Annotated in this window: 34 protein-coding genes; 14 read left to right on the top strand and 20 right to left on the bottom strand. The window is 55.1% G+C overall.

Translation table 11 applies throughout. From position 1 onward, the window contains the following. Positions 1-615 precede the first annotated feature (615 nt). Positions 616-2,031, top strand: coding sequence for a peptidoglycan DD-metalloendopeptidase family protein (locus tag AAAH10_RS16130; RefSeq protein WP_343565456.1), 1,416 nt, complete (start codon positions 616-618; stop codon positions 2,029-2,031). A 99-nt stretch (positions 2,032-2,130) separates the two neighbouring features. Here AAAH10_RS16130 and clpB read toward each other — a convergent pair whose 3' ends face one another. After that, complete coding sequence (clpB, locus tag AAAH10_RS16125; protein ID WP_343565454.1) at positions 2,131-4,716, bottom strand: ATP-dependent chaperone ClpB; 2,586 nt, start codon at positions 4,714-4,716, stop codon at positions 2,131-2,133. Positions 4,717-5,273: 557 nt separating this feature from the next. Here clpB and AAAH10_RS16120 point away from each other — a divergent pair. Continuing rightward, complete coding sequence (locus AAAH10_RS16120; protein ID WP_343565452.1) at positions 5,274-6,038, top strand: MOSC domain-containing protein; 765 nt, start codon at positions 5,274-5,276, stop codon at positions 6,036-6,038. Between the two features lie 134 nt (positions 6,039-6,172). On the opposite strand, the gene AAAH10_RS16115 is transcribed toward AAAH10_RS16120, so the two are convergent. The 9 genes from AAAH10_RS16115 to AAAH10_RS16075 form a co-directional block, all read right to left on the bottom strand. Continuing rightward, complete coding sequence (locus AAAH10_RS16115; protein WP_343565450.1) at positions 6,173-6,934, bottom strand: DUF4167 domain-containing protein; 762 nt, start codon at positions 6,932-6,934, stop codon at positions 6,173-6,175. 217 nt (positions 6,935-7,151) lie between these two features. Continuing rightward, positions 7,152-8,030, bottom strand: a complete 879-nt coding sequence (gene prmC, locus AAAH10_RS16110) for a peptide chain release factor N(5)-glutamine methyltransferase (RefSeq protein WP_343565448.1) — start codon at positions 8,028-8,030, stop codon at positions 7,152-7,154. 4 nt (positions 8,031-8,034) lie between these two features. Beyond that, positions 8,035-9,117, bottom strand: coding sequence for a peptide chain release factor 1 (gene prfA / locus AAAH10_RS16105; protein WP_343565446.1), 1,083 nt, complete (start codon positions 9,115-9,117; stop codon positions 8,035-8,037). Between the two features lie 64 nt (positions 9,118-9,181). Beyond that, positions 9,182-10,519 carry a glutamyl-tRNA reductase gene (gene hemA, locus AAAH10_RS16100; protein WP_343565444.1) on the bottom strand — a complete coding sequence of 446 codons (1,338 nt, stop codon included), beginning with the start codon at positions 10,517-10,519 and terminating at the stop codon, positions 9,182-9,184. Positions 10,520-10,577: 58 nt separating this feature from the next. Beyond that, positions 10,578-11,822, bottom strand: coding sequence for a histidine--tRNA ligase (gene hisS, locus AAAH10_RS16095; protein WP_343565442.1), 1,245 nt, complete (start codon positions 11,820-11,822; stop codon positions 10,578-10,580). 140 nt (positions 11,823-11,962) lie between these two features. Then, positions 11,963-13,099 (bottom strand): flavodoxin-dependent (E)-4-hydroxy-3-methylbut-2-enyl-diphosphate synthase, encoded by a 1,137-nt coding sequence (ispG, locus tag AAAH10_RS16090; RefSeq protein ID WP_343565440.1) that lies wholly within the window; start codon positions 13,097-13,099, stop codon positions 11,963-11,965. Positions 13,100-13,267: 168 nt separating this feature from the next. Continuing rightward, on the bottom strand, positions 13,268-14,422 hold the full coding sequence (locus tag AAAH10_RS16085) for a helix-turn-helix domain-containing protein (RefSeq protein ID WP_343565437.1): 1,155 nt from the start codon (positions 14,420-14,422) through the stop codon (positions 13,268-13,270). A gap of 195 nt (positions 14,423-14,617) precedes the next feature. Further along, on the bottom strand, positions 14,618-16,888 hold the full coding sequence (gene ptsP, locus AAAH10_RS16080) for a phosphoenolpyruvate--protein phosphotransferase (RefSeq protein WP_343565435.1): 2,271 nt from the start codon (positions 16,886-16,888) through the stop codon (positions 14,618-14,620). A gap of 96 nt (positions 16,889-16,984) precedes the next feature. Next, a complete protein-coding gene (locus AAAH10_RS16075; RefSeq protein ID WP_343565433.1) occupies positions 16,985-18,220 on the bottom strand; it encodes an aspartate kinase in 1,236 nt (411 codons plus the stop codon). A 187-nt stretch (positions 18,221-18,407) separates the two neighbouring features. On the opposite strand from AAAH10_RS16075, the gene ubiG reads away from it, so the two are divergent. After that, positions 18,408-19,190, top strand: a complete 783-nt coding sequence (gene ubiG / locus AAAH10_RS16070; protein WP_343565431.1) for a bifunctional 2-polyprenyl-6-hydroxyphenol methylase/3-demethylubiquinol 3-O-methyltransferase UbiG — start codon at positions 18,408-18,410, stop codon at positions 19,188-19,190. Between the two features lie 82 nt (positions 19,191-19,272). On the opposite strand, the gene AAAH10_RS16065 is transcribed toward ubiG, so the two are convergent. From AAAH10_RS16065 to AAAH10_RS16050, 4 genes are all read right to left on the bottom strand, one after another. Then, entirely contained in the window at positions 19,273-20,226 is a 954-nt protein-coding gene (locus AAAH10_RS16065; RefSeq protein ID WP_343565429.1) for an acetyl-CoA carboxylase carboxyltransferase subunit alpha, read from the bottom strand. 164 nt (positions 20,227-20,390) lie between these two features. Continuing rightward, the gene (xerD, locus tag AAAH10_RS16060) at positions 20,391-21,338 is read right to left on the bottom strand and encodes a site-specific tyrosine recombinase XerD (protein WP_343565427.1); all 948 of its coding nucleotides are present in this window, start codon (positions 21,336-21,338) and stop codon (positions 20,391-20,393) included. 11 nt (positions 21,339-21,349) lie between these two features. Further along, positions 21,350-23,197 (bottom strand): hypothetical protein, encoded by a 1,848-nt coding sequence (locus AAAH10_RS16055; RefSeq protein WP_343565426.1) that lies wholly within the window; start codon positions 23,195-23,197, stop codon positions 21,350-21,352. Positions 23,198-23,221: 24 nt separating this feature from the next. Next, entirely contained in the window at positions 23,222-23,362 is a 141-nt protein-coding gene (locus tag AAAH10_RS16050; protein WP_343565425.1) for a hypothetical protein, read from the bottom strand. A gap of 389 nt (positions 23,363-23,751) precedes the next feature. On the opposite strand from AAAH10_RS16050, the gene AAAH10_RS16045 reads away from it, so the two are divergent. From AAAH10_RS16045 to AAAH10_RS16030, 4 genes are all read left to right on the top strand, one after another. After that, complete coding sequence (locus AAAH10_RS16045; RefSeq protein ID WP_343565423.1) at positions 23,752-24,495, top strand: shikimate kinase; 744 nt, start codon at positions 23,752-23,754, stop codon at positions 24,493-24,495. Continuing rightward, positions 24,495-25,634: a 3-dehydroquinate synthase gene (gene aroB / locus AAAH10_RS16040; protein WP_343565421.1), complete on the top strand. Its 1,140-nt coding sequence runs from the start codon at positions 24,495-24,497 to the stop codon at positions 25,632-25,634. Before AAAH10_RS16045 ends, aroB begins: the two co-directional genes overlap by 1 nt. A 111-nt stretch (positions 25,635-25,745) precedes the next feature. After that, positions 25,746-27,077 carry an HlyC/CorC family transporter gene (locus AAAH10_RS16035; RefSeq protein WP_343565419.1) on the top strand — a complete coding sequence of 444 codons (1,332 nt, stop codon included), beginning with the start codon at positions 25,746-25,748 and terminating at the stop codon, positions 27,075-27,077. 12 nt (positions 27,078-27,089) lie between these two features. Then, positions 27,090-27,695, top strand: a complete 606-nt coding sequence (locus tag AAAH10_RS16030; protein ID WP_343565417.1) for a DUF2889 domain-containing protein — start codon at positions 27,090-27,092, stop codon at positions 27,693-27,695. 32 nt (positions 27,696-27,727) lie between these two features. Here AAAH10_RS16030 and AAAH10_RS16025 read toward each other — a convergent pair whose 3' ends face one another. Further along, positions 27,728-27,985, bottom strand: a complete 258-nt coding sequence (locus AAAH10_RS16025) for a ribbon-helix-helix domain-containing protein (RefSeq protein WP_343565415.1) — start codon at positions 27,983-27,985, stop codon at positions 27,728-27,730. A 194-nt stretch (positions 27,986-28,179) separates the two neighbouring features. Next, the gene (locus AAAH10_RS16020) at positions 28,180-28,467 is read right to left on the bottom strand and encodes a BolA family protein (protein ID WP_343565413.1); all 288 of its coding nucleotides are present in this window, start codon (positions 28,465-28,467) and stop codon (positions 28,180-28,182) included. 336 nt (positions 28,468-28,803) lie between these two features. On the opposite strand from AAAH10_RS16020, the gene AAAH10_RS16015 reads away from it, so the two are divergent. Then, on the top strand, positions 28,804-29,376 hold the full coding sequence (locus AAAH10_RS16015) for a MarR family winged helix-turn-helix transcriptional regulator (protein ID WP_343565411.1): 573 nt from the start codon (positions 28,804-28,806) through the stop codon (positions 29,374-29,376). A gap of 132 nt (positions 29,377-29,508) precedes the next feature. Here AAAH10_RS16015 and nirK read toward each other — a convergent pair whose 3' ends face one another. Both nirK and AAAH10_RS16005 read right to left on the bottom strand, forming a co-directional pair. Further along, on the bottom strand, positions 29,509-30,594 hold the full coding sequence (gene nirK / locus AAAH10_RS16010) for a copper-containing nitrite reductase (protein ID WP_343565409.1): 1,086 nt from the start codon (positions 30,592-30,594) through the stop codon (positions 29,509-29,511). A gap of 35 nt (positions 30,595-30,629) precedes the next feature. After that, positions 30,630-32,123, bottom strand: a complete 1,494-nt coding sequence (locus AAAH10_RS16005) for a multicopper oxidase domain-containing protein (protein ID WP_343565407.1) — start codon at positions 32,121-32,123, stop codon at positions 30,630-30,632. A gap of 529 nt (positions 32,124-32,652) precedes the next feature. On the opposite strand from AAAH10_RS16005, the gene AAAH10_RS16000 reads away from it, so the two are divergent. The 4 genes from AAAH10_RS16000 to cobT all read left to right on the top strand — a co-directional run bounded on the left by AAAH10_RS16000 (position 32,653) and on the right by cobT (position 37,410). Next, entirely contained in the window at positions 32,653-33,579 is a 927-nt protein-coding gene (locus AAAH10_RS16000) for a DMT family transporter (protein WP_343565405.1), read from the top strand. A 35-nt stretch (positions 33,580-33,614) separates the two neighbouring features. Continuing rightward, positions 33,615-34,280, top strand: coding sequence for a DnaJ domain-containing protein (locus tag AAAH10_RS15995; protein ID WP_343565403.1), 666 nt, complete (start codon positions 33,615-33,617; stop codon positions 34,278-34,280). Positions 34,281-34,495: 215 nt separating this feature from the next. Continuing rightward, positions 34,496-35,485, top strand: a complete 990-nt coding sequence (gene cobS, locus AAAH10_RS15990; RefSeq protein WP_343565401.1) for a cobaltochelatase subunit CobS — start codon at positions 34,496-34,498, stop codon at positions 35,483-35,485. 65 nt (positions 35,486-35,550) lie between these two features. After that, positions 35,551-37,410, top strand: a complete 1,860-nt coding sequence (gene cobT / locus AAAH10_RS15985; RefSeq protein ID WP_343565399.1) for a cobaltochelatase subunit CobT — start codon at positions 35,551-35,553, stop codon at positions 37,408-37,410. A gap of 48 nt (positions 37,411-37,458) precedes the next feature. Here cobT and AAAH10_RS15980 read toward each other — a convergent pair whose 3' ends face one another. After that, positions 37,459-39,669 carry an EAL domain-containing protein gene (locus tag AAAH10_RS15980; protein WP_343565397.1) on the bottom strand — a complete coding sequence of 737 codons (2,211 nt, stop codon included), beginning with the start codon at positions 39,667-39,669 and terminating at the stop codon, positions 37,459-37,461. 280 nt (positions 39,670-39,949) lie between these two features. Further along, positions 39,950-40,246: a 50S ribosomal protein L28 gene (gene rpmB / locus AAAH10_RS15975; RefSeq protein WP_343565395.1), complete on the bottom strand. Its 297-nt coding sequence runs from the start codon at positions 40,244-40,246 to the stop codon at positions 39,950-39,952. Positions 40,247-40,887: 641 nt separating this feature from the next. Here rpmB and AAAH10_RS15970 point away from each other — a divergent pair. Beyond that, positions 40,888-41,400 (top strand): sigma-70 family RNA polymerase sigma factor, encoded by a 513-nt coding sequence (locus AAAH10_RS15970; protein ID WP_343565393.1) that lies wholly within the window; start codon positions 40,888-40,890, stop codon positions 41,398-41,400. Between the two features lie 137 nt (positions 41,401-41,537). Next, positions 41,538-41,849: a FecR/PupR family sigma factor regulator gene (locus AAAH10_RS15965; protein WP_343565391.1), complete on the top strand. Its 312-nt coding sequence runs from the start codon at positions 41,538-41,540 to the stop codon at positions 41,847-41,849. The last annotated feature ends 89 nt before the right edge of the window (positions 41,850-41,938 follow it).

The raw sequence follows: 41,938 nt of genomic DNA, 5'->3' as shown, positions 1-41,938 counted from the left end.
TTCTGTCTCCATTAAAGAAAACAGACACATGTGTGTGTACACGTATGATGCATAAACCGACAGTTTTACTGATACAAACAGCAAACCGCCGCCTACGCATCCCTTCCAAAAAACTATGTCAAACAGCTGATCCCAAAAGGATCCTTAATCTCGTCCAACCGGGCCGCACTCAACCGCGCCGCCCCGTCGGTGAAGGCCCTTTTAAGGAACTCGATCAACACACGCAACCCCTTTTTTTGATTCTTTTTAACTTTTTATGACTAAAATCGGGAAACGGCTGAAAACCGGGGTTTTCGGCAAGGAATTGTTTTTCTTTGTAAAGACGAGCCCCCGAAAAGGTCCTGACGGGAGACACTTTTGAACAGACCTGCAGAAACAGGAAAAAGGCAAAAAGATCACAAACAGGCTCCAAAGTGGTCTCATTTGGGCTTTTTAACCAAGAGAACAATTGACAGAAAGCGCGGATTCCCTCACTTTTTGTCATCGCTTCTTTCGGGGTTGTCTTTCAAAAAGGAAGACCATCCCTCCCAGAGAATTTCCGGCCCGGGTTTTTCACAGTTTCCTGCAGGGACGCTGATATCCGGCCAAGCGCAAAACGCGGAGTTGAGTGTGACGATGAAACAAGGGACCGGTCGGCAGATCACATCAAAACTCGTGATCGGCGGACTGACAGTCGCGGGAGGCGTCTTTACAGCAGGTCTGCTGGCCTTTGGCAGCCTCCTGCCCGGCCTTTCCGAGGAGGAAGGCGCCAGCACGGAAGTCACAGAGCTTCTGAACGAACTGGACTTCCAGTCCATCGGCGTCCAGCCGACAGCTCCGCGCCCGACCGAAATCGCCAAGACCGTGACCGTCTCCAGCGGTGACACGCTGATGAATCTGCTGGTGGATGCAGGCGTCAAAAGAACAGATGCCTACAGGGCCATTCAGGCCATGGAGCCGGTCTATTCCTCCCGCAAGATCAAACCCGGTTTTGAAATCGATCTGAAAATCAAACCGGAAGACGCCGAAGAACTCCTTCTTGTTGATGCGCCCCTCCCGAAAGGGTCCGCCCAACTGCTCGAAATGTCCTTCGCACCGGATGTAGAAAACATCATCCAGGTTGCCGCCTACACTCCGGAAGGGTCCGATGACTTCAGCTTTTCGGCAGAAGGCCTCGCCCGTCCCCTGGAAATGCGGGAAACCCACAGTGAGCACAGGATCGAAAACAGTCTCTATCAGGCGGCGGTTCAGGCCGGTCTGCCGAATGATGCCGTTGGCAAGCTGATCCGGATCTACAGCTATGATGTCGACTTCCAGCGTGAAATCCAGAAAGGCGACAGCTTCGAAGTGGTTTTCGAGGGCTATTACGACGACAACGGAAACTTGCTGAAAACAGGAGATATCCTCTACGGCAAGCTTACCCTTTCGGGAACAGAGCTGCCCCTCTATCGCTTTACAAACAGCGACGGCTTTGAGGATTACTATGACGAAAAGGGCCAGAGCGTGAAAAAGGCCCTGATGCGCACACCCATTGACGGCGCCCGTCTCTCCTCCGGCTTCGGACGTCGCAAGCATCCGGTTCTGGGATACACAAAAATGCACAAGGGGGTCGACTTTGCAGCACCGCGCGGCACCCCCATCTACGCAGCCGGTGATGGCGTCGTTGAACGGGCCAACCGCTTCAGCAGCTATGGCAACTACATCCGCATTCGTCACCACAGCGGTTTCAAGACAGCCTATGCCCACCTGAAAGGCTTTGCCAAGGGCATCACGGCAAACAAGCGCGTGAAACAGGGACAGGTCATCGGCTACGTCGGCACAACAGGACGCTCCACAGGGCCTCACCTGCACTATGAACTGCTGAAAAACGGCAAACAGGTCAATCCGCTCAGCGTCAAGATCCCTGCCGGTGACAAGCTTCGCGGCAAGGACAAGACACGCTTTGCAGCACATCGTGATGAACTGGATGGCCTGCGCACCCAGCTGGTGCAGATGAAACAGGCCGAAGACAAGCTTGTCTCCCTGGATATCCCCCAGCCGGATACAGAATAGGGCAGCGTCATCCCGCAAAGGCTCAACGACAAAGACACGAAAAAGCCCCGTTCAAAAGGACGGGGCCTTTTCTTTTGGGAAAGGGATCAGGAGTGTTCCCTAGAGAACGGCACGCCCATCAATGAGCAGACCATCCTCACTGACATCGACCTTCACCGTCTGCCCCTCATGAACCCTGCCTTCCAGAATCAGTGTTGCCAGAGGATTCTGAAGTTCGCGCTGGATCACACGACGCAGCGGACGCGCACCATAGACAGGATCATATCCCTTGCCGGCAAGCCAGCCGATGGCCTCGTCCGTCATATCCAGACCGATATCCCGCTCTTTCAAAAGACCACGCAAATGCCCCAGCTGGATATCCACAATACCGGACATGTGATCACGGTAAAGCCTGTGGAACAGCAGGACTTCATCCAGACGGTTCAGGAACTCCGGACGGAACGCAGAGCGGACAACAGCCATCACATCCTCACGAACCATCTCGCTGTCCTCGCCCTCCGGCTGGTTCGCCAGAACCTCAGACCCCAGATTTGACGTCAGAATGATCAGGGTATTTCGGAAATCAACAGTCCGCCCCTGCCCGTCTGTCAAACGCCCGTCATCAAGAACCTGCAGCAGCACGTTGAAGACATCGGGGTGCGCCTTTTCAATCTCGTCAAACAGCACAACCTGATAGGGGCGACGACGCACGGCCTCGGTCAGGACACCGCCTTCCTCATAACCGACATAGCCCGGAGGGGCGCCAATCAGGCGGGCCACAGAGTGCTTTTCCATGAACTCGGACATGTCCAGACGAACCATTGCCGTCTCGTCATCAAACAGAAACGACGCCAGAGCCTTGGTCAGCTCGGTCTTGCCGACACCGGTCGGACCGAGAAACAGGAAGGAGCCAATCGGGCGTGACGGGTCCTGCAAACCTGCCCTTGAACGCCTCACGGCATTGGAGATCGCAACAATCGCTTCGCTCTGGCCGATCACTCTTTTGCCAAGCACCTCTTCCATTTTCAAAAGCTTGTCGCGTTCGCCCTCGAGCATCTTGTCCACAGGGATACCGGTCCAGCGGGACACAACAGAAGCAATGGCGTCGGCCTTGACTTCCTCGTTCAGCAAACGCTGCTCGCCTTCCTCATCCGCTTCGGCAAGGCGTTTTTCCAGACCGGGAATGGTGCTGTATTTCAACTCCCCAGCCTTGTCCAGCCGACCCGCCCGCTCTGCCTGTTCCAGCGCAATGCGGGCCTGTTCAAGCTCTTCCTTGATCTTTTGGCTGGACGCCAGTTTGGAGCGTTCGTTCTGCCACTGGGATGTCAGCGCATTGGATCGCTCTTCCAGCTCGGCAATTTCCAGCTCCAGTCTGGCAAGACGATCCTGAGAAGCCTTGTCACTTTCCTTGGTCAGGGCAGATTGCTCGATCTTCAACTGAATCAGCCTGCGGTCCAGTTCATCCAGTTCCTCGGGTTTCGAACTCACCTGCATCCGCAAGCGGCTGGCCGCCTCATCCATCAGGTCGATGGCCTTGTCCGGCAGGAAACGATCCGTGATATAGCGGCTGGACAGGGTCGCAGACGCCACAAGGGCCGCATCCGTGATACGAACACCGTGATGGAGTTCGTACTTTTCCTTCAGGCCGCGCAGGATCGAAATGGTATCCTCGACATTCGGCTCCTCGACCACAACAGGCTGGAAGCGGCGTGCCAGAGCAGCATCCTTTTCAATGTGCTTGCGGTACTCATCCAGAGTGGTCGCCCCAACACAATGCAGTTCACCACGCGCCAGGGCAGGCTTAAGCATGTTGGATGCATCCATCGCGCCGTCGCTCTTGCCGGCACCGACAAGAGTGTGCATCTCATCAATAAAGAGGATCACCTCGCCATCTGCAGAGGCGACTTCTTCCAGCAATGACTTCAAACGTTCCTCAAATTCACCGCGGTACTTGGCACCGGCGACCATTCCGGCCAGATCAAGCGCCATCAGCTTTTTGTTGAGAAGGTTTTCCGGCACATCACCGTTGACAATCCGCAGGGCCAGACCTTCGATAATCGCGGTCTTACCGACCCCCGGCTCACCAATGAGAACAGGGTTGTTCTTCGTACGGCGGGAAAGAACCTGGACCGTTCTGCGAATTTCCTCATCGCGACCAATAACCGGATCAAGCTTGCCCCCCTGGGCCATGGCCGTCAGATCGCGTGCGTACTTTTTCAGGGCATCATAGCTGTCTTCCGCATTGGCAGACTGTGCCGTCCGCCCCTTGCGCAGATCATTGATCGCAGTATTGAGCCCCTGGGCAGAGATCCCCGCTTCCTTGAGAATGGCACCTGTCGGCGTTTCCGTATTCAGGGCCAGCGCAATCAGCAAACGTTCAACAGTGACATAACTGTCGCCCGCCTTTTGGGCGATCTCTTCAGCCTGCTCGAAAACACGTGCTGTTTCCGGAGCCAGATAAACCTGACCTGCGGCCTGACCCGCAATCTTTGGCAGCTTGCCAAGTTCGCGTTCAACGGCTTCAGAGGCTTTTCTCGGATCCCCCTTGGCTGCCTTGATCAGATTGGCAGCAAGGCCTTCCGGATCATCCAGAATGACTTTCAAGAGATGTTCAGGAACCAGTCGCTGATGATCGCGACGCTGTGCAAGCCCCTGGGCTGCCTGAATGAAGCCCTGGGTGCGTTCGGTATAGTTGTTCAAATTCATTGTCTGTACTCGTCCATTCGTGCCTGATCATTCAGCACACAAGTGTTGATCACAGTCCCCGCCTGCTTTTGACAATCAGCGCGGGGCGCCTGATGCGACAACCTGATCCTACAGCATTGTCACAAAAGGGATATGGTGAAAATTCCATCAAAAACAAGAGACCTTATTTCTGTAGGGGATATTCCACATAAAAAAAGCCCCACCCGAACCAGTCGGGTGGGGGCTTGGAAAAACCAAAGTTTACGTCAGGAGAGATGAGTACATACCTGGAAGGCAACAACAAACATTCAAAAACAACCACTTGAAGAGAGATTATCTTGTTCATCCTTGCTGCATGTTCCCGGTAGGAACCACAAGAAGGAACCTACAGTTATTGATAATCATTCGCAAGAACTATTTTCAAGATTCCCGCATTTTTTTTGTTTCCGCCTCTCGCCCCTCTGTCAATGACATGCTAATCTTCGTTCAATCCATGTAATTTCAGCATCTTAAGTCACTACTGCTTCGTCAGAAATGCAGAGTCCCCATTCAGCGAAAGCTCACAGATCGAGGTCATTATGTCCGGTAAAATCGCCGCCTTGCACCGTTTCCCCGTAAAGGGTCTCTCCGAAGATGAAATGGTTCAGACCAAGGTCACGGCAGGAGAACTCTTCCCGCATGACAGACGCTATGGCGTTGCCCTGTCACTGGATGACAGCAACCCCCTGACGCCAGCAACAGGCGAGTGGCGCCCCAAGAGGCACTTTGCAATGCTGGCAAAATCCCACCGTCTGGCGCAGTTGCAAACGCTTTACAATGAAGACACAAGCCTGCTGACCATCCTGCGCAAGGGACGCCAGGTTTCACAGGGCAAACTGAACGATCGCATGGGCCGCATTCTGCTGGAACAGTTCTTCGCATCCTTCCTGCAATCGGAGGGCACAGACAAGCCCCGCCTGATTGAAGCCCAGGATCAGGCTTTTACAGATATTCCGCACCGCCAGATTTCCCTGATCAATCTGGCATCCGTTGAAGAGCTGGCGCAGAAAATGGGCAAGGAGATTGATCCCAAAAGGTTCCGGGGCAACATCCTTGTCGAGGGGCTGGCCCCGTGGGAAGAGCGCGAGTGGATTGAAAGTGAAATCTCAATCGGCCCGGTCCGCTTCAGGGTCGAGAGCAACATTGGCCGCTGCAAGGCAACAAACGTCAATCTGGAAACAGCAGAGCTGGACATGAACATTCCCAAATCCCTGCTGGATCACTACGGACACAGCCAGATGGGTATCTATATGACAGCCCTGAATGACGGCATCCTGCAGACCGGACAGGCAATCAAAGCCTGACAGCAGCAAAAAAAGCGGGAAAAGCTGTCCCTCTTTCATCAGAATCCCTGCTGCCCTGACAGCAGCAAGGCAGAACAAATGAAAAAAGGCTGCGAAACTTTCGCAGCCTTTTTTGTCTCAATCTTGCACCAAACCTATGCTTCAGGCGCATCAACCGTTTCTTCAACCGGTTTCTTGCGCGGACGTCCACGCGGACGCTTTGGCTTTTCTTCAGCATCTGCACTGGCCGGGGAAGCCTCCGCCTGCGGCTGGCTCTCCTCGGAGGCTTCAGCCTTCTTGCGCGGAGGACGACCTCTGCGGCGAGGGGCCTCCTGTTCGGATACTTCCCCATCAGCATCAGCGGCCTTCACTTCAAAAGTCTGAGCAGGCTGACCTGTCTGATCGGCAGTATGTTCAGCAGAATCACGGGCATCCTGTTGCGCATTGCCGGAGCGCTGTTCATCCGCCCCATCGGAGCGGTTGTCATAACGCTGACGACGGCCACGCATGTTTCTCACCCGGGGGCCCCGTCCACGACCACCGTGTTCACGGTTGTCACCGCCCTGCTCCTCGCCGGAAGCCTCGGCTGCGACATCCGGCTGTTCAGCCTGCGCAGGATCAACCTGTTCATTCTGGGGCCTCTGGCGCTGAGGATCTGTCGAATCATTCATGATCCGGTAATAGTGCTCGGCAAACTGGTAATAGGATTCAGCAACAACCCGGTCACCCGCTGCTGTTGCATCACGCGCCAGCTGCAGATACTTTTCATTCAACTGACTGGCATTGCCGCGCATACGTCCGTTTGGACCGTTGCTGTCAAAAACACCATTGCGGGATTGCTGTTTACGATTGTTCTGACCGTTGTTCGTACGTCCACGTGCACGACGGTTCGCGTTATTGGAACTCTGCTGTCTCATCGCCTACAAACTGATTTAATTGAAAGGGCGTTTTAAAAGGGATTTCACGCGCATGGCCCTTAGAGCCACTGGCCAGTTCACTGTCGTTTATGTCTGTGAATAAAATCCCCACAAGCACTCTCTGTGCTCTCTCTCAGTGAATCCAAACTATCCTGTCTGCCCCCACTTTCCAAGAAAATAATCACGAAAGCTTCTGAAACAGCCGGAAAAAGGTCTTTCAGGGACGCAGAGCCCGACAAACACGTACGATTCCACCCAAATCGGCAACAGGTTCCAAAAGCTCAAATCCGTTTTGTTCCATCAAACGCTGTACAGCAGAATCCTGTCCCCTTCCGATCTCAACGGCGAGCAGTCCTCCACGTTTCAGGCGCTCAAAAGCCTGGGGAACCAGAATACGATAACAATCCAGTCCCTCGTCACCGGCAAAGAGTGCAGAATGCGGATCGTAATCCAGCACATCCCGTTCCATCCAGCTCCGGTCTGCATCGGGAATGTAGGGCGGATTGGACAGTATCACATCCCAGTCCCCCGCCAGGGAATCACACCACGACCCGATCAGAAAGTCTGCCCTTTCATCCAGACCAAGCCTCATGGCATTTTCCTGCGCCTGTGCAAGAGCCGGTGGCGAGATATCGACGCCAAGCCCTGTCGCATCGGGATTCTCGTGCAAAAGCGCCAGAAGCAAACAGCCGGAGCCTGTTCCAAGGTCCAGAAGCCGAAAACTGTCTTCCCCGGACATCCCCGCCTCCAGACGGCGTTCCTGCAGGTAGTCACAAACCGCTTCAACCAGCGTCTCGCTGTCCGGTCTGGGATCAAGCGTGTGCGGGGAAATACCAAAAGGCAAGCTCCAGAACTCACGCTCTCCGACAATTCTTGAAACAGGTTCCCTGTCACACCGCCTGTTGATGGCGTCCTTGAAGACCTGCTGCTGATCGCTTTCCAGAAGGACTTCGGGATAGGCCATCACATAGGGTTGTTCCTTCCCGAGAGCATGAGCCAGCAGAAGCCGCGCATCCAGCCGGGCACCGTCAAGGCCGGCAACAACCAGTCTGTCTGCCCCCCATTGCAAAGCCTCTCCAATGGACAGCGCAGCCATGGCCCTACCCTTCAGACAGCTCGGCAAGACGGGCAGCCTGATCTTCTGTCAGCAGGGCCTCGATCACTTCATGCAGGGATTCCCCTGTGACAATCCGGTCCAGCTTGTAAAGCGTCAGGTTGATGCGGTGATCCGTCACGCGCCCCTGCGGGAAGTTGTAGGTCCGGATCCGTTCCGAACGATCACCACTGCCAACCTGGGACTTGCGGTTGGCAGCCATTTCACTTTCCTGCTGCTGCCGCTGATGATCATAGAGCGTGGTCATCAGCATCTTCATGGCCTGCTCCTTGTTCTTGTGCTGGGATCGTCCATCCTGGCACTGCACCACCACGCCGCTTGGAACGTGGGTGATGCGAACAGCTGAGTCCGTCGTGTTGACGTGCTGACCACCTGCACCCTGTGCGCGATAGGTATCAATCCGCAAATCGGCCGGGTTGATGTTCACATCAACATCCTGCGCTTCCGGCATGACAGCAACCGTTGCTGCCGAGGTGTGAATACGTCCGCCTGACTCTGTTACAGGCACACGCTGAACACGATGCACACCGGACTCGAACTTCAGGTTTGCAAAGACGCCACTGCCTGAAATCAGCGCAGAGGCCTCCTTGATGCCCCCGATGCCGTTCTCCGAATAGTCCAGTGGTTCAAAGCGCCAGCCCTGTCCTTCGGCATAGCGCTGATACATCCGGTACAGTTCCGCAGCAAAAAGACCGGCCTCGTCCCCGCCTGTCCCGGCACGAACCTCAAGAATGGCGTTTCTTTCGTCATCCTGATCCTTTGGAAGAAGCAGGATCTGCATGTTTTTTTCCAGCTCCGGCAGCTTTTCCTTCAGACCATAGAACTCCTCTTCGGCCATGGCTTTCATTTCGCCATCACTGTCGGGATCAGCGATCATCTCCTGAAGATCTTCCATCTCTGAACGATGCGCACGCAGCTCGCCGACCGCCTCGACCACCGGTCCGAGATCAGAAAGCTCCTTGAGCATTCCTGTATACCCGGAAGAACCCGGGTCCGGGTGCGTCGAAATCAGGGCGTTCAGTTCGTCATGACGGGCAAGAACCGCGTCCAGCTTGTCTTCAAGATTCACGTTTGGAACTTTCTAAAGTCACTGCCTCGGAAAATCACGGGGACTTCCCTTTCATTGTTCAGCCTTATCCCCTGTCGGACGGTTTTTCAAGCCCGAAGAGCTGTCTCAGGGTCCGTTGAAGGGCTTCGGCCTCGTCTTTTTCCGAGAGGCTTCCTTCCCTCAGGGCTTCCTGAACAGGATGCAGGAGGCGATTGACCAGCAGGTGCGTTGCCTGCTCTGCAGAATCAGGCTGTTCGTCCAAGACCTGCTGACGCAGCTCCTCAACATGCTTTCGAAACTCGACAATCGCCGGGGTCGCCCTCCGACGGCGTTCAGACTGTTGAAGAGCCTCCATTTCAGCGCCCAGAATTCTCCAGGCATCCATCATGGCCGCCTCACGCTGGGCCCGCCCCTGCCGGGCTACGGAAACCAGATCGTCGAGCTGATAGAGGAACACCCCGTCCATGGAGCGCAAGGCAGGATCAACGGAGCCGTCTTCTGCAACATCCAGTATCAGCAGGGGCTTTCTGCGGCGTTTATTCATCACCTCACCAAGCCGCTGCCAGTCCAGAAAGGCCCGATCCTCCTGTCCTGCCTGCCCGTGAAATCCGCAAAGAAGAATATCATGGGCAGGCAGAAGCGCATCAAGATCACTCCAGTCTTCGGCCCGCACACTCTTTCCCTGCTCGGCCAGACGCAAGGCTGTCGCCCTGCTTCTCAAGGCACGCGGATGCACAATGGTGGCCGAAGCCAGACCGTTGATCAGGAACTCGCGCGCCAGCAGTTCTCCGGCATCTCCTCCACCAATCAGCAGCAGGGAAAAGCGCGAGGGATCACCGTGGATGTCCTGTCCCAGACGACACGCCGATGCAGCCAGAGTGACAGCCTGTTGCGCAATTGTCGTCTCTGTCCGCACCCGCTTGGCTGCCGTGAAGGACGCCTGAAGAAAACCGGAGAGCAAAGCCCCGGCAGCCTTGTTGTCCCTCGCAAGCCGAAGGGCATTTTTCACCTGCCCGAGAATCTGGGGCTCTCCGACCACCTGACTGTCGAGCGAGGCAGAAACAGCAAAGAGGTGTCTCAGAGCGTCCTTGCCACTGAGGCAATAGCAGCTCGAAGACAGTGAAGCAGAGGTTTCAGAAGTATAATCAGCCAGTGTTTCCAAAAGAAAGGAAGCGGCCTTATCCAGCTCCGGGGTTTCATCCGTTCGCGCAAGGGCAATCAGATCAAAGCGTTCGCAGGTTGCCAGCAGCAACCCCTCTGAAACGTCCGGAGCGTGAAGAGCCTGCAGGATCTCATCAGGAGCTTCCGGAGCCTCCGCGAAGAGGCTTTCGCGCAAATGCAGCGGAGCCGTACGGCTGTTCAGGCCGACGACCACCAGGCGCCCCAGAACGGATGCCTCCCTTTCCCCGCTGCAATTTCCCATCAAGCTTCTGTCCTCTTCCTCAGGCAAGACGGCGCATCAGATCGACACGCACAGCCCGTCAGAGATAAGAATGCAGGCGTTGCTCCAGCAGATCAAGCTTGACCAGTTCCTGTTCCCCGGATGTCAGATCCCGGAATGTCACCGCGCCCTGGGCCAGTTCGTCCTCGCCCAGAATGATCGCCGCAAAGGCATTGTCACGGTTTGCACGGGTCAGGCGCTTTTTCATGTTGCCGCTGTAACCCAGCTCGACACGGTGCCCTGCATAACGCAGATCAGAAGCCACTTTGAACGCCATGGTTTCCGCCTCTGCCCCCATCGGGATAATGGCCAATGGTCGCGGTGCCTCGACAACCCTGTCGCTCAGCATCGCCAGACGCTCAACCCCTGCAGCGAAACCTACACCCGGCGTATCCGGTCCACCCATTGTCTTGACCAGGGCATCATAGCGGCCACCAGCCAGAACTGTGCCCTGGGCACCCAGTGCAGTCGTGGTGAACTCGAAAGCCGTGTGACCGTAATAATCCAATCCCCGAACCAGTCGCGTGTTGTGTTCATAGGCAATTCCCAGAGCATCCAGACAGCTCTTTACCTTTTCGAAGAAGTCCCGGCTCTCCTCATTGAGGTAATCCCAGAACAGCGGCGCTGTTGCAACCAGTTCGCGGTCGCCTTCATCCTTGGAGTCAAGAATGCGTAGCGGGTTCTTTTCCAGACGGTTCAGGCTGTCTTCGGACAGACGATCCCTGTGTGCGGAGAAATATTCGATCAGCGCGCCGCGATAGGCCTTGCGGCTTTCAACATCGCCCAGTGTGTTCAGCTCAAGCTTTGTATCCTGATAGACACCCAGCTCCCTGAGGATGTGAACCCCAAGCGCGATAATTTCCGCATCCGCTTCCGGCTTTGGAACTCCCAGAAATTCGGCACCGAACTGGTGGAACTGACGCTGACGTCCCTTCTGCGGGCGCTCGTGACGGAACATCGGGCCGGAATAGAAGAGCTTAAGAGGCAGGCTCTGGCTCAGACCATTGGACATGAAAGCACGGGCCACACCCGCCGTCCCTTCCGGACGCAGGGTAATCTCCTCCCCTTCTTTCATGGCAAAGGTATACATCTCTTTTGTAACGATATCGGAGGTATCACCCAGGGTGCGCTTGAAGACTTCCGTCTTCTCGAAGATGGGTGTCGCAATCTCGTCAAAGCCGTAGAGAGCGGCAACATGACGGGCTGTATCACTTACCGCACGATGCGCACGCATCTGTTCAGGCAAGAGGTCATGGGTTCCGCGCACCGGCTGAAGAGAAGACATTTTTTTCTCCTGATATCAGTAAAAGCGACCTGAACGGACAGCATCAGGCCTGATTGAAAAGTCTGTATTTTCTATAGGGGAAATTACAGAAAGCCGCAAATTGCTTTTGCCTTCCGTCTGACTGTCAGACCGGAAGGCAATCAATGCTGTTTCACATCCGGGGTTTCACCACGGGCAATTGCGGCTTCAACTTCTTCAGCCTTGGCCTCGATCATCTCGACCAGATGATCGACAATGCTTGCATCTTTCAGCCGGTGATCCGGCAGACCGCCCACATAGATCTGGTGTGTTCCCTTGCCGCCACCGGTCAGACCGACATCCGTCATGGTCGCTTCTCCCGGGCCGTTCACAACACAGCCGATCACAGAGACAGACAGCGGTGTTGTGATATGGGCCAGACGCTCCTCGAGAACAGCGACAGTCCTGATCACATCAAACTGCTGACGCGCACAGGACGGACAGGAAATGACGTTCACACCACGATGCCGCAATCCCAGTGACTTCAGGATGTCAAAGCCCACCTTGATTTCCTCGACAGGATCCGCAGACAGTGAAACGCGCAGGGTATCGCCAATACCCGCCCACAGGAGATTGCCCAGCCCGATGGACGACTTGATCGTTCCGGTCCGCAGGCCACCGGCCTCTGTCACACCAATATGAAGCGGATAGTCACAGGCCTCTGCCAGCTGCGAGTAAGCGGCCATGGACAGGAAGACATCGGATGCCTTGCAGGAAATCTTGATATCAAAGAAGTCCTCGTCCTCAAGAATGCGAATGTGCTCAAGCGCGGACTCCACCATCGCTTCCGGGCAGGGCTCGGCATACTTCTCAAGCAAATGCTTTTCCAGCGAACCGGCGTTCACACCGATGCGGATCGGGCAACCGTGATCCTTGGCGGCCTTGACGACTTCACGCACCTTGTTCTGGTTGCCAATGTTTCCGGGATTGATACGCAAACAGGCGGCTCCCGCCTCCGCAGCTTCGATTGCGCGCTTGTAGTGGAAGTGGATATCCGCAACGATTGGCACCTGGGCCTGTCGTGTGATTTCCCTGAGGGCCTTTGTTGAATCTTCATCCGGACAGGACACCCGCACAATATCGGCCCCGGCCTCTTCCAGAGCGCGGATCTGATCCATTGTCGCAGCAACATCTGTCGTCAGCGTGTTGGTCATGGACTGCACTGTGATCGGTGCGTCACCTCCAACAGGAACATTTCCCACCATGATTTGACGGGATTTACGGCGATAGATATCGCGCCAGGGGCGGATAGAAGACATTTAAACAGGCTCCGTAGCGGGCTGTAACAGACAACAGATAAAGCTGTCAGGAAAATGCGCCCTTGGACCGCAAAGTTCAAGGGACAAATCTCCATTTGTCCCCTGAATTGGCATCACCGGGTGATGTCTTTATTAAAGGCCCGTTTTTTCGGGATGATCAAACCGTGCTCAGCCGTCCTGGCGTTCGGAAATAAAGTTCCGCAGCGTTTGCGGATCGAGCGGAATGTCAGAGACCACACGCCCCTGCTCTCCCAGAGCAGGCTGCTCCACCCCGTCGATCTCGATCGTCAGGCCACCGGCATTGCCCACCTTCATCACAGAACCGGTTCCGGGGACGCCATAGCTGTCACCGGCACGCAACACACGTCCGAAGAGAATCTCCTCCTCGGCATTCTGGATCTGTATCCAGGTGTCGAATCTGGCTCTGAGAACAACCTGGGAGACTTCGGCCCCGAGACGCTGAGGCTCGACAGGCTCAGGGGTCTCGACAGTAACAGTCTGCTCCTGATCCTCCGAAACGACGCCATTGAGCGCATCTGATGAGATCACATCGTCTTCATCGGCAGGCTCTGTCGATTCCACAACGACATCAGCCCCCTGGCTGACGTTCTCCTCAGCCGGAGCAGGAGGCAGTGTTTCAGCCAACTCCGAAACGACAATATCCTCTTCTTCAGGAAGTGTCTGCGTTTCTTCCTCCACGAGCTCTTCTTCAACAGGCGGAATCACATCGGCCTGGATCGCTTCCGGCTCTTGCAAATTCACAACAGGAGCCTGCACCACGTCATTTTCACCGGAAGCAACATCACCATTATTCGCTTCTTCGGAAACAGCGCCATCTCCATCAAAGACCTGCAACCATGTTGTCTCAACCAGATCGACGGGATCAAAACGCCCCTGCACAGCAACCCAGCCACCATAAGCCAGAATCAGACAGAGGGCCGCAGCAAAGAAAACAGCGAAACCCGGGATTTTTCCCTCGGACACAGGCTGGGGAAAGACCAGTTCCTTCCTGTTGCCGTAATTTTCAACCTCTTCCTTGAAACGACGGACGATTTCGCTTTGATCAAGTTCCAGATGCTCGGAATAGGTTCTGATAAAACCATAGGCATAGGTGTCACCCGGAAGGCTGGCAAAATCCCCCTGCTCAATGGCCTCCAGATAAACATAGCGAATACGCAATACACCTGCGACATCACGCAGGGACTGCCCGGTTTTTTCACGTGCCTTGCGCAGGGTATCGCCCACGCTTTCAAAGCTGGCAGGAACCGGTTGCTGGTTTTCCTGCTCCATCACACCCTGCTCCGACTGGTCCGTTTTTGCCAAAGTCGCCTCCAAACATTCTGCCTCTGAACCCGTGGTTTTTGCCCAACTCCGGTTCTTTTTTCACCTTTTGGCCCGGCAAAAGCTTTCACAAAAAAACTTTTGAAGAGAATAATTTAATGGTGATTATTATGCAGTGTTCTTAACAAATTATTGCTCTGAAAACAATCATTGCGACAGGAGGCTGCAATTCAGGGCTCAACGTCCGGAAATATTCACCCCGAAACGTTCGGCATAACCTTCCAGTCCGGCGCGGATATCTGCCGTACCTTCCAGCACGAGATTGTCCAGAAAATCAGACGCTGTTTCCAGATCCAGAGTGCGCACCATGGTTTTGACAGCAGCCACCTGCAGCGGCGGCATGGACAGGGAACGGTACCCGGAAGCCAGCAGGGCCATCGCTTCCAGCGGGTGGGATGCCATATCCCCGCAAACCGTCACATCCACCCCGTTGCTGTGGCAAACCCGGGCAATCTGTCTCAGCATTCTGATGACTGACAGGCTCAGGGTGTCATAGCGCCTTGAAAGGTGGGTGTTGCCCCGGTCTGCTGCAAAGAAGAACTGGAGCAGATCATTGCTGCCGATGGAGAGGAAATCCAGATGCGGGCAGATTTCGGGAAGCTGCCAGACAAGGGACGGCACCTCCAGCATCGCCCCCAGTCGCAGGGAAACAGGGAGTTCTCCGCCGATGGAAGCCTCCCGGTTCAACTCGAATTCCAGCAGATCACGCGCAGCCCTGTACTCTGACAAATCGGCAACCATCGGGAACATGACACTCAGTTCGCGTCCTGCAGAGGCCCGGATCAGGGCACGCAACTGCTGACGCAGCAACGCAGGCCGGTCCAGCCCGATGCGGATCGCCCTCCAGCCCATTGCGGGGTTTTCCTCAGCCGCCATGGACCAGTAGGGAAGAACCTTGTCCCCGCCGACATCAAGCGTCCGGAAGACAACCCTGCGATCCTCAACACCGCTGTAGATCTTCCGATAAAGCTCGGCCTGCTCACCGATCCCCGGAAGGGACTGGCGGACCATGAAGGGAACCTCGGTTCTGTAAAGCCCGACCCCGTCAGCACCGGAGTTCACAACATTCGGCAAATCGACAAGCAGACCCGCATTACAGTTCAGCGAAATACGGCAACCGTCCTTTGTGACAGGCGGCAGCTCCCTCTCGGCAGAAATCTCGGCCCAGCGCTGTCTGCGCCCCTTGAAGGAACTGCGGAAGGATTCAGCAACGGCTTCAGCCGGGCGGATCAGAACCTGATCGTGCTCGGCATCCACAACCAGCACATCCCCTTCACGGACGCGCTCCAGCACACCCCGGCACTGCCCGAGAACAGGAATTTCAAGGGCCTGGGCCACAAGGGCCACATGCGCAGTGGGCGAGCCTTCTTCGAGAACCACGCCACGCAGCTTCTTGCCCTTGTAATCCAGCAATTCAGCCGGCCCCATGGTCCGCGCCACAAGCACGAACTGTTCGGGCAGGTCCTTTTCCAGATGCACGGACCCCAGCAGGTGCCCCAGCAAACGATTGGACAGATCATCAAGGTCGGCCAGCCTCTCCCTCAGATAGGGATCACTGATCTGGCTCATGCGCTTGCGCGTGTCTTCCTGCGCCCTTTGAACCGCTGCTTCGGCAGAGAGGTTATGGTTGCGAATGGCATCTGCAATCCGCCCGATCCAGCCCCGGTCAGCCGCAAACATGCGATAGGTTTCCAGAACCTCGCGCTGTTCACCCAGCGCAGCGATCTCCGTGCGCTCGAGCATGTCATCAATCGAGCCACGCATTTCGGTGACGTTTTTCAGCAGCCGATTGACCTCGGCATCGGGGTCCTCGCACGTCATGCGCGAGATCACGATCCCCCTGTTGTGCATGACAGCAGGCGCAACAGCAAGACCGGAGGTCAGACAAAGCCCGACAATGCGATCCGGCTTGTTGGCGTCCTCACTGTCTTCCTGAAAGACCAGATCCTCGCTCGAAACCAGCTCGGCCAGAACCATGGCGACGGTTTCAAGAGCTTCGACCTCGTCCTCTTCGTACTGTCGGTGGAGAAGGTTCTGAACAGCAATAATTCCCAGAACCTGACCATTGCGCATGATGGGAACTCCCAGCATGGACTGGTACGGTTCCTCTCCCGTTTCCGGGCGAAAGGCAAAGTTCGGGTGGTGCGGAGCATCCGTTACAGCGAGCGGAATGGCCTGTTCAGCGACAAGACCAACAATCCCCTCACCCTTGCGGAGGGTCGTCTTGTGAACGGCTTCACGCTTCAGACCTTTGGTCGCGACCAGTTCCAGAACCTGGTCCTTGCGCATGACATAGATGGAACAGACCTCAGCCTCGAAGTCCTGCGCAATAAGCTCGACAATCTGGTTCAGGTGATCCTGATTGGACCCCTTTCCCTTCATCTGATCGCGCAGAAGCTTGAGTAACCGGCGGGAACCGCCCAAACTTTCTGAATGACGTTCTGTCATGCTGTTCTCCTGATCGGGCATGCAACAAAGCCCTGCGGAGAGCTGCTCCGACTGCTGTCAGTCAACAGCCGGAACGGGTCCTCTTGAAAGGAAGTCCTATGCGTCTTCCTCTTCTGCATCCAGCCCGTAGGCTGTGTGCAGTGCCCGCAATGCAAGCTCGGTATACTCTTCTGCCACAAGGACAGAGATCTTGATTTCTGATGTGGAGATCACATCAATGTTGATGCCCTTTTCTGCCAGCGCACCAAACATCTGCTGGGCCACGCCTGCATGAGAACGCATCCCGACACCAATGACAGAAATCTTAACAAGATCAGAGCTGTGATCCAAACGCTCGTATTTCAGTTCGCCGCGCTTGTCTTCCAGCAGGCGCAGTGTCCGTTCCAGATCACCCTGTGAAATGGTGAAGGTCATGTCGGTGCAATCGCCCTTGGCAGAGACATTCTGGATGATCATGTCAACATTGATCGCAGCATCTGTCATCGGGCCGAAAACAGCCGCAGCCACACCCGGGTGGTCCGGAACATTGCGCAGGGTGATCTTTGCTTCGTTGCGGTTGTAGGCGATACCACTGACCAGAGCTTTTTCCACGATTTCATCCTCATCAACGACAAATGTGCCGGGCTTGTCTTCAAAGCTGGACAGCACCTGAACACGAACATTGTGTTTCATTGCCATTTCCACAGAACGGGTCTGCAGAACCTTGGCACCCTGAGACGCCAGTTCCAGCATCTCTTCATATGTGATTTTCTCAAGCTTGCGCGCTTTCGGCACGATGCGCGGATCTGTTGTATAGATCCCGTCCACGTCCGTGTAGATGTCACAACGATCCGCCTTCATGGCCGCTGCAATTGCAACAGCAGAGGTGTCGGATCCGCCGCGTCCGAGTGTCGAGATACGACCGTCGGTCGCCAGCCCCTGGAAGCCAGCAAAGACAGCGACCTGCCCCTGCTTTTCAAAACGGTTGATGATCTCGCTGCAATCGATGTCCAGAATTCGGGCAGAGCCATGTGCCTCGTTTGTCTGGATTGGCGCCTGCCAACCCAGCCAGGAGCGCGCATCAACGCCAATTTCCTGCAGACAGATCGCAAGCAGACCACTGGTGATCTGTTCCCCTGCGGAAACCACGGTATCGTATTCGCGCGCGTCATAAAGCTTGCCGGCATCCTGAACATAACCAACCAGCTGATTGGTTACACCTGCCATCGCAGACACGACAACAGCAACCTCGTTACCTGCATCCACTTCCTTTTTGACACGCTGCGCCACGTTACGGATTCGATCCATGTCCGCGACAGAGGTGCCACCGAATTTCATAACAACTCGTGCCATCAGCCCTACCTTCGGGGAAATATTCTCTCGACAGTCCAGACAAGGCCGGATAAAGCCTTGCTGTTTCACTTGGTCCTATCCATACTCTGCCAGCCGTCACGAAGCAAGCACCCCGACCCAAATATAACCGCTGTGCGTACAATCTTTTGTGACTGTTTTGTCTCTGAATAGCCCTCAGGAGAATAAAATGCCTGAAATCGACACACCCTATTCAACTGAAAGCGACGCAGCAGCGGGAAAGACCGTCGATCCTGACGAGATTTCCAAGTTTGCAGCCATGGCCCAGGAGTGGTGGGACCCGACAGGCAAATTCAAACCGCTCCACAAGCTCAACCCGGTGCGTGTCGCCTATATCAGGGAAAAGCTTTGCGCGCATTTTCACCGTGATCCCGAAGCCGAACAGCCGCTTGCAGGCCTGAGAATTCTGGACATCGGCTGCGGTGGCGGCCTGTTGTCAGAGCCTCTGGCACGCATGGGTGCAGCAATGACCTCCATTGATGCCTCCGCACGCAACATCCAGATTGCGCGGCTGCATGCAGAAGAAAGCGGGCTCGACATTGCCTTTCGCCACTGCACCTCTGCGGACATGCTTGAGAAAGAGGAACGCTTTGATGCTGTGCTTTCCATGGAAATCATAGAGCACGTTGCCGATATCGAGAGCTTTTCGACCGAATGCGCCGAACTGGTTCGCCCGGGTGGCCTGCAGTTTGGTTCCACCCTGAACCGGAACACCAAATCATGGCTGATGGCCATTATTGGTGCCGAGTACCTGCTGCGCTGGGTTCCCAAAGGCACTCATGAATGGAACAAGTTTCTGCGCCCTTCGGAATATGTCGACCTCATGCGCAGGAACGGCCTCATTCCCCAGGACCTCTGTGGCATCGTCTACAACCCGATGCTCGATCGCTGGTTCCGCGACGAAGCCGATCTGGACGTCAACTACATGCTGGTTGCCGAAAAACCGGAATAACCTGCTCGTCAGCAGAACAACGCAGAACGCCAACAAAAAAGCCGCTCCGAATGAGCGGCTTTTTCAACAATGGCATTTCGGATCAGAGTGATTTCTGTCCCATGTCGAGGAACTTGTCACGACGCTTCTGGCGAAGCTCGGACCCTTCCAGAGCAGAAAGTTCGGAGAGCTGCTGCTCAATCACATCCCCCAGGGCCAGAATAGTGGACGGGGCATTGCGATGCGCGCCCCCCATTGGCTCTTCAATAATCTCGTCAATCACACCCAGAGCCTCAAGATCCTGCGCTGTCAGCTTCAGAGCCTCGGCCGCATCCTTGGCAAACTCGCCACTGCGCCACAGAATGGAGGCACAGCCTTCAGGAGAGATCACGGAATAGATGGAGTGTTCCAGCATCAGGACACGGTTTGCAGCCGCAATGGCAATCGCACCACCGGAACCGCCTTCACCGATAATCGTGGAAATCATCGGAACGCGGATATCCAGACACTTTTCAATGCTGCGCGCAATCGCTTCGGACTGTCCGCGCTCCTCGGCCCCGACACCCGGGTAGGCACCAGCAGTGTCCACAAAGGTAATGACCGGAATTTTGAAGCGCTCGGCCATATCCATCAAACGGATGGCCTTGCGATAGCCTTCCGGACGCGCCATCCCGAAGTTGTGTCTGACACGCGTGTGCATGTCATTGCCTTTTTCCTGACCAATCACAACAACGGACTGACCGCGGAAGCGCCCCAGACCACCAACAATGGCAAAATCTTCCGCATAGGCACGGTCACCGGCCAGTGGCGTGTAGTCCTCGATCAGGGCTTCGATATAGTCCTTGCAGTGTGGACGGTTCGGATGACGCGCAACCTGTGTTTTCTGCCAGGCAGACAGCTTGGCATAGGTTTGGCGCATCAGCTTGTCCGCTTTGGCTTCCAGCTTGGAAACTTCCTCTGCGATATTGACATCACCGCTGTCAGAAAGGTGACGAAGACCTTCGATTTTACCTTCGAGTTCAGCGATCGGTTTTTCAAAATCAAGGAAGTTTTGCATGGTACTTTTACGGACACCCGGTTGTTTGTCGTTACAGGGATTGCTTCTTTCGCAATCGCGTCAGTCTGTTTGATCCCTTCCTATGGCGCAAGCACAAAAAAACGTCAAGCATGTTCAGGCCAACAGCCGGGCATTTAATTTCCGCAGTTCAGGCCCCAGCCCTGTCAGTCCCTGTGGTCCGCATCAGAAGCAAGGGGGTGATGCGTGGCCATCAGTCGTTGCAATCTGGCCTGCAGCACATGGGTATAAATCTGGGTTGTCGAGATATCCTCGTGCCCGAGCATTTTCTGAACCGCGCGCAGATCGGCCCCGTTTTCCAGCAAGTGTGTTGCAAAGGCATGTCTCAGGACATGAGGGGACAGGCTGGAGGGCATCAGTCCGGCTTCAAGCGCCAGATCCTTCAGCAGCTGACCAACCCTGTGCCGTGTCAGATGCCCCTGGGCGCCCCGGGACGGAAACAGCCATGCGGGCTTTTTTCCCCTTGCCAGATCAGCTCTGGAAAAATGACATTCCCGACAGTCGAGATAGGCCTCAAGAGCCTGCCGCGCATGGCGCCCAACCGGAACCAGCCGCTCCTTGTTCCCCTTGCCCTTCACCAGAAGCGCTTCCCGGTCTCGCTGTATCCCGGAAACCGTCAGGCTGACCAGTTCGGAGACCCTCAGGCCAGAGGCATAGAGCAACTCCACCAGCGCCCAGAGGCGCACAGCATCCGGATCATTGCCCTGTGAGGCGCGGCGCGCAACCTCAAGCAGGCGGTCGACCTCTTCCATCGTCAGAGCTTTGGGCAAGGGCTTTTTCTGTTTCGGAGGCACAACCAGCAGGGCCGGATTGTCCTCCCGCAGGTTTTCTTCCATCAGGAAGGTAAAAAACTGCCGCAGGGAAGACAGGTGACGGGCCTGCGTACGTTCGGACTTCCCGTCCAGCGCAAGAGCCTGCAAGTAAGCCCGCACATCGGCAGAACCGGCCTCTGCCAGTGACACACCCGCCTTCAGTTTTTCCAGAAAGGACGTCAGATCCCGACCATAGGCCTGCAGGGTGTTGTCTGTCGCCCCCCGCTCGGCCTGAAGCATTTCCAGGAAACGTTCAACCAGCAGGGCGCCATTGGCCGTCATAACGGTTTCACCTAAAGACTGTTCAGGAAGGCAACTTCCAGTGCAAGCTGACGCGCCTCACGTTCAAGTCCGACTTCCACAAGGCCTTCCAGCACGGAGCCCAGTGTGACCGGATGCAGCTCTTCCGAAGGCGTATCCCCCAGCAGAACCAGCGCAAGGGCAACAACTTCGGCCTTGTTGAGTTTGCGTTGTGCATCCTTCAGGGCGAAGTAACCGGCAGCAGAAGGCATCAAACCCTGTGCAGCACCATCCGAAGCGGCAAGCATGGCCCAGGGCATATCCTCGGAAACCCCGACACCCTGCAAAAGGGCCCGGATAAAGACCGTGTTCATACGGCGGACATCATCTGCCACACCATCCTGCGCCACCGACCAGCCATTGAGATTCCCGTAGCCACCAACAACACGCTCGCTTGCCAGCTGGGCATAGGGCCACAGGCTCGTGACGGCCGCAGTTGCATCCTTGGACGACAGAACAGCCTCACGCGCCATCAGAACCCATTTACCAGCCTCCTGCCAGCGACCGGTTGCATAGAGCGCACGCCCTGCGGTTCCGGCAAACCAGATCAGATCATCGGTCGGTTCCAGAGAAGCCAGAATATCCTGATAGACCAGCGCCATCAGGAAGGCTTCCTCTGCCGTACCAGCCTGCTCGAAAGCTGCTTCAATCAGCTCGGCCTTTACAGCATTGAGGGACTGCTTGGAGACTTCCTGCCACAGAATGGCGTGGCGAATGGAAGGATCAAGATCATCGCTGTAATCCCCGGCCAGGATCCGGTCAATTCCCAGTTTCACATCTGTCAGGTTTGCATAGAGCTCCTGCAGGACAACCGGTTCAATGGCCCCGAAACGCAGGGCTTTTTCAGCAGCAATAAGTCTTTGCTCAACACTGTAGGCATCAGAAGCGAGCACCTTCAGCAACAGATCACCATGCACCCATTCCAGCAGACTGTCCGGCAGTGCCGTCTTGCTTTTTTCAGCCAGAGCCAGGTGGATCGCTTCAACCGGCCCGGCACTTTCGCCCGTGACCGGGCTTTGCAAACCGGCCGCTTTCAGAGCCAGCTGCATGAAAAGAGGGTCCGCCTCCTCAGGAATTTCCCGCAGGAGATCCAGCCCCAGCAGCGCCCGGTCTGTTTCACCCTGATGAATCTGGCAAAAGACCTGATAGCGCGCATAGATTGTCGAGGAGATATCACTGTCCAGAAGAACCGGCAGGTGATCCTGACAGAACCTGTCGTAATCTCCGGCAAAGAGCGCAGAGTTTGCTCTGGCTCGCGTCAGTTCAATGGAATTCACACTTTGCGGAATGCGATCAACCAGATCCTGCAAGGCCGTCAGACGGTTCTGGTTCTCAAGAAGCGCGATACGCTTCAGCAACAGTTCGGCAGGGCTGGACTGCGCTCCTCCGGATTGTGACGGTGTGGCCGCCGCCGTCAGCAGCAATCGGTTGGAAAGCTTCACGGCCTGCGGCAGGACAGGGCGTTCCGGCAAGGCCCCCAGCAGGTGATCGACCTGGACATAGGGCGTCTGCCGCCACATGTCGTACCCCAGTCCGCCATTTCCCTGCGACAGGGTTCCGATCGCATTGAGATCCTCCCCCAGAAGCTGACCACCCTGCGGAGCAAGATCCTGGATGATGATCGTTGATCCCTGCGGAACAGTCGAGCTTCCCCCGGCTCCGGAGGGTGGAGCCAGTTCGTAAAGTTCATTGTCACCCGGCTGTTGTGCTCCGGCACCCAGAGGCAGCAGGGAGGTGGGGGACGGAACAGCGGTCTGCGCCTGGACAAGAGAAGCCCCCAGAGGCAGCAAACCCGCAATTGCAAGGCCAGCCACAGGAAGGGACAAACGACCGATTTTCATCAAGGCTTCGCTCCTTCAGGTGTTTCAGTCAAGCAACTGAGAGTTCGGAATGGTCTTGCTGACCTCGGAAGACGGCGCAGGAATATCCCATGTCAGAAGGAACACTCCGCCAGCCAGAACTCCACACAGTGTCAGCATAAAAAGGAACATCGTAAATTTTTTCATCGTGCCAGACGCAACCCGCTTTTCAATCTGTTCAATTCCCCGAAAGCGAATTGTTCAGGGAAACAAAGTCTCAGTCTTATTGATAGAGATCGACTATGGCAAGAATGGGACAGAGATCAATCGTCTTTTGCCCCGACCCTGCTGCTTTTTCAGCAGATTAGCGCTTTCGTTACATATCGGGACCAGAAAAGCTTTGTTTCATGACGATCCATTCTGTATTGCTTAAGGAAAGTGAAACAGATGCAGACAAAATACGGAGATTCGCTTCGATCACACAGGAAGCCAGAAACCATTGATCCGACGCCAGCGTCAAAACTCGTCTCCCTCTCCGGGGCCGGCTTTGTGACAGCGGCGCAAGTTTGTCTGCAGAATACGGAGTACAAGCGCCCATGGCTGAAACCAAAGCCAGGCCTTCGAAAAAAGACAGCGCGAACAAGCTGCAACCGAACAACAAGGTGACCAGGAAAAAGGCCAAACCCAACAAGGCTTCTGCCAACAGGAAAACAGGAGCCGGCAAAAGAAAAGGCAGCCCGAACAGCTTCAAGAGAAGCGAGCTGACCGAAATCAGGGAGCAGTTGCCCAAAACCATTACCCTCGTCGGTCTTATGGGGGCCGGCAAGACCTGCATTGGCAAACTGCTCGCAAAATCCCTGAAGCTGAACTTTGTGGATGCAGACCATGAAGTCGAGAGAGCTGCAGGCATGACGATCTCTGAAATCTTCGAGACACATGGCGAAGCGGCCTTTCGCGATGGCGAACGTCGCGTTATCCAGCGCCTTCTGGACGGCCCTGTCCAGATCCTCTCAACAGGAGGTGGTGCCTTCATGGATGAGCAGACCCGCGCCACAATGATCGAGCACTCCATTGTCATCTGGCTCAAGGCCGATCTGGACGTTCTGGTCGAGCGCACTTCTCGACGCAATCACCGCCCCCTGCTGAGGAACGGCAATCACCGGGAGATTCTGTCCGATCTCATGGACAAGCGATACCCGGTCTATTCCCAGGCGCATGTGCCCGTGGAATCTGCGGACGGCGCCCCCGAACTCACAAGGGACAAGGCCCTGCAGGCCCTGATCGACTACCTGCAGGACGAAACGAAAAAGCAACAGACGACCCCGAAGGAGCCTTCCTGATGAGTTCAGCATCCGGCACCCCCCGTTCCCTGCGCGTTGAACTGGGGGAACGCAGCTATGACATCCTCATTGGCAAGGGACTGATCGAACAGTCCGGCACTCTGATCAAACCCTTCCTCAATCAGGATCGTGTTTTCGTTGTTACAGATGAGAATGTCGCCAGCCTTCATCTGGATGCACTCAGAAAATCGCTCGAGGCGCAGGGGCTGCAGGTTCTCAGCATCACCCTGCCCTTTGGCGAGAGCACAAAATCCTTTGCACAGCTCGAGCGAATCATCGACTGGCTGCTTGAACACCGCGTTGACAGGAAATCGACCCTTCTCGCATTTGGAGGGGGTGTTATTGGCGATCTTGCAGGCTTTGCAGCCGCTTCCGTCATGCGGGGGATTGATTTCATCCAGATCCCGACCACCCTGCTGTCACAGGTCGACAGCTCCGTTGGCGGGAAAACAGGGATCAACACGCCTCGTGGCAAGAATCTGGTTGGTGCCTTTCACCAGCCCCGCCTGGTACTGGCAGACACAACGGTTCTTCAGACCCTCCCCCGCAGGGAACTGCTGGCCGGTTATGCCGAAGTGGCCAAATACGGCCTGATCCGTGATGCCGCCTTTTTCTCATGGCTGGAAGATCACGCCACAGCCCTGCTTGACGGTGACGAGGAAGCCCTGTCCGAGGCCATTCTTGAGTCCTGCAAGGCAAAAGCACGAATTGTTGCCGAGGATGAACGCGAAAGCGGAGCACGCGGCCTGCTCAATCTGGGACACACCTTCGGACATGCACTGGAAGCAGAAGCCGGCTACAACGGCACCCTTCTGCATGGTGAAGCTGTTTCAATCGGCATGGTCATGGCCTTTGATTTCTCGGCACAAAAAGGGCAAATCCCGCAAGAGGATGCCAGACGTGTACGCCAGCACCTCGAGGACCTTGGCCTTCCTGTGGAAACAGGTTTTGTCGCCCGCCAGGCACTGGGCAACAAGCCCCTGCAACCGGAGCGTCTGCTCGACCATATGAGCCGTGACAAGAAAGTCAGCAACGGGCAGATGACCTTTGTCCTCCTCAATGCACTGGGGGAAGCCTATCTTGACCGCTCCGTTGACAGCACCGATCTGGAAAACTTCCTGATCGAAGCCTGTCGCTAAAGAGTTGCCCTCGGCAATTCTTGAAAGACTGCTATAATGTGCCCATACATTAGAACATGATGGGCGCATGACTTTTGCGCTCTGTTTCAGGAACTTGAGAGGACCACCATCGTGCTGGAAGCACTGAACAACAGTGAAACACTCCTTACACTGCTCGGCATACTGATCCTGCTTGGAATATCCGGATTTTTCTCCGGTTCCGAAACATCCATGACAGCAGCCTCCAAGGCACGCATGCACACGCTTGAGGAAGACGGGGACAAGCGTGCCGCTCTGGTCAACAGCCTCTGGGCCAAGAAAGAGCGTCTGATCGGCTCCATTCTTCTGGGCAACAACCTTGTCAACATTCTCGCCTCCTCCCTCGCAACCTCGGTCCTGATCGCCCTCTTTGGCGAAGCCGGCATTGTCTACGCAACGCTGGTGATGACGGCTCTGGTCCTGATCTTCGCCGAAGTCCTGCCCAAGACCTATGCCCTGCGCAATCCGGAAAAGGCAGCCCTTTTTGCCTCTGTTGTGTTGCGCCCGATTGTCCTGCTGCTTGGGCCGATTGTTGTCGCGGTCGAAAAAATCGTTCACACCACACTCAGGGTTCTCGCTCCGGAAGACAGGAACGGCAGCAATGATGAAGCCTCTGCCGCCGAGGAGGAACTGCGCGGAGCCATCGCCCTTCACGATGGCGAGGACGAGGAAACCCGTCACGAACGCGAGATGCTGCGCTCCATCCTTGATCTGGATGACGTCACCATCGAGGAAATCATGACCCACAGACAGAAGGTGGAATCTGTCGAGGTCGATCTCCCGCCCGAAGAGATCATCAAGGAAGTCCTGTCCAGCCCCTACACGCGCATTCCGCTCTGGCAGGAACGTCCGGACAATATCGTCGGCGTCCTGCACGCCAAGGCACTCCTGCGTGCCTTGCAGGCCCATCGGACAGACCCTGAAAGGAATGACAGCCTTCTTGATAACACCGGCCTGCTTTCCATTGCGGCCACGCCGTGGTTCATCCCGGAATCAACAAGCCTCCTCGCCCAGCTCCAGGCCTTTCGTGACAGGCGGGAACACTTTGCCATCGTCGTTGATGAATACGGCGAGATGCAGGGCATCGTGACCCTGGAGGACATCCTGGAAGAAATTGTGGGCGATATCTCCGATGAACATGACGAAGAGATGGAAGGCGTTCATCACCTTCCCGACGGCTCTCTGGAAGTTGACGGCACCGTCACCATCCGGGACCTGAACAGAAAGTTCGAATGGAAACTCCCGGACGACGAAGCTTCGACCATCGCAGGACTGGTTCTCTTTGAAGCCCGCCAGATCCCCCGTGTCGGTCAGCACTTTGATTTCTTTGGCAAGCACTTTGAAATTCTGGAGCGCAAACGTCACCAGATCACCCGTCTGCGCATCGAGAACGCGCAACCGCCGGAAACAGCGGATGAGGAATAGAGGATAGGACCCATGCCCCTGCCACCTCCGGACGCAGAACGCAGTCCGCTTCATCACCGTCGCTATGACTTTCACGGCTACGAAAGAAGCGACGGCCTGTGGGATATCGAGGGCAGAATTACGGACACAAAAAGCTATGACTTTCCCAATGCCTGGCGCGGTACAATCCATGTCGGGGAAGCCCTGCATGACATGCAGGTTCGCCTGACGATCAATCGTGACATGGAAGTCATCAACGCCGAAGCCTCCATTGATGACAGCCCCTTTGCAATCTGCCCGTCCATCACCCCCAACATCAAACGGGTCATTGGGCTGAAGATCGGAATCGGGTGGCGTGCGGGCTTAAGGAAAGTGATGGGAAGAACCGAGGGCTGCACCCACCTGGTCGAAATGCTGGGGGCCATGGGCACTGTCGCCTTTCAGACGCTCTCCTCCGAACGCTCGAAGCAAAGGGAACAGCAGCCGCAACAAGAGGAAAAGGAAAAGTCTCCGCCACCTCTTCTGGGAAGCTGTCACGCCTTTGCTCCTGATAGCGAGGTGGTCAGGCAGCTCTGGCCGGATTTCTGGACAGGTGCCGACAAATCAGCACCGGGAGAGGAAAAGGGAAAAGAGCAGTAACCCGCAAATCCCGGCTCTGCCCTCTGTTCCAGTCAGAAATTCGGATCGGCCAGTGCAGCCACCCGGAAATAGGTCAGGACAAACAGGCGGATCGCTCCTGTAAAAGGGGATCCTCCCCTGCGCTGATCAATCAGGGTAAAGATGTCCGGCATGCTCACGCGTTCCCGGCGGGAAATTTCCTCAAGGGAATCCCACATGACAGGTTCCAGCCTGACAGACGTCCGCCGCCCCGATGCCATGACATTTCTGATTTCCAAACCGGACTGACCTGCAATTCGTCCCAAACGCAAGTGGGTTTCCTTCAGAGCATAAGAGACTTTTGCGGAAGGTTTCTTGCTGTCACCTTGTTTTCTGTAACTTACTGCCGTTGGACCACTGTTGGACATTTCGAGCCCCGTTTTCTACAACCTATTGAGCAGAACGCAATCCCTGTTTCACGCATTAGTTTACATCCAAACAGGAAATATAAATATTGTTTTTTATGTTAATTCGATTTTTGGGCAGCGTGTTCGGCAACGGTACGCGCTGAAATCTGAAGCGCATGAATGCGTTCTTCGATCTCGTCTTTCAGAAGATCATAGATCGAACGCTGGCGCGCAACCCTGTTTTGCCCTTCGAAAACATCCGAAACAATCAGCAGCCGAAAGTGGGTTTCTCCACCTTCACGATAGCCACCATGTCCTCTGTGAAGTTCCGACTCATCAACAAGCTCCAAAACCGAAGGATGAAAAGCCTCGTTCAGCTTTTGTGTGGCCCGATCCGCGATCTTCATGATACCCCCTATAGCTCAGCTAACTGCCAAAATCACAAGCCTGTGACCCTATACCTGTTTTCTTTGTTATTTCGCAGAGTTTGAGAACACAACAGATTCAAAGTCAAGTCTTGTTTCCACCCTGACTTCCTGCTCTTTTTATACGCGAACAGTTGAACAGTTTTTCACCCGTCAAGCCATTCAAAATCAAGTGAACAGCCCCTGACCATCTTTCTGCAACCCTGCTCCAGCCTCTGCGGAACCTTCTGTGGCAGCCGGTTTTCTTTCGTTGCCATTCCGCTATAATCGGCATTCAGTTGTCATGATCCCGACCCCGTTTAAAAGTACACTGATAGCATGAGACACAATCTGGAAGCAGAAATAAGGTTTCTTCTGAACCGCCTGGACAGAGTGGCGTCCTCAAACGAATGGGACGATGATCTCAATCCCACGCAGGTTACAATCCTGCAGTATCTGGCGCGGGCCAACAGGCTCTCGCGATCTCCCTCGGTCATAGCCGATTATATGGGAACAACCCGCGGAACGATTTCCCAGTCCCTGAAATCCCTTGCAGGAAAGGGTCTTGTCAGCAAGGTCAGCCTGAGCACCGATCAGAGGACAACAAGCTTCGAACTTACAGAAAAGGGAAGCAGAGCCGCAGGGGAATATCAGGGTTTTCAAGCTGCCCTGTCAGCCATTCCGCAGGAAAGAAAGGAAGAGTTCCTCACAACACTCAGGGAAATTGCGGGACATGTCTTTCGCGAAAACAAAACAAAACTCTTCGGGATCTGCAAGGACTGCACATACCTCGAAATCAGGAACCAAAAGCACTACTGCTCCCTGATGAACTGGGATCTTTTGCCGGAATCCACAGAGAAAATCTGTCACAAACATACAGACAGGCCAGCTGTCAGTGATGAAGGCCAATAGCCTTTCATATCCTGACCGGCAAAAATCGGCACCATCAGGATGAGGCATCTTCTGCCCCTATTGACCGGATATGGAGTGGCCTGTTCAAAACGGAAGGGAAGTGGTGGGGAAGACAAACGTCAGACTTCCGGATTATCCCGCACTGAACACAGCAGGATCCTCATCACCCAGAACTTCAATCTGGGCGACAAGCCCCTTGTGCACAACCCGCGAAACGGAGTGATCAACCAGCGTCACCAGTTGCGGGATCGGGAGTTCCATGTCACCAACAAAACAGGACCCCGGGCAAACCGGCCATGTCTGCACATATTCCAGCGGTGCATTTGCCAGAGCCCCCTGTGGCCAGCATCGTTTCCAGATATTGCCAATGGGATGGAAGCTGGAAATCTTGTTGGGCCCGCCTGAAACAAAAAAGACACGCACCGTTTCACCGACATTGGCCTTCATGGTGCCCAGCGCACCGGCTGTAAAAGAGCCCGCAGCTCCATTGAACAGGACATAATTGGGTGATTCCGCAACCATGGAACGGGCATCAAAACCTGTTTCTCCGGGCACACCAAAGCGTTCACGCGTGTAAAGCTCGTGCTGTCCCAGATAGAATTCCCTGTCCACAGGCGGCAGGCCCTCCTCCGGCTCGACAACGATCATGCCGAACATGCCGCGACTGATATGCTCGTCCAGATTGCTCACGCCGCAGTGGTAAATGAAAGCGCCCGGGAAAAGCGCCGTAAAGGACAGTTTTTTCGACTGTCCGGGAACAACTTCCGTGAAGGCAGCCCCACCACCGGTACCAAAGGAAGCATGAAAATCCATACTGTGTGCATCTTCATTGCCCGGCAGGTTCGTTACAGTAATGTTCAGTCGATCTCCCTGACGCACGCGGATCATCGGGGCCGGGATCTGACCGTTAAATGTCATGAAGCGTGAGGTAACACCCGGCATGATTTCAGCGGTCATCAACTCCGCAATCAGTTCAATGTCATGGGTTCTGGGCTCGGAGTGGGTCACAGGCCCCGGCAAAACAGCCGGATCCGCAGCAGCATAGCCCTCACGAGCCAACTGTCCGAAGAAACTGCCTTCAACCGGTTTTGGCGATGGCACCTTTGCCTGTACAGCGGTAGACAGAGTCAGCCCTGATGCCCCTGCTGCGACCAAACCGGAACCGGTCAGCTTCATAAAGGCACGCCGTTCCATATCCATCATATTGTTACTGGTCATCTTTTTCTCCTTTTCTGACCAACTTTTGAAACCAACTAGAGCTTTTCCAGCAAGGCCATAAGCCGAAGGCGAGCCCCTTCGCTCAGCTCAGGACTGGATGCGATTTTCTCTGCAAACCCGGCCTTGTCATGGGAACTGTGGCCAACCGCAATCAGACCGACCATGCCGATGGCCCGGTGGGCGATACACTGATAGGCGTAGAGACCTTCCTTGTCGAAACGGACCAGGGCTCCGGCGTTCTTTGGCGCGCTGAAGGGCGCGGCCCCTTCCGGGATCAGGCCGGGAACAGACTCAAGATCGTGCCCGAAATCCCAGGGAACGAACTCCACACTTTGCCCTCTGGAAATGCGGACAAATCCGGGATCAAAAACCTTGGCTGTACCATCAGGCCCCCGATCCATCATTCTGACCTGAACTGTTTCTGCCGCAGCCAAGCCCGCTTCATCAGGAACAGCGTCGGCTTTGAAACCCGATTGTTCGATCAGGCCATATCCCTGCTTCAGGCTCTCACTGAAGTAGAAATCCGGATCGTATTCCTTCTTCGCCCAGAGATACCAGGGGTCGCTCTCAATGCCCTCGTATTCAACGATTGTGAAAAGGCCGCCCGGCGTGTCCCCGCCATTGCTGAGGTGGTGCTCGTTGTGGTCATGAGCAGGCCAGCGTCCGGGATTGTTCATGCGGATGATGACATCCTTGCGCTGACCTTCTGCGACAGCAACAGTATCCGCCCAGTAGGGGGCAGGCATGGGCAAGCCGTCCTGATGGGTGACCAGCATGTCATGCCCGTGCAGGTGAAAGGCAACCCCGACAGTCGCAGCATAAAGGCGCAATCTGAGGACATCCCCTTCCTTCACCCTGATCGGCTGGTTGTAGGGAAAGCACTTTCCATTGATCGAATAGAAATCAAGATGATCTGTCGGATCTTCCGTCGCAAAATAGTCGTTCGCCACCTTGCTGTTCCAGCCGGTGAACATCAGGATCGCCTCTCTGGTGACCTCCTTCTCAATGGGTAGCGGCTCCAGCGGATCAACAATCAATGGCCCCCACATCCCGCGGACACCCACATGGTTTGGAACCTCGACATGACAGTGATACCAGAGGCTTCCAGGACGATTTGCTACAAAGCGATAGGTAAATTCTCCACCACCGGAATTGATCGCCTCCTGATTGATACCCGGAGCCCCATCCATCCACCACGTTCCCGTCATCGGCACCCCGTGCCAGTGTACCGTGTGCGTCGCGGTGGTGTTGTTCACAACAGCCGCTTCGATCGTGTCACCTTCAACGACATGAATGAGCGGGCCGGGCACCTGGTTGTTGTAGGCCCACACCTTGGCTTTCAAGTCTCTGGCAATTGTGACTTGCGCCTCTTCAATCGTCATTGAAAAGTGGTGGGTCTGCGGATCGGGATTGACCGGCTTTTCATGAGCACCGCCATCCGTGACTCCCGGTGAAAGCCCGGACATTGCAACAGCACCAGCTCCGCTCATCTGGATGAAACTTCGTCTACTGAGGATGCTTTCAGACATTCTCATCTCCTGTTTTCAAACAATCAATAGCGAATCGATATGATATTGAATCGCTATTATTGATTCCCCATTCACAGAAAACAGGAAAGGCTAATTTTTACGGGATCGTGAACAGAACAGGGACAGCTCAAAGAAAAAAATAAAACTCTTATATATATCAATTGATTATGAAGGATTAACCGCCTCTGCGACTCATTCGCACAGCCCCGCCCATCCCGAAAGTATTGTCCTTCCATCACAAGAACAATCAGCCCCGGAGCGGGTCTCCTTGAAGGAAGCAAACAAGTCGTGACAGAGGAAAACACAAAAAACTGAAGACCTCTGTAATCGGTTTAAAACAGCGGCAAAACAGATATGATAGGCCGCAATGCCTGACCTGAACCGCTCCCGACTGTTTCAACTCCGTGAAGCACAGCGGATGTGAAACATCTTGCTGTTTTTCGAAAAAGCTTCAAGGTTTGGTCACAGGGCAGAGAAATCTGTTCGTCACATCCTTATCTTCCCAATCGAACACAACAAGGGCCTCACGTTGAACACGCCTGCGAAATTTGATCAGACAGCACTCGTCATCTTTGTTCTTCAAATCCTCATCTGGGGTGTGAACTGGCCGATCATGAAGATTGGCCTGGAAGAATTCAGTTTCCCGCCCTTCTGGTTCGCTTTTTTCCGGGTATCAATCGGGATGACCGTTCTCTTTGCGATCCTGGCCTTTATGGGACAGATCACCAGACCAGACAGACGCGACCTGAAAATTGTCATGATTGTCGGCTTCTTTCAAATGGCTCTCTTTCTGACCTGTGTGAATGTCGGGTTGCTCTATATTGATGCGGGACGGTCTTCTGTTCTGGCCTACACCACCCCATTGTGGATCACACCGGCTTCAGTGTTGTTCCTCGGAGAAAAACTGACAAAAACAAGGGTAATCGGCGTTGTTCTGGGGCTGGCCGGCGTCATGGTCCTTTTCAATCCTGCCGAACTTGACTGGAGCGACCACGACGCCCTGAAAGGCAACGGCATCATGCTGATGGGGGCGATCTGCTGGTCGATTTCCATTCTGGCCATCCGTCGTCACACCTGGGTCAAAAGCACATTGCAACTCAGCCCCTGGCAAATGCTTGTCGCCTGCGTTCCCCTGCTGATCGTGGCCCTGTCCTTTGAGGATGTTGGACAGATTGAGTGGACTCCCCTCTCTGTCACGATCATTCTGTTCAACGGTGTCTTTGCAACGGCCTTTGCCTTCTGGTCCTCCATCATGGTTGCAAGCCGCCTGCCTGCGGTGACAACCTCTCTCGGTTTTCTGGCGATACCGCTTTGCGGGGTCCTCTTCTCAAACCTCATGCTGAATGAACCCATGACACTCTCCCTGACAACCGGCATGCTTCTCATCGTCGCCTCTGTTGCCGCCGTCAGCGTTCCCTGGAGCAGGCTGCGCCGCACAAAACCGCAAGGTTCCTGATTGCATTTGTCACGGGGACTGATTACCTAAACCCCATGACAAAGGAAAAGACCAACCCCCACCTGATGACTGACTGGGACCGCCGCAAGGACTATCGTCGCTGCGATGTGGAAGGCTGCGAGGAAGCAGGCGAATACAGGGCTCCCAAATCCCGGGACAGCCTCAGGGACTATTACTGGTTCTGCCTTGATCATGTGCGCGCCTACAATGCCAGCTGGGACTTCTGCAAGGGCATGAGCCCGGACGAGATTGACCGGATGCGACGGGATGACGTGACCTGGAACAAGGCAACCTGGCCCATGGGGAACAGCCCCGGCGCAGGGCTTGGCTATCGCGGCAAGGCCGGGCAGGCCTCGGCCCGGAGCGAAGCCTTTCAGGAGGCATGGGACCGTTTTGCCGAGGATCTGTCGTTCAAGAGTGACAGCAGAAACGACAGGAAGACATCCGGGCAGAAAAGGGAAAGGGCCGCGCCGTCCCTGCCCCAGATCGAGCAGGAGGCCCTGCAGGCTCTGGGACTGGGCAAACACCCGACAGCACGGGAACTCAAAAAACATTACCTCGATCTGGTCAAGGAACATCATCCGGATCGCAACCCCGGACGTAAGGATGCCGAGGAGCGCCTGAAGACAATCAATCAGGCCTATGCCCTTTTGAGGGAATCCTCTTTCCTTCAACCCGATTTACAGAGCCAGAACACCTGAACAATTGCACCAGAAACGCTCCATCCCGTCCAACCTGCACCCGCAGCGAGAAAGGGGAATTGCCAAGTCAGACTTTCCGCACTAGGTTACGAATCTGACAGTGGAGCAAAATCCCGCGTGATTTAACCCTTCCACCCGAAAAAACGACATGAAACGGCCCGGCGATTCAAAAAAATTGTTCGGCGGCAGGAATTCTATTTGAAAAGAAGAGACTGATGACTGCTCAAACTCAAAACCTTACATCTTCCTCCTCCGGTGACATCATCTCCAACGAGCCGGACACCCGGGTTTCCGTTCGCGAGGTGTTTGGTCTTGATACCGATCTGATGGTCCCTGCCTTCAGCACGCCAACAGAATATGTTCCTCCCCTGGATCCGACCTACCAGTTCGACCACGACACAACACTGGCCCTGCTGGCCGGTTTCTCCCACAATCGTCGCGTGATGGTCCAGGGCTACCACGGAACCGGAAAATCCACACACATTGAACAGGTTGCGGCCCGCCTGAACTGGCCCTGTATCCGCATCAACCTCGACAGTCACGTCAGCCGTATTGATCTCGTCGGAAAGGACGCCATCGTTCTGAAGGATGGCAAGCAGATCACGGAATTCCGCGAAGGCCTCCTGCCATGGGCCCTGCAACGCCCTGTCGCCCTGGTCTTTGACGAGTACGATGCCGGTCGCCCGGATGTGATGTTCGTGATCCAGCGTATCCTCGAGGTCGAGGGTCGCCTGACACTGCTGGACCAGAACCGTGTGATCACACCTCACAATGCCTTCCGTCTTTTCTCAACAGCAAACACTGTCGGTCTCGGGGACACCTCCGGCCTCTATCACGGCACCCAGCAGCTCAACCAGGGCCAGATGGACCGCTGGAACATTGTCACCACGCTGAACTACCTGCCTCATGACGAGGAAGTCAAAATCATCCTCGCCAAGCACCCGGAATATGCGAGTGACGACGATCAGAAGAGCATTTCCAGCATGGTGGCTCTTGCCGATCTGACCCGTAGCGGATTCATCAACGGAGATATCTCCACCCTGATGTCTCCGCGGACTGTTCTGTCCTGGGCGGAAAATGCGAAGATCTTCAACGATCTGGATTTCGCGTTCCGCGTCACCTTCCTCAACAAGTGTGACGAGATTGAGCGCCCGGTTGTTACAGAATACTTCCAGCGCTGCTTTGACCGCGAACTGAACATCTAAACTTTTCAAAGAGCCAGCGGCTGCGGCCGTTGGCTCGTGACTGTCTGGGCGGAAAGCACAGGATCATGAGCAAACCCGAAAGTCCTCTGGAACTTTTCAAGCGCGTCACCTCCTCGACAGCGCGTGCAATGGCACAAAAAGCCGATCTGGAAGTCAACTTCACGACCAAGGGACGCGGACTGGCCGGCAACGAACTGCGCCTGCCCACACCGACCAAGGAACTGCCTGCACACGAAGTCGCCATTGTTCGCGGCCGCGCGGATCAGGCCTCTGTCCGCCTGCGCTTTCACGACGAAGCCTCTCACCAGTCGAAACGTCCGGCCTCACAGGAAGCAGCGTCGGTTTACGATGCTCTGGAGCAGGTTCGCTGCGAATCACTGGGTGTCCAGCGCATGGCAGGTGTTGCTGGCAACCTTGAAGCCAACCGTCAGGCCACACACGATGCCCGCGGCTTCACCACGGCAACCTCTGCAGAGGATGTCCCGCTGGCCGAAGCTGTTGCAGCCCTCGCCCGTCAAAGTCTGACAGGCCGCGAGGGAACCCACAGTGATCAGGCCATTCTCGAACTGTGGCGCCCCAATCTGCCGCCAAATCTGACAGAGTCCCTGGACAATCTGGAAACCCTGCTGGGTGATCAGGAAGCCTTTGCCAGGGCAACGCGCGATATTCTTGTCCAGATGGACCTGAACCCGGGCGATGATCCCGGCGAAATGGAACAGGAACAGGACGAGGAAGAACAGCACACCGAAGAGGAAGAACAAAACCTTCCGGACGATGGCGAACAGGAAGAGCAGCAGACCTCCGAACAGTCTGCTCCGCTGGATGCCGACAGTGGCGAAGCCGGAGAAAGTGACAGTGCCGGGGACCAGGACAGCGAGTCCGAAGGCGAGAACGCACAAGGACAGGGCAAGGATGCACCCGGTGCCCAGGACCGTCCGCCAGAATACGATCCGAAGCAGAACATGTCTGCCAGGGATCGCTACATGACCTTCACATCGCAGTTTGACGAGATCGTTGCCGCCGAAGACCTCTGCGAAGACGAGGAACTGACCCGCCTGCGCGATCATCTCGACCGTCAGCTTGCCAACATGCAGGGGGTGATCGCCAAGCTGGCAAACCGTCTGCAGCGTCGCCTGATGGCTCAGCAAACCCGCTCGTGGGAATTCAATCTCGAAGAAGGCCTGCTGGATACAGCCCGCCTTACACGCGTTGTCATCGACCCCATGCACTCCCTGTCCTTCAAGCAGGAAAGCGACAGCGAATTCAAGGACACTGTTGTTACCCTGCTGATTGACAACTCGGGCTCGATGCGCGGACGCCCCATCATGACAGCCGCCATTTCCGCTGACATTCTTGCCCGCACGCTGGAACGCTGCGGGGTCAAGGTCGAGATCCTCGGCTTTACCACCAAGCTCTGGAAAGGCGGTCAGTCCCGCGAACTCTGGACCGACAAGGGCAAACCGTCACATCCGGGTCGCCTGAACGATCTGCGTCATATTATCTACAAGCGCGCCGATGCCCCCATGCGCCGTTCGCGCAAGAACCTGGGACTGATGCTTCGCGAAGGTATCCTCAAGGAAAACATCGATGGCGAGGCGCTGATGTGGGCCCATTCCCGCCTGATGGCCCGCAGCGAGCATCGCCGCATCCTCATGGTGATCTCCGATGGTGCTCCTGTCGATGACTCAACCCTGTCCGTCAATGCAGGAAACTTCCTCGAGGACCATCTGCGCGAAGTGATTGACTACGTTGAGAACCGGTCCCCCATCGAGCTGGTTGCGATCGGTATCGGACACGATGTCACCCGCTACTACAAACACGCCGTGACCATCAATGACGTCGAACAGCTTGGTGGCACCATGATGGAGAAACTCGCAGAACTCTTCGATGAGGAACGCGAGAAAAAGACTGCAAAAGCCCTTTGAGCAAAGAAAAAGCCGCGATATCTCCTCGCGGCTTTTTTGTTTTCTGTCCTATGCTCCCTTTTGCAGAGGCTCCTCCTCAAGTTCTTTGAGATGCTGCTTCCAGAATGCCAGAAAGTCATCTGCAGGCATGGGGCGCGCATAGAAGAACCCCTGAACCTCATGGCATCCATAGAGTTTCAGCAGGTCTTCCTCCTCCTGATATTCGACCCCTTCAGCCAACAGGCTCAAATCAAGTGAACGGCCAAGTGCCACAATCGTTTTGATGACAGAAACTGCATCCTTGTCCTTCGTCATGTCCACAACGAAGGAGCGATCAATCTTGAGGCGATGCACAGGCAGCTTGCGCAACACGGAAAGCGAGGAATAGCCGGTTCCAAAGTCATCAATCGCCAGTTCGACCCCCAGCTCACCCAGGCGGGTCAGGCTCCGGATCACCTGTCCGATATCACTCAGCATCGCTGTCTCCGTGATCTCCAGCTCCAGCGAGGACGGTTTGAGGTTATAGTGCTTCAGAACACCGGCCACATGATCAACAAAGTCCGGACGGGCAAATTCCACAGCAGAGACGTTTACAGCCATGCGCAGATCCGGCATACCCTGATCCTGCCATCCCTTGTGCAGCCTGCACACCTCATCCAGCATGAGCTTGCCGATGTCCTCGATCAGGCCGGAACTTTCCGCGAGAGGAATAAATTCGCCCGGAGACACAAAGGACCCGTCTTCCCTGATCCAGCGAATCAGAGCTTCAGCACCGACCATTTCCCTGCGCTGCAGATCGAACTGTGGCTGAAAATAAGGGCGAAGCTCCCCGTTCTTGAGACCGGTGCGCAGGCCCTGCATCAGTTCAACCCGACGATGCAGACTGTCCGAAAACTCTTCCTCATAGAAAACAAGGGAATCAGGACCTTCGCTCTTGGCGCGGTTGAGGGCGATGTCGATTTCGGACATGACATTGTCCGGCTTGCTCTTGTTGTCACAAAAGTGCGTGACACCGAAACAGGCCGTGATCGAGAATTCATTTTCATCCCAGTCAAACGGCTTGCAGAAAACCTTGCGGATACGCTCCAGCTCTCCGGCGTGCGGATCATCGGGATAACCCTCTTCACAGGACAGCAGCAGGGCAAATTCATCTTCGCCCAGATGAGCGACAACCAGTCCCGGAATATCAAGATCTGCCAGTCGCCTCGCCAGTGTTTTCAGCACATGGTCACCAACCTGGTGTCCCAGCGTGTCATTGATTTCCTGAAAGCGGTCCACATCGATCAGAACCACTGTGATCGTCGAACCGATCTCGTCTGCCAGCTCGAGGGCATTTTCCAGCAGTTCCTTGAAGTGTGTCCGGTTCGGCAGATTGGACAGGCTGTCATAGTAGGCAAGTCTGCGCATCTGGGCGGAAAGCTCGTTGCGTTCCTGATCCCTCCTCTGAAAGATTTCAAGGGATTCAGACAGGGCTTTCAGCTCCTTGATTTCAGGGTGCTGGATCCTCTCGCGGCTTGCATTGCCATGCGCCAGGTTCTGGAGAGAAGAGGTCAGGCTCCGGACCGGGTTCACCACTGAACGCGTTGCGTGCAGGATCAGAAGCATGGTGATCACCAGCATGGCCACAATCCCTGCTGTGATCAGGCTGGCAACCAGCTGTCCGCGCTGCACCAGATCGGTGACATCATAGTTGATGGCGACAATGCCGCTCACATCCCCCATCTGCCAGTCTGTCTTGCTCGAAAAGGCATTGACGTTGTGACAGTCGATACAGGCCTGATAACGCATCACATCCGACACCGCCACCCGGACAACCTGCCTTGTGTCACTCGCCACCAGCTCGGTATAAACGCGCTCCGGATCGGTCTTGAAGACCTCCCAGGCCCGCTGCTGGAAGGGATCCAGCAAGGGTGCTATCTGCTGTGTAAAGGGATAGGGGCTGGTCAGGTCCACAGAAATGGAACTGGTATCCTCAACGCTTTTTCTCTGCAGGAATTCCAGATTTTCAGGTGTGAGGAAATTGTCCTCCAGCTCTCTGTGGAAGACCGAGGCTGGCGCCGTCTGATCATAATAAAGCTGGGAGATAATCGACTGGATATAAAAATCACGCATCGACAGGTAGTTGACAGCAAAGTCCTTGGCCGCCCGTGTTGCAGATTTTTCAACATTCTGGGACACAAAAGTCGGGATGATAAACCAGACCATGACGATACTGATCAGAGTCAGCCCCAAAATGGGCGCCGTCAGACGGGCGTAGAGTGTCTTGAGAAAAGAAAACATACCTGCATTTCTTGTTTTTTAAGTCATCCCGACGCCTCAGGACCTCTCACCATCCTGGTGCCCGAACCGCCTGTTGCAAGAACGCTAAGCGGGAAGCAGTTAACAAAATAATACAATCCCCGTTAAATCTACAATTATTGGTGAATAGCAAATGAAGCATATTTTGGTTTCGGCACGAAAAAACCGCCCAAAACTCCCGTTTTTCAGGAATTTCGAGCGGTTCTTCACATTTTCGTCAGCCTGTACAGGCTTCCCGGATCCGGAGAAAACTCCGATGCAATCAGGAAGCTTGCTTGGACGCCAGAGCAGACTGGATAGATTTCTTCGCCTGACGCGCTTTCTTACCCAGTTTGTTGTTTGGTGTAGACAGCAAGAAAGCGTCAATACCGCCGCGCTTTTCAATTGTGCGGATCGCAGATGTGCTCAGGCGGAACTGAATGGTGTGGCCCAGAGCATCGCTCAGCAGAGAAGCTTCTTGCAGGTTAGGCAGATAACGACGACGGGTTTTGTTGTTCGCGTGGCTGACATTGTTGCCAGTTTGAACACCCTTGCCAGTAAAATCGCAACGACGTGCCATTGTTCTCAATCCTGCATTCATCTGTTAAAAGAAGAGGGCTGTGCTCCAGCCCGTGTCTGGCGCGTTTTTAAGCGAGTGGCAGGGCGTGGTCAAGGCTTCAAAGCCCTCTTTTCCAAGCCTTTGGGCTACACCCATTGACTTTACAGGGATTTTTTTTCCGAAAGGTTCGAAAAAAGTGGTCAGGGAATCGATTCGACCACGCAAATCGTTTTAATTTTCATAATCTTATGGACAGCGAAATTTTCACAAAACTGACCATATCACCCCCTGAAATCTACAGGAATTGCCCCCGCTCACCAAGCCCTCTCCAACACGGCTGAGAACAAAAGGTCAACCAGAACCCTTCTGCATGATCAGAGCACCTTTCCTCCGGATCAGATCCGTGAAAGCCATTGCTGCTGAAACCCGTCAGACAAGCGAATGCAGAAACGGAAACACCTGTGCAATCTGGCAGTCATGACAGGAGATCGCTCCAACCGCCTCTGACAGCCCTCTTTGAAAGTCATTTCAGGGAAGGAAATCCTGTTTTTCCTGATTCACCTGTTGCAAATTCATGAGAATGATTATTAAAAACATCTAAGGGGTGGTCAAAACGTTCGCAGGGTTCACTTGCGGACATTTCAACGGAACAATGGGTCCTGATGCTGTTAGATGATGCCATAGTAGAGAGACTTTATATTCTCTACGATGTTCCGTTGCGCAAGTTTCTGGGCAGGATGCTGCGCAATGAGGAAACCGCGGCAGAGATCGCCCAGGAAAGCTACACCAGAATTCTGCGCTACAGCTCGGGGCGTCCTGTTGAGGATCCCAAAGCCTACCTGTTCCGGACAGCAGCAAATCTGGCAAAGGACTATCTGGCAAAGGAGAAAACCAGAAACCTGCTGGACAGTCCGGAAGATACTCTGGAACAGCTTCCCAGCTCTCTGCCCTCTGCCGAAACGCTCACTGAAAACCGCCAGAGGCTGGAGCTGATTGCCAAAAGCGTGGAAGAACTCCCCGCGCGGCAAAAAGAGGTCTTCCTCCTGAGCCGGGCAAAGGGGCTTTCAAACGGCCAGATTGCCGAACAGCTGTGCATTTCCCGCAACATGGTCGAAAAACACATCATCAAGGCCATGATCCATTGCCGGAACCGTTTGAAGGAAGCAGAAAAATAAATGCAGGAAAAAGGTCAGGACTCAAAAGGAAATCAGGTCTTACTATCCATGAAGCACTCTTTTTATATCAACAACCCCCAGACCCGATTGTAATCTTCACCCTCTCAAACCAGTCAGAGCATCGAACACACACGATCATGTCCCATCAGAACACCAGACAGACCTCGGCACAACCGGATGACGCCCTTTTTGAAAAGGCCGCACACTGGTTGATGCGCAATCAGTCTGAGGGACAGACCAAAGAAGAACAGGAAGCCTTTCAGCAATGGCTGGATGAAGAGATCACGCACGCCATTGCCTACGCGGAAGCAGAAGCGCTGTGGGACGAGAGCACACAGGCCCTGCAATCGAAAAAACCCGAAAATCTTCATCAGTCTGGCGATCCAAAGCGCAACGAGGTTGTCGCCTTTCTGACCTGCCCCCATGTGGTGATCCAACCTTTAAGTTAGATTTTGACACCATGAGCCGTCCAGCTGTGGCGGCTGGAGCGTAGCGTAAGCCAGAACAGCTGGACGGGGCAAGATTGTTGTTGGTGCAG

The organism is Carbonatibacter coralli, assembly GCF_039592655.1.
Classification (GTDB): Bacteria; Pseudomonadota; Alphaproteobacteria; order Kiloniellales; family Kiloniellaceae; genus Carbonatibacter; species Carbonatibacter coralli.
Note: the sequence above shows the minus strand (reverse complement) of the source record. Positions and strands in the feature narration are given on the sequence as shown.

Bases quoted from the DNA above. Each gene is read 5' to 3' on its own strand.
- AAAH10_RS16130 (WP_343565456.1), top strand. From the start codon at position 616: ATGAAACAAGGGACCGGTCGGCAGATCACATCAAAACTCGTGATCGGC.
- clpB (WP_343565454.1), bottom strand. From the start codon at position 4,716: ATGAATTTGAACAACTATACCGAACGCACCCAGGGCTTCATTCAGGCA.
- AAAH10_RS16120 (WP_343565452.1), top strand. From the start codon at position 5,274: ATGTCCGGTAAAATCGCCGCCTTGCACCGTTTCCCCGTAAAGGGTCTC.
- AAAH10_RS16115 (WP_343565450.1), bottom strand. From the start codon at position 6,934: ATGAGACAGCAGAGTTCCAATAACGCGAACCGTCGTGCACGTGGACGT.
- prmC (WP_343565448.1), bottom strand. From the start codon at position 8,030: ATGGCTGCGCTGTCCATTGGAGAGGCTTTGCAATGGGGGGCAGACAGA.
- hemA (WP_343565444.1), bottom strand. From the start codon at position 10,519: ATGGGAAATTGCAGCGGGGAAAGGGAGGCATCCGTTCTGGGGCGCCTG.
- hisS (WP_343565442.1), bottom strand. From the start codon at position 11,822: ATGTCTTCTCTTCAGCCGGTGCGCGGAACCCATGACCTCTTGCCTGAA.
- ispG (WP_343565440.1), bottom strand. From the start codon at position 13,099: ATGTCTTCTATCCGCCCCTGGCGCGATATCTATCGCCGTAAATCCCGT.
- ptsP (WP_343565435.1), bottom strand. From the start codon at position 16,888: ATGACAGAACGTCATTCAGAAAGTTTGGGCGGTTCCCGCCGGTTACTC.
- AAAH10_RS16075 (WP_343565433.1), bottom strand. From the start codon at position 18,220: ATGGCACGAGTTGTTATGAAATTCGGTGGCACCTCTGTCGCGGACATG.
- ubiG (WP_343565431.1), top strand. From the start codon at position 18,408: ATGCCTGAAATCGACACACCCTATTCAACTGAAAGCGACGCAGCAGCG.
- AAAH10_RS16065 (WP_343565429.1), bottom strand. From the start codon at position 20,226: ATGCAAAACTTCCTTGATTTTGAAAAACCGATCGCTGAACTCGAAGGT.
- xerD (WP_343565427.1), bottom strand. From the start codon at position 21,338: ATGACGGCCAATGGCGCCCTGCTGGTTGAACGTTTCCTGGAAATGCTT.
- AAAH10_RS16055 (WP_343565426.1), bottom strand. From the start codon at position 23,197: ATGAAAATCGGTCGTTTGTCCCTTCCTGTGGCTGGCCTTGCAATTGCG.
- AAAH10_RS16050 (WP_343565425.1), bottom strand. From the start codon at position 23,362: ATGAAAAAATTTACGATGTTCCTTTTTATGCTGACACTGTGTGGAGTT.
- AAAH10_RS16045 (WP_343565423.1), top strand. From the start codon at position 23,752: ATGGCTGAAACCAAAGCCAGGCCTTCGAAAAAAGACAGCGCGAACAAG.
- aroB (WP_343565421.1), top strand. From the start codon at position 24,495: ATGAGTTCAGCATCCGGCACCCCCCGTTCCCTGCGCGTTGAACTGGGG.
- AAAH10_RS16030 (WP_343565417.1), top strand. From the start codon at position 27,090: ATGCCCCTGCCACCTCCGGACGCAGAACGCAGTCCGCTTCATCACCGT.
- AAAH10_RS16020 (WP_343565413.1), bottom strand. From the start codon at position 28,467: ATGAAGATCGCGGATCGGGCCACACAAAAGCTGAACGAGGCTTTTCAT.
- AAAH10_RS16015 (WP_343565411.1), top strand. From the start codon at position 28,804: ATGAGACACAATCTGGAAGCAGAAATAAGGTTTCTTCTGAACCGCCTG.
- nirK (WP_343565409.1), bottom strand. From the start codon at position 30,594: ATGACCAGTAACAATATGATGGATATGGAACGGCGTGCCTTTATGAAG.
- AAAH10_RS16005 (WP_343565407.1), bottom strand. From the start codon at position 32,123: ATGTCTGAAAGCATCCTCAGTAGACGAAGTTTCATCCAGATGAGCGGA.
- AAAH10_RS15995 (WP_343565403.1), top strand. From the start codon at position 33,615: ATGACAAAGGAAAAGACCAACCCCCACCTGATGACTGACTGGGACCGC.
- cobS (WP_343565401.1), top strand. From the start codon at position 34,496: ATGACTGCTCAAACTCAAAACCTTACATCTTCCTCCTCCGGTGACATC.
- cobT (WP_343565399.1), top strand. From the start codon at position 35,551: ATGAGCAAACCCGAAAGTCCTCTGGAACTTTTCAAGCGCGTCACCTCC.
- AAAH10_RS15980 (WP_343565397.1), bottom strand. From the start codon at position 39,669: ATGTTTTCTTTTCTCAAGACACTCTACGCCCGTCTGACGGCGCCCATT.
- rpmB (WP_343565395.1), bottom strand. From the start codon at position 40,246: ATGGCACGTCGTTGCGATTTTACTGGCAAGGGTGTTCAAACTGGCAAC.
- AAAH10_RS15970 (WP_343565393.1), top strand. From the start codon at position 40,888: ATGCTGTTAGATGATGCCATAGTAGAGAGACTTTATATTCTCTACGAT.
- AAAH10_RS15965 (WP_343565391.1), top strand. From the start codon at position 41,538: ATGTCCCATCAGAACACCAGACAGACCTCGGCACAACCGGATGACGCC.